The organism is Alteromonas sp. KUL17 (genome assembly GCF_006538305.1).
GTDB lineage: Bacteria > Pseudomonadota > Gammaproteobacteria > Enterobacterales > Alteromonadaceae > Alteromonas > Alteromonas macleodii.
The window spans coordinates 57672-115342 of record NZ_BJKJ01000006.1; the positions used below are offsets into that span (position 1 = coordinate 57672).

The 57671-nt window shown below is 45.9% G+C and carries 54 protein-coding genes (2 of these 54 cut by a window edge); 30 read left to right on the forward strand and 24 right to left on the reverse strand.

Features of this window, described 5'->3' with window-relative positions:
* Together KUL49_RS07450 and KUL49_RS07455 are read right to left on the reverse strand one after the other, a co-directional pair.
* Positions 1-391 carry the 5' portion of a YceI family protein gene (locus KUL49_RS07450; RefSeq protein WP_014951192.1) on the reverse strand. 176 nt of this gene lie to the left of the window's left edge, so only the first 391 of its 567 coding nucleotides appear in the window; the start codon lies at positions 389-391; its stop codon lies beyond the left edge, outside the window.
* A 22-nt stretch (positions 392-413) separates the two neighbouring features.
* On the reverse strand, positions 414-941 hold the full coding sequence (locus tag KUL49_RS07455; protein WP_131136903.1) for a cytochrome b: 528 nt from the start codon (positions 939-941) through the stop codon (positions 414-416).
* A 460-nt stretch (positions 942-1401) separates the two neighbouring features.
* On the opposite strand from KUL49_RS07455, the gene KUL49_RS07460 reads away from it, so the two are divergent.
* The 4 genes from KUL49_RS07460 to KUL49_RS07475 all read left to right on the forward strand — a co-directional run bounded on the left by KUL49_RS07460 (position 1402) and on the right by KUL49_RS07475 (position 3327).
* Positions 1402-1635 (forward strand): hypothetical protein, encoded by a 234-nt coding sequence (locus KUL49_RS07460; protein WP_014977718.1) that lies wholly within the window; start codon positions 1402-1404, stop codon positions 1633-1635.
* 43 nt (positions 1636-1678) lie between these two features.
* Positions 1679-2242: a CBS domain-containing protein gene (locus KUL49_RS07465; protein WP_014951189.1), complete on the forward strand. Its 564-nt coding sequence runs from the start codon at positions 1679-1681 to the stop codon at positions 2240-2242.
* A gap of 130 nt (positions 2243-2372) precedes the next feature.
* Positions 2373-2819: a hypothetical protein gene (locus KUL49_RS07470; RefSeq protein WP_131136904.1), complete on the forward strand. Its 447-nt coding sequence runs from the start codon at positions 2373-2375 to the stop codon at positions 2817-2819.
* A gap of 73 nt (positions 2820-2892) precedes the next feature.
* Positions 2893-3327 (forward strand): hypothetical protein, encoded by a 435-nt coding sequence (locus KUL49_RS07475; RefSeq protein ID WP_131136905.1) that lies wholly within the window; start codon positions 2893-2895, stop codon positions 3325-3327.
* Positions 3328-3336: 9 nt separating this feature from the next.
* On the opposite strand, the gene KUL49_RS07480 is transcribed toward KUL49_RS07475, so the two are convergent.
* On the reverse strand, positions 3337-4266 hold the full coding sequence (locus KUL49_RS07480) for an alpha/beta fold hydrolase (protein WP_131136906.1): 930 nt from the start codon (positions 4264-4266) through the stop codon (positions 3337-3339).
* A gap of 146 nt (positions 4267-4412) precedes the next feature.
* Here KUL49_RS07480 and arfB point away from each other — a divergent pair, with 146 nt between their 5' ends.
* From arfB to KUL49_RS07500, 4 genes are all read left to right on the forward strand, one after another.
* Positions 4413-4829 carry an alternative ribosome rescue aminoacyl-tRNA hydrolase ArfB gene (gene arfB / locus KUL49_RS07485; protein WP_014951185.1) on the forward strand — a complete coding sequence of 139 codons (417 nt, stop codon included), beginning with the start codon at positions 4413-4415 and terminating at the stop codon, positions 4827-4829.
* 126 nt (positions 4830-4955) lie between these two features.
* Positions 4956-5633, forward strand: coding sequence for a hypothetical protein (locus KUL49_RS07490; protein ID WP_039229119.1), 678 nt, complete (start codon positions 4956-4958; stop codon positions 5631-5633).
* Between the two features lie 123 nt (positions 5634-5756).
* Positions 5757-6680: a hypothetical protein gene (locus KUL49_RS07495; RefSeq protein WP_131136907.1), complete on the forward strand. Its 924-nt coding sequence runs from the start codon at positions 5757-5759 to the stop codon at positions 6678-6680.
* 250 nt (positions 6681-6930) lie between these two features.
* Positions 6931-7950 (forward strand): outer membrane beta-barrel protein, encoded by a 1020-nt coding sequence (locus tag KUL49_RS07500; protein ID WP_131136908.1) that lies wholly within the window; start codon positions 6931-6933, stop codon positions 7948-7950.
* Positions 7951-7991: 41 nt separating this feature from the next.
* Here KUL49_RS07500 and KUL49_RS07505 read toward each other — a convergent pair whose 3' ends face one another.
* Positions 7992-9368 carry a S8 family serine peptidase gene (locus KUL49_RS07505; protein WP_131136909.1) on the reverse strand — a complete coding sequence of 459 codons (1377 nt, stop codon included), beginning with the start codon at positions 9366-9368 and terminating at the stop codon, positions 7992-7994.
* Positions 9369-9719: 351 nt separating this feature from the next.
* On the opposite strand from KUL49_RS07505, the gene KUL49_RS07510 reads away from it, so the two are divergent.
* From KUL49_RS07510 to KUL49_RS07520, 3 genes are read left to right on the forward strand one after another with little or no spacing between them, the layout of a single operon-like run.
* Entirely contained in the window at positions 9720-10217 is a 498-nt protein-coding gene (locus tag KUL49_RS07510) for an RNA polymerase sigma factor (protein ID WP_131136910.1), read from the forward strand.
* On the forward strand, positions 10214-11068 hold the full coding sequence (locus KUL49_RS07515; protein WP_131136911.1) for a DVU3141 family protein: 855 nt from the start codon (positions 10214-10216) through the stop codon (positions 11066-11068). The genes KUL49_RS07510 and KUL49_RS07515 overlap by 4 nt, the downstream gene beginning before the upstream one ends.
* Entirely contained in the window at positions 11058-11579 is a 522-nt protein-coding gene (locus tag KUL49_RS07520; protein WP_014977712.1) for a hypothetical protein, read from the forward strand. Before KUL49_RS07515 ends, KUL49_RS07520 begins: the two co-directional genes overlap by 11 nt.
* 157 nt (positions 11580-11736) lie before the next feature.
* On the opposite strand, the gene KUL49_RS07525 is transcribed toward KUL49_RS07520, so the two are convergent.
* The 3 genes from KUL49_RS07525 to KUL49_RS07535 form a co-directional block, all read right to left on the reverse strand.
* Positions 11737-11928 (reverse strand): CsbD family protein, encoded by a 192-nt coding sequence (locus KUL49_RS07525; RefSeq protein ID WP_014951177.1) that lies wholly within the window; start codon positions 11926-11928, stop codon positions 11737-11739.
* Between the two features lie 201 nt (positions 11929-12129).
* The gene (locus KUL49_RS07530) at positions 12130-12903 is read right to left on the reverse strand and encodes a siderophore-interacting protein (RefSeq protein ID WP_131136912.1); all 774 of its coding nucleotides are present in this window, start codon (positions 12901-12903) and stop codon (positions 12130-12132) included.
* Between the two features lie 488 nt (positions 12904-13391).
* Positions 13392-14555 carry an MFS transporter gene (locus KUL49_RS07535; protein ID WP_373995655.1) on the reverse strand — a complete coding sequence of 388 codons (1164 nt, stop codon included), beginning with the start codon at positions 14553-14555 and terminating at the stop codon, positions 13392-13394.
* Positions 14556-15644: 1089 nt separating this feature from the next.
* On the opposite strand from KUL49_RS07535, the gene KUL49_RS07540 reads away from it, so the two are divergent.
* The 7 genes from KUL49_RS07540 to KUL49_RS07570 all read left to right on the forward strand — a co-directional run bounded on the left by KUL49_RS07540 (position 15645) and on the right by KUL49_RS07570 (position 22944).
* Positions 15645-18248 (forward strand): RND family transporter, encoded by a 2604-nt coding sequence (locus KUL49_RS07540; RefSeq protein ID WP_131136914.1) that lies wholly within the window; start codon positions 15645-15647, stop codon positions 18246-18248.
* 1 nt (position 18249) lies between these two features.
* The gene (locus KUL49_RS07545) at positions 18250-19140 is read left to right on the forward strand and encodes an outer membrane lipoprotein-sorting protein (protein ID WP_131136915.1); all 891 of its coding nucleotides are present in this window, start codon (positions 18250-18252) and stop codon (positions 19138-19140) included.
* 28 nt (positions 19141-19168) lie between these two features.
* Positions 19169-20782: a hypothetical protein gene (locus tag KUL49_RS07550; RefSeq protein ID WP_131136916.1), complete on the forward strand. Its 1614-nt coding sequence runs from the start codon at positions 19169-19171 to the stop codon at positions 20780-20782.
* 27 nt (positions 20783-20809) lie between these two features.
* Positions 20810-21016 carry a DUF2892 domain-containing protein gene (locus KUL49_RS07555; RefSeq protein ID WP_014977706.1) on the forward strand — a complete coding sequence of 69 codons (207 nt, stop codon included), beginning with the start codon at positions 20810-20812 and terminating at the stop codon, positions 21014-21016.
* Between the two features lie 150 nt (positions 21017-21166).
* Positions 21167-21748 (forward strand): DUF3299 domain-containing protein, encoded by a 582-nt coding sequence (locus KUL49_RS07560; protein ID WP_131136917.1) that lies wholly within the window; start codon positions 21167-21169, stop codon positions 21746-21748.
* 5 nt (positions 21749-21753) lie between these two features.
* The gene (locus KUL49_RS07565; RefSeq protein WP_131136918.1) at positions 21754-22200 is read left to right on the forward strand and encodes a hypothetical protein; all 447 of its coding nucleotides are present in this window, start codon (positions 21754-21756) and stop codon (positions 22198-22200) included.
* A gap of 15 nt (positions 22201-22215) precedes the next feature.
* Entirely contained in the window at positions 22216-22944 is a 729-nt protein-coding gene (locus tag KUL49_RS07570) for a DUF3299 domain-containing protein (RefSeq protein ID WP_131136919.1), read from the forward strand.
* A gap of 18 nt (positions 22945-22962) precedes the next feature.
* Here the strand turns inward: KUL49_RS07570 and KUL49_RS07575 are convergent, their stop codons facing one another.
* The 4 genes from KUL49_RS07575 to KUL49_RS07590 all read right to left on the reverse strand — a co-directional run bounded on the left by KUL49_RS07575 (position 22963) and on the right by KUL49_RS07590 (position 26073).
* A complete protein-coding gene (locus tag KUL49_RS07575; RefSeq protein ID WP_131136920.1) occupies positions 22963-23760 on the reverse strand; it encodes a 5'-nucleotidase, lipoprotein e(P4) family in 798 nt (265 codons plus the stop codon).
* A 62-nt stretch (positions 23761-23822) separates the two neighbouring features.
* Positions 23823-24749 (reverse strand): GTP cyclohydrolase FolE2, encoded by a 927-nt coding sequence (folE2, locus tag KUL49_RS07580; RefSeq protein ID WP_131136921.1) that lies wholly within the window; start codon positions 24747-24749, stop codon positions 23823-23825.
* Between the two features lie 95 nt (positions 24750-24844).
* On the reverse strand, positions 24845-25321 hold the full coding sequence (locus KUL49_RS07585) for a MerC domain-containing protein (protein ID WP_258312643.1): 477 nt from the start codon (positions 25319-25321) through the stop codon (positions 24845-24847).
* A 71-nt stretch (positions 25322-25392) separates the two neighbouring features.
* On the reverse strand, positions 25393-26073 hold the full coding sequence (locus KUL49_RS07590; protein WP_242633769.1) for a DUF2796 domain-containing protein: 681 nt from the start codon (positions 26071-26073) through the stop codon (positions 25393-25395).
* 90 nt (positions 26074-26163) lie between these two features.
* On the opposite strand from KUL49_RS07590, the gene KUL49_RS07595 reads away from it, so the two are divergent.
* Both KUL49_RS07595 and KUL49_RS07600 read left to right on the forward strand, forming a co-directional pair.
* On the forward strand, positions 26164-28566 hold the full coding sequence (locus tag KUL49_RS07595; protein ID WP_242633770.1) for a TonB-dependent receptor: 2403 nt from the start codon (positions 26164-26166) through the stop codon (positions 28564-28566).
* 40 nt (positions 28567-28606) lie between these two features.
* Entirely contained in the window at positions 28607-29986 is a 1380-nt protein-coding gene (locus tag KUL49_RS07600; RefSeq protein WP_131136923.1) for a 5-methyltetrahydrofolate--homocysteine methyltransferase, read from the forward strand.
* Between the two features lie 116 nt (positions 29987-30102).
* On the opposite strand, the gene KUL49_RS07605 is transcribed toward KUL49_RS07600, so the two are convergent.
* The 6 genes from KUL49_RS07605 to KUL49_RS20780 all read right to left on the reverse strand — a co-directional run bounded on the left by KUL49_RS07605 (position 30103) and on the right by KUL49_RS20780 (position 34955).
* Positions 30103-30957, reverse strand: coding sequence for a pirin family protein (locus tag KUL49_RS07605; RefSeq protein WP_131136924.1), 855 nt, complete (start codon positions 30955-30957; stop codon positions 30103-30105).
* A 12-nt stretch (positions 30958-30969) separates the two neighbouring features.
* A complete protein-coding gene (locus KUL49_RS07610; RefSeq protein ID WP_131136925.1) occupies positions 30970-32730 on the reverse strand; it encodes an amidohydrolase in 1761 nt (586 codons plus the stop codon).
* A 10-nt stretch (positions 32731-32740) separates the two neighbouring features.
* Positions 32741-33109 carry a c-type cytochrome gene (locus tag KUL49_RS07615; RefSeq protein ID WP_131136926.1) on the reverse strand — a complete coding sequence of 123 codons (369 nt, stop codon included), beginning with the start codon at positions 33107-33109 and terminating at the stop codon, positions 32741-32743.
* A gap of 64 nt (positions 33110-33173) precedes the next feature.
* Positions 33174-33884: a hydrolase gene (locus KUL49_RS07620; protein WP_131136927.1), complete on the reverse strand. Its 711-nt coding sequence runs from the start codon at positions 33882-33884 to the stop codon at positions 33174-33176.
* 144 nt (positions 33885-34028) lie between these two features.
* Complete coding sequence (locus tag KUL49_RS07625; RefSeq protein ID WP_014951158.1) at positions 34029-34451, reverse strand: nuclear transport factor 2 family protein; 423 nt, start codon at positions 34449-34451, stop codon at positions 34029-34031.
* 327 nt (positions 34452-34778) lie between these two features.
* Positions 34779-34955, reverse strand: a complete 177-nt coding sequence (locus KUL49_RS20780) for a hypothetical protein (protein ID WP_014977695.1) — start codon at positions 34953-34955, stop codon at positions 34779-34781.
* Positions 34956-35072: 117 nt separating this feature from the next.
* Between KUL49_RS20780 and KUL49_RS07630 the strand changes: the two genes are divergently transcribed.
* Positions 35073-35855, forward strand: a complete 783-nt coding sequence (locus tag KUL49_RS07630) for a sulfite exporter TauE/SafE family protein (RefSeq protein WP_101566267.1) — start codon at positions 35073-35075, stop codon at positions 35853-35855.
* 155 nt (positions 35856-36010) lie between these two features.
* Here KUL49_RS07630 and KUL49_RS07635 read toward each other — a convergent pair whose 3' ends face one another.
* The 3 genes from KUL49_RS07635 to KUL49_RS07645 all read right to left on the reverse strand — a co-directional run bounded on the left by KUL49_RS07635 (position 36011) and on the right by KUL49_RS07645 (position 39958).
* Positions 36011-38128 carry a TonB-dependent siderophore receptor gene (locus KUL49_RS07635; protein WP_131136928.1) on the reverse strand — a complete coding sequence of 706 codons (2118 nt, stop codon included), beginning with the start codon at positions 38126-38128 and terminating at the stop codon, positions 36011-36013.
* A 71-nt stretch (positions 38129-38199) separates the two neighbouring features.
* On the reverse strand, positions 38200-38568 hold the full coding sequence (locus tag KUL49_RS07640) for a hypothetical protein (RefSeq protein ID WP_242633771.1): 369 nt from the start codon (positions 38566-38568) through the stop codon (positions 38200-38202).
* A gap of 109 nt (positions 38569-38677) precedes the next feature.
* A complete protein-coding gene (locus tag KUL49_RS07645) occupies positions 38678-39958 on the reverse strand; it encodes a sigma-54-dependent Fis family transcriptional regulator (protein ID WP_131136968.1) in 1281 nt (426 codons plus the stop codon).
* Between the two features lie 155 nt (positions 39959-40113).
* Here KUL49_RS07645 and KUL49_RS07650 point away from each other — a divergent pair, with 155 nt between their 5' ends.
* The 6 genes from KUL49_RS07650 to KUL49_RS07675 all read left to right on the forward strand — a co-directional run bounded on the left by KUL49_RS07650 (position 40114) and on the right by KUL49_RS07675 (position 47578).
* Positions 40114-40719: a DUF3365 domain-containing protein gene (locus KUL49_RS07650; protein WP_131136930.1), complete on the forward strand. Its 606-nt coding sequence runs from the start codon at positions 40114-40116 to the stop codon at positions 40717-40719.
* A gap of 327 nt (positions 40720-41046) precedes the next feature.
* Complete coding sequence (locus KUL49_RS07655) at positions 41047-42627, forward strand: cytochrome ubiquinol oxidase subunit I (protein ID WP_039229177.1); 1581 nt, start codon at positions 41047-41049, stop codon at positions 42625-42627.
* Entirely contained in the window at positions 42624-43760 is a 1137-nt protein-coding gene (cydB, locus tag KUL49_RS07660; RefSeq protein WP_131136931.1) for a cytochrome d ubiquinol oxidase subunit II, read from the forward strand. Before KUL49_RS07655 ends, cydB begins: the two co-directional genes overlap by 4 nt.
* Before the next feature lie 10 nt (positions 43761-43770).
* Positions 43771-43878, forward strand: coding sequence for a cytochrome bd-I oxidase subunit CydX (gene cydX, locus KUL49_RS07665; RefSeq protein ID WP_061096111.1), 108 nt, complete (start codon positions 43771-43773; stop codon positions 43876-43878).
* A gap of 285 nt (positions 43879-44163) precedes the next feature.
* Positions 44164-45999, forward strand: coding sequence for an ATP-binding cassette domain-containing protein (locus KUL49_RS07670; protein ID WP_373995656.1), 1836 nt, complete (start codon positions 44164-44166; stop codon positions 45997-45999).
* A complete protein-coding gene (locus tag KUL49_RS07675; RefSeq protein WP_131136933.1) occupies positions 45989-47578 on the forward strand; it encodes an ATP-binding cassette domain-containing protein in 1590 nt (529 codons plus the stop codon). Before KUL49_RS07670 ends, KUL49_RS07675 begins: the two co-directional genes overlap by 11 nt.
* A gap of 19 nt (positions 47579-47597) precedes the next feature.
* Here the strand turns inward: KUL49_RS07675 and KUL49_RS07680 are convergent, their stop codons facing one another.
* The 3 genes from KUL49_RS07680 to KUL49_RS07690 are packed head-to-tail and all read right to left on the reverse strand — an operon-like array spanning position 47598 to position 51546.
* On the reverse strand, positions 47598-49166 hold the full coding sequence (locus tag KUL49_RS07680; protein WP_131136934.1) for a sugar porter family MFS transporter: 1569 nt from the start codon (positions 49164-49166) through the stop codon (positions 47598-47600).
* 1 nt (position 49167) lies between these two features.
* Positions 49168-50169, reverse strand: a complete 1002-nt coding sequence (locus tag KUL49_RS07685; protein WP_075177262.1) for a LacI family DNA-binding transcriptional regulator — start codon at positions 50167-50169, stop codon at positions 49168-49170.
* An 18-nt stretch (positions 50170-50187) separates the two neighbouring features.
* On the reverse strand, positions 50188-51546 hold the full coding sequence (locus KUL49_RS07690; RefSeq protein WP_131136935.1) for a GH1 family beta-glucosidase: 1359 nt from the start codon (positions 51544-51546) through the stop codon (positions 50188-50190).
* A gap of 205 nt (positions 51547-51751) precedes the next feature.
* Between KUL49_RS07690 and KUL49_RS07695 the strand changes: the two genes are divergently transcribed.
* The 3 genes from KUL49_RS07695 (at position 51752) to nhaC (ending at position 57299) form a co-directional block, all read left to right on the forward strand.
* Positions 51752-53014 carry a sugar MFS transporter gene (locus KUL49_RS07695; RefSeq protein ID WP_039221730.1) on the forward strand — a complete coding sequence of 421 codons (1263 nt, stop codon included), beginning with the start codon at positions 51752-51754 and terminating at the stop codon, positions 53012-53014.
* Between the two features lie 12 nt (positions 53015-53026).
* Positions 53027-55579, forward strand: a complete 2553-nt coding sequence (locus KUL49_RS07700; RefSeq protein ID WP_131136936.1) for an exo 1,3/1,4-beta-D-glucan glucohydrolase — start codon at positions 53027-53029, stop codon at positions 55577-55579.
* Between the two features lie 232 nt (positions 55580-55811).
* Positions 55812-57299 carry a Na+/H+ antiporter NhaC gene (gene nhaC / locus KUL49_RS07705; protein WP_014951141.1) on the forward strand — a complete coding sequence of 496 codons (1488 nt, stop codon included), beginning with the start codon at positions 55812-55814 and terminating at the stop codon, positions 57297-57299.
* 83 nt (positions 57300-57382) lie between these two features.
* Here the strand turns inward: nhaC and KUL49_RS07710 are convergent, their stop codons facing one another.
* Positions 57383-57671: the 3' end of a TonB-dependent receptor gene (locus KUL49_RS07710; protein WP_131136937.1), read on the reverse strand. 2657 nt of this gene lie beyond the right edge of the window; the window shows 289 of its 2946 coding nt (coding positions 2658-2946); its start codon lies off the right edge, out of view — the gene reads right to left on this strand; it ends in the stop codon at positions 57383-57385.

Consider the following 57671-nt stretch of genomic DNA (forward strand, 5'->3'; position numbering starts at 1 on the left):
GCTTTGTTACACCATGAAGCGTGAAGTCACCCATTACATCCATCATGCCATTGCCTTTATCGACAATTTTTGTGCTGACAAACTTCGCCTCTGGAAAGTCGTCAACGTTTAAGAAATCGTCGCTCTTAAGGTGCTTGTCACGCTCTGCGTGGTTTGAGTCGATACTGTCGGTATCGATAGTCACCATAATTTTTGCTGCACTAGGTGCTGCGTCGTCGTAACTAAAAGTGCCTTTAAAATCGTTGAAGCGACCAGTAAGCCACGAGTAGCCCAAGTGTTGAATTTTAAAGTTGATAGACGCGTGGGCGCCTTTGCTATCAATCACATAATCTGCGGCGTTAGCGGTGCTTAAAGACAGCGCAGCGGCCAAGGCAAGTGTTAACTTCTTCATCATTTCTCCTTTTTCCTCAATATCATCGAAGCCGTAACATCTGCTTCAGTGTGTCATCGTTACTAATAAAGTGGTGTTTCAGCGCAGCCAGCGCGTGAATGATCGCCAATACAATCACCGACCACGAAATATAAAAATGGGTCTCTCCTGCAATGTCTTCTTGATTTTCAAAGAACTCGCCCATTGCAGGTACAGAAAACCAATTAAATACGTCGATGCTTCTTCCATCGGCCGTTGAAATTAAATAGCCGCTCGCGAATAGCGTGATAATCAAGGTGTACAAAAGCCCATGACCTATGCGACTTAACCTTTTTTCTAACGGGGTGCCATGTGACGGCGGCCGTGAAGTAACAACGCGCGTGACTAAGCGAATAACAGTAATGGCAAGCAAAATTAATCCAACACTCTTGTGCCAATGCGGTGCCGTCTTATACCAGTCGCTGTAATATGTGAGGTCGACCATCCACAGCCCTGAAGCAAACATGCCGACAATGGCAATGGCAGATATCCAATGCAAAATAACTATAGGTCTGGACCATCTTGATTTCATATCACTTCCGTTATTACTTACTTGCAATCAGGTTGTTTAGACCTTCAGTTAATGCGTTATCTCAAACGCTAAATGACCGCTGAAAAAACACCTCATGCATCAGTTGAATCTAGTGTATTTCTAATTACGTTGGCTAAACATCACATTTAATGGGAGTGTTCGTTCTTGTTTTTAGAACGAATGTACAGCAAACAACCCACCAAACCTGAGTCGCGACACGGTTAGTTTTCGAAGACGCGTCGTTTAATGGTCGATAAAATGCGCTAAACACCTCTATTAAACGCGCTAAATACTCTTATAGTTTAAATAGGCAGTAACAAAAGTGACTGCTTTGCTTCAATGTTGTTTAGTTCAATAGAGGTTGTACGCTTTGCGCGTTTCGTACGTTTTGTTGGCCGTTATTCTGCCAGCGTTATTTTCATCACTAGTATCCGTCTCCGTATTGGGAGAGGGAAGAAGTGTGCAAAATATTGCGGGGCAGTCGAACAGTGCAAATACGCTCTCAACCCTCATTAGCGAATGGGAAAGCTCCGCTTTTGAAGTATCTGACGACGACATTGATGATGGCATTTCGTTTGTCGACATCACCAGCGGCTTGGAAAAATACCGGTTTTCGGCTGGTAAAACGATTGATGCAAAAGCCTTTACTAGGCAGCGCGATAACATCATTCGAGGGCCACCTTCTTTCACTTAATCACTAAAAAACTGAATTTTTTATTTTTGATTAGGAGAAAGGTATGCACGCCTTAAATCTATATAAAACCGAAGCTATCGATACATTGGCATGGCCGGTTGTTGAAAACACCATTACTGTAAAATCATCTGCTATGGCGGTCTTCACTGACTTTAAGCAGCACTTACCACACGTTATTGATGCTCGAACTCCAGCGACGAAAATAGAGTCGATTATGCGTCAGTCTCACGTTCGTATGATGCTGGTGGTAAACAGTGAGAACCGTTTCATTGGTATTGTGACCAGTCACGATGTCGGTGAACAGCAAATCATTCAGCGTGTGAGCGAGCTTAAGATTAAGCGAGAAGAGCTCACTGTTCATGATTTCATGCGTCCTAAAACCTCGCTCATGTCGTTCGATTTCAGTGAGCTAATACGTTCATCAGTGGGGGACGTGATAGAAACACTCAAAGACTACGGGCAGCACCATTGCCTTGTCATGGACAGAGACAGCCATGAAATTCGTGGCGTAATCAGCGTAAGTGATATTGCTAGAGAGCTGCGTTTGCCGCTTGATATACAGGGCCGCCCTACGTTTGCTGAGCTTATCAACATTCTTGCTGCTTAATTTTCAATTTTCCCAATACTGAACCATACTTTGACTATGCGTTGTTTCAAAACAACACGTAGTCAAAGGCATATATCGCCTTAACGGTATTTGCTAGCTTAATATTTTATCGAAGTAGTTAGGTGGTTATATGCAGTATGCTCATGGCGAATTTATTATTACACGCTGTGGTGATGCGATGCTAACGCAAGCTTATGGGCCGTGGAACAGAGAGTGTGTAAATAGCTTTGCCAGTGAGTATCGCACGCTTTCCGAGTGCTTACATGGGAAAGCTTGGTGCGATATTGTTAGTGTTGTTGGCGAATCACTACTCATTCCTGATGCTGAAGCGCTGCTTCACGAACGTGTGGCTTCGGTAAATCCCATAGGGCTCACTCATGTGGCATTAGTGATGGGAGAGTCAAGCGTTCGAGCAACCACGCAGGCGCAACTTAAACGCGTGTATCGCGATACCAATATTGATTATATTTTTATGGATTCCATAGAAGATGCTGTTGATTGGTTGTCTTCAAAAGGATTTTCCGTCGATAAAGATGGCATCGATTTGCATCGTGAGAAAGTAGCAATGAAGCTGTAGATAAAACTTGGTACGCATTTCGCAACGTTTCATAACATCTGTATAACATTGTTCGATGAAACGAGGCGATATTATGAATAGATCACTATTTCCTACCAGCGTTGTTACGAAAGCCTTCACTTGGGCATACCAGGAACTGGGTTTAAATATCAAGCAAGCTTCTGAAATATTGGGTATTTCTCCATCTTCTTTGGCGCAGACTACGTTACTTGGGTTTGAGAGTGGCACATCAGAGTACAGAAAGCAGCTCGCTTTTATTCGTATGTATCATTTACTCATTTCATTGTCAGATGGGGACAGTGAGCAAATGAAGGCGTGGTTTAGCAGTTACAATATAACGCTGGGCGCGACCCCTTTTGAAATGTGCAAAGCGTATGACGGCATTGAGAGCGTTGCCGATCAGCTTCGCAAACTGAAGCAGTCGACTTATGGTCGAGAGCGCACACTCGCCGTTGTTGAGTTTTCTCATAAGGAGCACGTTGAAAAGGCAGGTGCAAGGCTTCACTAAGCCACTTACTTAAGCGCTTTCGTCAATCGATTTTATAAAGTCTGCGCACGCTTGCACCTGAGTAACTGGGATCATGTGGCCAGCGCCAGAAATAATTTTGTGTACCGCACTTCCTATTGCCTTTGTTACCGCGGTGATGTGCTCATCGGGCCTCAAGATAGTATCTTTTTCACCATACAATACCCCAACAGGGCATTGAATCTCTTCATAACGAGTTTGCTGACGGTGCAGACTGCCCTGCGCAGATACTGTATCTCTGCTACCTTCATAAAAGCTTCGAGAGTGAAGCGCTAACAAACCACCGCCTTCAGTTGAAAAGGACGGGGGGACAGGTTCGGGGTGAAAAATTTGTGCGACTTGTTTTCTACCTAACTTTGCACGCAGTGGACTGGCAATGGTTTTTGCAACACTGCTGCGTACCCATTCATTGGGTATGTAAAGCACCGAAAGAGGCCCGGCACCACCTTTTAGTGGTGTAGTTAACGGGCATAGAAGCGAAACCGATTTTATTTTGTCAGGTGCATCGATTGCCATCCTCAGTGCAATTCCTCCTCCCATTGAATGCCCAGCGATGCTCGCACTACCTATTCCCTCTTTTTGCATCCACTCGAGTATCATTTTACTTTGCTGTTCGAAGCTGGCGGATGTGCTTTTGTAGCGGCTCGAAAATCCGCTGCCTGGACGATCAACGGTATATACCGTGTAGTGGGAAGCGAGGGTTTTTGCTAATTCGCTAAAATTGTTACTATTGCCAAGTAAACCATGAATCAGCACAAGCGCCGGACCGTTTCCTTGCTTTTGCCAGTGAATAATTCCACCATCAACAGGCGTAAGTTTTCCTGATGGTGTGAATGAAGCTTCGATATTGCTGTCCATTTTGGCGGTAAACCAAATAAGCGCTACAAAGATACAAATAATGATGAGCAATGCGATGATCATGTTTTATGTCCAAAATAAGGATAAAAAACAACCTATCGGTTAACGCAAAAATGGTCAAGTAAGCAGTAGTGATAGTGACCTATAGATGTAGGGCCGCTAGTGCTGCAACGTTAACGTGGTTACGCTATGACGTATTAGGATTTGAGATGGAATTAATAATAACCCCTTCTATCGCGATAGATGAAAGCGAAGCTGAATTGCAAGCTATTCGAGCACAAGGTAGCGGTGGGCAGAATGTGAATAAAGTAAGTAGCGCCATACATTTACGCTTCGACATAAATGGATCATCGCTGCCTGAAAAGCTGAAAGAAAAGCTACTTCAGCTTAAAGATAGTCGCGTTACCAACGACGGTGTTTTTGTGCTTAAAGCGCAAAATTATCGAACGCAAGAACAAAACAGAGAAGATGCGCTAGCGCGACTTGTTGCGTGGATAAAGGCTGCGACAATTGAACAAAAACCGCGCATAAAAACAAAGGTGAGCCGTGCGGCAAAAGCACGTCGTGTAGATGTAAAAAAACAACAAGGTGCTAAAAAATCTATGCGTAAGAAAGTGGAATTTTAAACAAAACTAATCTAAAGTATAAAGCCTTATAGATGTCATTTCGCAAGACAACGGAAAATTCTTACAATAATAAATGAATGTGTCTTGTGCTTATGCTAATTATTGGAACTTAGGGAAGCATACAAAGTGACGCGTTCGAACGTTATTCCTATGGTGCTATTTGCAGCCATAGTGGTTTCGCTTGGGATTAATACACCGCAAGCCGCAAACGAGATTATTGCTCGTTTGTTCAACAAATCTATTTCTAATACTGAACTACAGCCTTCACAGGCTGATGTTGACCGTTTTCAGTCTATTTTAACTGACAAGTCTGAGAAAGAAGTACGAGCTATTTTAGCTCAGCGTGCACTTGGTAATAAAATTACCGAGTCTGTTCTTTCAGATTTTGCCGATAAAAATGCGATAGAGCCAAATGAAAGCGAAATTCAATCTGCGTATTCTGTAATAAAATTATGGACCGTTGATTTGGACAGCGATGGCGCCTATCAAGATGAAGAGCTAGAGCGTTACCGTTTGGCAATGGCGGAAGGCATGGCAAAAAGCTGGAAAGTATCGAAAGCCCTTTACGAAGCGTACGGCGGAGATGTGGTTTTTCAACAGGATAACCCGTTAACACCAGTAGGAGCTTATCAAAAACTGTTTGAACAGTATCGCGAAAAGGGTGAGTTTGTTATTTACGACCCTGCTTTCAAAGCTGCGTTTTGGAGTTCAGTTAAAATGAAATATGCCAAAACTTACGACCCAGATAATATAGATTTTTCACTTCCCTGGTGGGAAAAGAGCATGACTGCTTCAGAAAAATAGTTCGAAAAGCCCTGTTTTTACAGGGCTTTTTTAATTCTTTTAAAAAAATCAAACTCAGTGCGGAATAAAAACTTTTCTTCAATCGTTATCTCAGTGTCCTTTATGAAAAACGGAGATAAACGGATGAAAAAGTTAAATACTGCAATTGCACTGGCTTTAGGTATCGCGTCAACGTCTGTGTTGGCTCAAGAAACCACGTTCTCTGCTAACACATCAGCTAATGCGTCGACTTCTGCATCGCTTTCACTAACAAGCGGTGCAACTACACAGTCTGCAAATCAGGTTAATACACAGACTTCTGCCGAGGGCGAAGCATCTACGCAGAGCCAAATGTCCACCGAGAGCTCAGCCGATACCGGTGAACAAATATCCGCAAACCAAACAAGCAACGATCTATCTGCCGATCAGGGAGTGAGTCAAGTTTCTGCAACATCAGATATGGCGAACTCGATAACTTCGCCAGTGGCAGGCGCACTGACAAGTAGTGTGTCTGGGTCATTATCTGTACTGTCATCAGCGTCTGGAAATGCACAACAAGTCGATGGAGCAGAAAGTGAAGCAGAAAGTACAGCGCAGACAGCGCCAAGCTTGGCATTGAACCAAATCGGTTCGCTAACAAACAATGGTGCGGAAGATACCGCAGGAGGTTCGCTAGCTGGAAGTGTAAGTGGTGCACTAAACAATACTGCAGAAACAGCAGCAGGTAGTACCTTATCGAACACGGCTGACAGCGCGGCTGCAGGCACCATCGAAAGTGCGGTAAACGGCGGCGTAGCCAATACAGCAGCCAGCACCGTAGCAAGCTCAGTGACCAGTTCTGTAACCGGAACGGTTGGCACCGCTGTCGAAGGAACAATTACTGACACGGTAGGAAATACGGTAGAAAGCACGGTAGAAGGCACGGTAGCAAGTACGGTGGATAGCTCTGTAGAAGGCACCGTAGCAAGCACGGTAAATAATACCGTGGCGAGTTCGGTTGAAAGCGCCGTAACAAGCACTGTAAACGACAACGTAGCTTCAAGTATTTCAGGTGCGCTTGGCCTTTAATATAAAGGCCTAAAACCACTAGGTGGGCGTAGAGCAACTTTGAGCTAGCACGTTAAATAGCCACCTTAAAGTCTGAGTGCGGCTTGTCTAAATAGAAAGGCAAGCCGCTATTTAAGGTCTAGGCTGCAGGTGCGAATACACTGCCTCGCTATCGTGCATTCCTTAAAGCGAGCACCTCAAGTCAAATCTCACGTCTCTCCTTAAAAACAGCGTTCGCTAAGTTTCACTTTCTCTGTGGTAGGTAACAACAATGAATACGCAAATACTTCAACACTCATCAACAACAAACAGCCTTATTCGTGGCGGCCGCAAATGCCTATCGCTGTCCGTGGCAGCTGTTTTACTCGGTAGTAGCGCTGCTTATGCGGGCTCTTACAGTCACTCGCACAATGATGAAGATGCGAATCATACAAACGCAAAACACCAAACGATTTCACTCTCAGGGTCTGGCTATTTAGGGTACCGCTCTGATAGCAATGTGAGCGTTAGCGAGCTCGATACGAATTCAGATGTGGCCGACGACGCGGTACAGTCAGAAGCTCAGATAAAGGTGCTGGTGAAGCCCACAGCGAAATGGGAAAATGTACTGTCGGTAAGTCAGGCGAATACCAACTATCAAACGCTAAGCGAGTTCGATCTTGGCCTTACCACACTGTCCGCTAGCACCAGCTATGCGTTTGACTTCGCCAAACTAGGAGCGCACTACTATCACGCTAGCGCTGAGCTAGACGGACGTGACTTCCTCACCTATCAACAATCTGGATTATCTGTCGGAAAATTGTTGGGGCAGCGCACTTACTTGCGTGTTAGTAGCGACCTTATCGATAAACAATTCGAGAACACGCCTGAAGGTGCGCCAATTCGAGATAGTGAAGCAGCTGCTGTGCGCAGTGACCTATTTTACTTCTTCGAAGGGGAAGACTTCTTCCAAATCGCACTTAAGTATCAAAATGAAGATGCCCAAAATAATGTGTTCGATTACACCGGTATTGGGATGGATCTAGCGTACACCTATCCTCTAGCGGTGTTTAGTAAACCCTTGAAGCTTACGGTTGCCTATCAATTAGATGTAAGAGATTACGCCTCAGAACAAGATGGAGGTATAGGCAGGGAAGACGACAGACACGTTGTTGAGATGAGTGCCGATTACGCCATTCACAACAATGTTGATATTAAACTGTCTACGCAATATGGAGACTTTGCTTCTAGTGTCGATGGCGCAAATTATCAAGAAACCATTGCTGAGTTAGGCATTAACGTTCATTTTTAGTGGGCGTTAATATAAATTCTATAATGAACAGCACGCTTAATTTAAGGCAGCACACCAAAACCGAATACGCTGTCTCGTCCGGGAGCCCCTGCATCTAAAGCTAGCTGCTGAAGTTTCAACAAGGCAGCGTTCCTTTCTTGTTTTTCGCGCAAAAAGCATGCATACAAAGCGGTGGCGCGCGGTGAAGCCATAGAGGTTCCCGTTTGCCTGATTGTTTTTCCATTAGGATGTGCGGCATCTACCGACACGCCAAACGCAGCAAAATCAACGTAATCCCCTTGGTTTGCCCACCGGTAAATTACATTAGATTTATCAACGGCGGTAATGCCTAATGTTTCTGTATAAGCCGCGGGGTACAAGGGTAAAGAGGCTGGTCCCTCGTTGCCCACCGCAGCAATGATTTGAATACCGCTCTTATCCAATTGATTTATGACCCGCGCTAAAATAGGGTTGTCGGGACCTGCAAGACTCATGTTTATGGCGTCTACCTGCTGTGATGCAAGATAGTTTAAACCTTCAATTAACGACATTAGCGTAGCGCCTTGGCTAACGCTATTACGCGAATAAAACACACTGGCGTTAAATACCTGGCTAGACTTAGGCAACGACGCCGCCAATAGGCTGGCTACTGCGGTACCGTGGTCTGACGAAAAGGCAACGTCAGTTTCGCTGCCAGCATTGCCATCTTGCTCCTGATTTCCATCTTGATTATGACCGACAATAAAAGACGCTTGCGTTAGATTAACGTGTGAGAGCAGTGGGTGATTGGACGCTACATGAGTATCAACCATTCCAATGCGCAGTGGGGTTGGACAGGTGTCCAGCTTTTCACTGCTTATCTCTTGAAAAGACCCGTTCGAAGTGGGCTTGGTCTGTGATAAATAAATATGATTTCGACCAATTTGAGACTGCAAATTATGGGGCAAACTGTTGCGAATAGACGACACATCATCCTCATCTCCTGTGACTTTAACTTTAAAAAGCCACTGAGAGAGCGCGGGCAAAAACTGAGCTTTTTGTATTTCAATATTGGCACCTTGAAAATGTACTTTGTCGGCTTCTTCCCCTAGGAATAGCCACTCCTTTTCGACAGCCAGAAAGCCATTTTCAACCGTTACTTCATTAACAACTACCTGGCCTGAAGTCGATAAAATAGTGGTTGCTGCAGGAGCGATAAATTGGGGGGCAGGAATGTCGCCTAGTACGCCCGACGCCACTGTTGATAAGTCTCTGGCGCCTTCGATAGATGATTGCGCTTTTCGTCTTGCTTCCTCGCGAATGGCGCTTAGGTCGGAGGAGGTTCGATCAATTATCGGACGCACAGGAGACACCACTTGATTCAATGTTCCTGCTAGTTGGGCTTGTGATGTTGGTGCCGCAATCAAACTCAAAATCGCCACAATGAGTGTGTACTTCATTTTACTACCTTTACGTTAACGTTGGGGCAGATCGGTGCCTAAAGAAGGAATGGCATAAATTGTGCCATAGCCTCTATTAGAAGCCTGTGGTCCATTGTGCACAAACGTTGTTCTAAATGTGCGTTAAAGGCGAACAGGCATTTACCACTACCTTACAGTGTAGTGACGATTAGACAGAAGAAAAATTCCAATGCGACCCTTTAGACTATTAAACATTCGCCTTGTCTAGATGGCTCACAGACCGCTGCAATACAGTGCAGTAAAAAAATAGGTCTTAGTACGTGGAATAAAAACAAAAGTGGCTCGTTAACAGACTAGAGATAACGGGAAACCTCACAAAGGTACATGAAAATGAAAGATGAGTTGACTGAACTCGTCCCGTCATTGCGAAAGTTTGCATATTCGTTGACGGGTAACATGCATGATGCTGATGATTTACTTCAGAACACGCTTGAACGGCTATTGAGTAAACCGCTTCCTGAGCAAGTTACATTAATGGCTTGGGCATTTAGAGTGTGCCGCAACTGTTGGATAGACGAATACAGAGCGAAGAAAGTTAGAACCAATGCGACTGATGCCCTTTACTATGAAGCGCAATCGGCGAATAGCTGCAATGACATAGATGACGCTATAACGCAGACAATTACGCTTAAACAAGTCTCAAGCGCTATGGATGAATTACCCTGTGAGCAAAGAGAAACCCTTTCTTTGGTTGCTGTACAAGGGATGAGTTACGCGGATGCTTCTGAAGTGTTGCAGGTACCGACGGGCACCATTATGAGCCGTCTTGCCAGAGCGAGAGCAAAAATATCAAACTTACTAAATGGTCAAAACGAGGTGCTATCGTGATCTTAACTGACGAAAAACTCTCAGCATTTTTAGATGGAGAGTTAGATACCGCTGAGATGGATCTGGTTCGTGAAGCGATAGCACACGATGTTACCGTCTCTGACCGACTCGCCGCACTTGCAGAAGTGGATAGAGTTGTGAAGGTGGCTGCTGAAAAAGCGACAGCAGTGGCGCTGCCCAAAGAAATCGTGGCACTTTTGAATGATGAAAAACCGTTAAGCCAGGCAAGCGACGTACAGGTATCCGATACAAGCTTAGCCAGCGTAAGCGCCGCAAATCAAAGCTCCGTAAATCAAAGCTCTGCGGAAAACGTTAAGCCGTTTCCAAAGAAAGCGAATTCAACTAATAGTGCGCCACATAAACAAGCGAAGTGGAAGGGGCCTTTTGCAATAGCTGCGAGTGTGGCGGTATTAGCGGGCTTAGTGTTCTTTAATCAACAGGGCGCTGAAACAACGCAGCCTTCTCATTGGGCGAGAGTATCATCGGTACTCGACAGTAACCTAACTGGCGAAGCAACAACTTTTGATTCGGGCGTGACGGTTACGCCGCAGTTGTCTTTCGTAAATACGGAGTTTAACTACTGTAGACAGGCTGAAGTCGCATCGAGAGATGAACTAAATGTAATGATTGCTTGTAAAGATAAGCAAGGTGCGTGGCAGCTTGCCGCTAGCAAATTGGACGAGCTAGGTGAGAATGCAGGTCAATATCAAACCGCCACTAGCGCTAAAGTAATGGAGGAAGAGTTAGACAAAATGATGGCGTCTGCGCCATTAAACCGAGAGCAAGAGAAAAACGCAATTGAAGCAACTTGGCTAGCTGACAAGGCCGAAGGAGTAAATGATGAAAACTAAAATTATGTTAGTACTTGCGGTATTAATTATGGCGGGCTGCGCCAGTCAACCCGATTATAGACAGGCCAAAAAAGGCGGCTTTGGCTACACGGAAAGTAAGTTGAGTGATACCCAATATCGCGTGCATTTCAAAGCGAAGGGATCTGATAAAGGCAAGGCGATGGATTACGCCATGCTCCGTGCTGCCGAGCTTACGTTATTAGAAGGTTACGACTGGTTTGTAGTGACTGACCGAGAGACCTTAGTAGATAAAGAGACCGTGCAAACCACACCTACCGCAGGCTTTAGCCAGCGATATGCACGGGTTACCGAGTGCGGTGTGCTCACTTGCAGAACGTCTTATCATCCTACTACCCAATTCGAAACGGGTGTGTTTGTAGGGGGCTCTCAGCAAAGTGAGATCGAAAGTATCTTGAGCATTGAGATAGGCAAAGGTACGCGTCCAACGTCGGCAACGAGCTTTGACGCAAGGGAAGTTCGCGATAACTTACAGCCTAAGACGGAAGAGTGATAAAAAATCAAAGGGCATAACCTCCCTTGACTACGACACAAATAAAAAGGGCCGCTGCATTATGCAGCGGCCCTTTTAGTAGCAGTAAAGATTAACAACATAGTGATACCAGATTGTTATACTGCCAGTGTCTTAATTCATATAATGAAGAAGGCGATTAATTAAAATAACCATCGACCTCTTTTTCAGCTTCGTCACGGCTTTTGCCATAAGCTTGTTGAATCTTACCTACTAGTTCTTCACGTCGACCGTCAATTACATCTAGGTCGTCATCGGTAAGTTTGCCCCACTTTTGCTGCACCTTACCTTTCATTTCTTTCCAATTACCTTCAATACGATCACTGTTCATAACTTGCTCTCCTTATCCAAACAATTGGTTGAAAAAACTGGCGGAATAATTGGCCAGTTATTTTCTTAGCAGCAAATGCTGTTCCATTGTGTAGGTGTATGAAAGTATTGAATTTGTTGTTTATGAAAATTCTGCCGTACTGTTGTTTCTTATGCAGAATTTACAAGTTCTTGCAAAGGCTACAGGAAGCATAGTCATCAACTAGGCCAAGGTTTTAGCATACGCTTCACTGTCCTGTCTTTTTTCTATTTTATGTTGATCTTCGCTGCGGCCTTTCTTCCAGTAGCTGCTAATGTAAATATTCTCGTGCGCCACGGATTTTTCGTCCTTGAGCCATGCCCGAATCGCCCGCATATCAGAAAATTCACACGCCACCCAAACTGTGGGGTTTCCGTCGAGCCAAGTTAACTGGTCAAGGCGGGAAGGTAAAGATTGCTCATGTTCCCATATCACCGTTACTCCTTCGGGCTTTTTAAGTGTAACCGCATCCTTCTCGTCTTCAATTTTAATCACGGCGTAGCCTTTGGTTTGCACAGGAAGCTCGGCGAGGTGATTTCTAATACTAGGAAGCGCTGTCATGTCGCCAGCCAACAGTATCCAATCATATTGCTCGCTGAGTCCCTTACTAGAACCGGGCCCTGCGAGCGTGATGATGTCGCCAGGCTTTGTACTTGTCGCCCATGCCGACGCAGGGCCAGTTTTACCACCATCGGCATGGATAACCATATCCAGAACCATTTCAGGCTTCTCTGCGTCAAAGTGCGCAACCGTATAGGTGCGCATTGCCACTTGGCTTGTGTCTGCGGGGCGTTTCAGCGGGTTTCCTTCTAGGTCGAACATAAGTTTAATGTACGCACCTGCAATAACCGAGGGAAAGGTAAGAAGGTCTTCCCCACTAAGGTGTACACGCTGCATATTTGGGGTAATTCGGACTGATTGGGTGACAATAGCTCTGCGAGGTTGCGGTTTAGACATTAGCTTACTCCTGTGATCTTGAGTAGCCATTCTATTTGGAAATAATTCTCATTTCCATTTATGAGGGTGAAATGATCAGGATTGTTTAGTTCTATTTTTTAGATTAATTGACCGGTCTTGAGAGAAACTAATACAAATAAAATAGATAGGTTTACGGCGGATTAGTACTATAACAATAAGCGAGGAATACGCACTGGAAAAGGGAAGATTGGAGCAAAAGAAAAGGGGCTAAAATGCCCCTTAAAAAACCACAACATAACTTGGAAAACACATTTACACACCACAAAGACGCACACTCAACGACTTCATGTATAAGTTAAGATAGCCTAATTATAAAAAGGTTCCGCTTTTTTAAAAATAAAAGGTAAAAAATAAATACCTTTGAAATAGGCGTATTCCTGTCACCTGTCAGGCTGGCATTAATTCGCTAAGGCCTGTTTAGCTTTGATGACGAATTGGGTCAAATGTATAGCAACGATTAACAGGCCCTAGCCAACGTGTCTTATTCTTCGCAATGTTATGTAGACGACGCACGTGGTTGCTGCGATGAGCGCTGACGCTATAGCGAACGGAAGCGCGATGTCCAGTTGGTACATGAAAGCTGCCAGTGGTGGACCTATTACGTAGCCCATGGCAGTAGTCGCTGTAATTAACCCAGTGATAGTGGCTTGTTGAGAGGGGGCGCAGTAGGTCGTTGCTGCAGCTGCCAAAGATGGGTAGGCCATTCCCATACCTAAACCCATTAATGTCATGGCCGCATAAAGCATAAATAACGAATGTTGAAGAAAGAGCAGCAAGTAGGCTAAGCCCAATAGCGGAAGCGCGATAGTGATCATCGCTTCTTTGCTTATGCGGCCTTTTTGTACCCACCCAAATTGGGCTGTGAGAGACGCGGCAGCACTGACCATCATCGCGAAACCCACTTGCCGAGCAGCGTCTACGGGTGAATAGTCGTAAAAATCGATAAAAAAGAAACCCAGTGATTGCTGCATCATCGCCATTGCGCAAAATACACAAATACATGCAGCGACGAATACATAAGGTACTTTGCTAGGCGCTTGGTCATTGTCGCTAGTCTGCTGAGCGTTTTTTTGCTGAGACAAAGGCGGCAGAACAGGTAGCTTAAAATATACCAATGTAAGCGCCAGTAAGGTTAGCAACACGATGCTGTACAACGGTGCCAATAAGCCAAAACCGACTAAAAGCCCAGCGTAGGCGGGCCCCACAATTTGCCCTACGTTGCTTGCAGAGGTGACTTTGCTGATTGCACTTACTCTACTTTGGGGCGTACTGATGGCGACGGCGTAACCTACCGCAGAAGGCGGAGTTGCAGACATAATGGTTGATTGCAGACTTCGGCTTATCAACAATGCCAAAAACAAATTGGTGCCGCTTATAATGCCAGAAAATCCTGCCATCCATGCACTAGCGAAGGCAAATGTGCCCAAGCTATAACCCGACAGACCAACCATTAAAATACGTTTAAAACCCGCACGCTTAGCGACCTTGCTCCACACATTCGTACCGAACGCAAAGATAAGTGCAGAGCTAGACATAATAGTGGCAATGTGGAATTCAGAAAGGTTCGCCTGTCGCCCCATAGAAGGGAGTGTGGTAAGCATTACGCTTTGGCCAACAGACGTAGCGAGCAACGCACAAAAAAGAACTCTAAAAACGATAGTAGATGCAGACGGCGAAAGCACGCAGGTAGCCCTTTTGGTAGGCGATAAAGAAACAACGCAATTTTATCACAAATGAAGATAAAAAAATGCCCGCCAAAGGCGGGCCAAAATCAGAGGTATGTAAAGGCCGGGATGGGCCTTTGAGGGGAGAGGGTAGTCGTCGGATGACAACTCACTAATAACATCGACGACATTACCAGTGTCCTCACTATGGTCTCGCTGAAGCAACACACACGTACATTCAACGAATCCAAATTGGGTCAACAATCCCTTGCTGCACGAGACATCACTGTCGGTGCTTGCGATGTAGGTACTCAGAGCTTGTTTGCAATCCTTATGAAACAAGTACCTTGCATCCTGCGAGTTTAATTAGGTTGTCTTTTACCTAACCTCATCATCGACCAGCAATTTAACGAATCTTCTACAGGCATCCATTAGCTACAATACTGACACATCCGTTTTTCCTTGGTGACACACTCCATGCACTTCCCATGTCGTCACCTTCAGTATTTGTCATCTACGCAATTTGGCCTCTCCGTCGCTAAAGCTGTCCTAGCTACAAACTGCGTTCTGTATTTATCCGTTAGTCTAATGTATGCGTGATCTGTGCCAAACCTTAAATTCAATTTTGAATAATTTTAAATTACTGATTTTTAGTGGTTATTTTTATTTTTGGACAGCGGGTAGCTCGTATTTGAAAAACTAAGGTTGAGTAGGTATGTAGTTTTTTCTCGGTGGTGTGTAGCGTTTTACAAACACTTTTCTTTTCTCTGTGTTACTCGTCGCATTGCTCTTGATCTTTTCTAAAAATACATTAGATTATTTATATATAAGAAATATCTAATTTAATACTGTGTCCCATAAACGCTGTGGCCCATAAATGTACCCATTGTTTTTGCTAACGCAGGTAGGCGTTGTGAAATGTTCTGCAGATCAAAGGTCATGGTTTGTGAAAGTGAAGCGCCACTCAACACGCCAAGGAAACACAGTGGATGGAGTTAACCCAGTCGTATCACGATTAGAGGGAATCAATGTATTTCCTAGTAGGAGTTCATAGCTATGTTCACGGCAGTTATTGAAAAATTACTGTTCCTCTCTACCCAGAAAGGTAAGTGGGTTTATGCCGCTTTACTGTTGGCTGTTGTCTTTTGCGCTTATCAAATGCGGCTAATTACGATAGACACCGACCCAGAGAATATGCTTGAAGCCAATCATCCTGCCCGCGTCTTTCATAACGATGTGAAGCATACTTTTGCTATGCACGACGCGATAGTGGTGGGGGTTATAGCATTACCGGCCAATGACACAGCCACTCATAATGCTGCTTTAAGTACCAATAAAGGCATCTACACACCAAACAACCTGCAAGCAATAGACGGTGTTACCCAGCAAATATTAAACACTGAGGGGGTTATTGCTAGAGATGTCATGTCGTTCTCAACAGTGGACAATATTACTCAAGGTGACGACGGTGAGCTCAAGTTCTCTTGGATGATGTCACAAGCCCCATCATCGCAAGAGGAAGCAGATTACATTGCCAATGCTATTGCACGCCTTCCAATGTTACAGGGGAGCCTGGCTTCTTCATCACACAATGCTGCGGCTATCTATGTGCCCATTAAAGATAAAAATGAGAGCTTTCGTATTGCGGAAGACATTCGTGCCTATATTGGCGCGAATACAATAAACGAAACATTGCAGTGGCACATAACAGGACTCCCTGTTGCTGAAGATCAGTTCGGCGTTGAAATGTTTATTCAAATGGCAATTTCAGCGCCAGCTGCGGGACTAATGATTTTTATCCTCCTCTTTGTCTTTTTCCGCAATTTTACGCTGATTACCGCCCCGATGGTGGTGGCAATGGCAACAGTAATTATCACAATGGGGGCGCTAATCGGCTTAGGTTTCACTGTGCACATCATGTCATCGATGATTGCCATATTTTTGATGCCTATCGCTGTTGTTGACTCGGTGCATATATTGTCTGAGTTTTCAGACCGCTATAAACCAGGTCAAAAGGCCGATGAAGTGATTACCACAGTGGTTGAACACCTATTTCAGCCGATGCTGTTTACGTCGCTGACCTCTGCGGCAGGGTTCTATTCACTTATGCTAACTCCCATTCCACCCGTACAGATTTTCGGTGCTTTCATTGGCTCAGGTATTCTGTTGGCTTTCGCTATTACGCTTACCTTTATACCTGCTTATATATCAAGAATGTCGCCAGAGGCGCTCGCAAAATTACAGTCTGCACTGCACGCCGATGCCAATACCTCATCAATGAAAACAACATACTTACAGCGATTTGTGTACGGTATTCGCACCCTGGCGCTAAATTATAAAGGGGCATTACTCGTTGCGTTTATGGTGATTTCAGCGGTATCAGTGTGGGGTATTTTCCAAATACAAATTAACGATAATCCTGTGCGCTGGTTTAAAGAAAATCATGAAATTCGCGTAGCCGATAAGGCGCTTAATAAGGAGTTTGCGGGTACGTATAACGCGTACATTGTTATTGAAGATACCCGCAAGCTGAAAAGTGCAGGTGAAGTACTGCAAAGTGCAGTGTTGCCCCCTTCATTAGATGAATGGCGTGAAACAACCCTCGATACACTAAACAATGAAAATGCCGGCAATAATTTTGAGACTCTCGCATTTGCCGTCGATGATGCATTATTCGGTGATCTTGATAGCGACGAATATGACGCTTTAAATCGATTGCTTTCAAGCATTGATGAAATTAAAGGCACAAGCAAAACGTTTCAACAGCCCGATAATGTAGCGCTGCTTTCAGACCTGCAAAATTACCTAAGCACTCAAACGCTGGTGGGTAAAACTCAGTCCCTCAGTGATGTGATTAAAGTGGTTAACCGAGAGCTGCATTCGGGCAATGACAGCGACTACGAGTTACCTAATACTCAGCCGGCGATAGCTCAGACGCTCTTGCAATATCAGTCCTCTCATAGGCCTCAAGACTTGTGGCATTTCGTGACACCAGACTATCGGAAAACCTTGGTGTGGCTACAACTATCCAGTGGTGACAACCAAGATATGACAAAGGTAATTGAGTTAGTCGAATACTACTTCGCTCAACACACACTGCCTGATGGCCTGACATATCAATGGGCAGGTAAGGCATACCTAAATGTGGTGTGGCAGGACAACATGGTTGCAGGCATGTTAGACAGCTTACTTAGCGCCTTCATTATTGTTTTTGTGATGATGGTATTGCTGCTGCGCTCACTGATACTCGGTGTATTAGCCATGCTGCCCCTTACTATAACTATCACCTTTATTTACGGTGCTATTGGCATTGTAGGTAAAGATTACGATATGCCTATTGCCGTGCTTTCAGCCCTGACATTGGGTTTGTCGGTAGACTTTGCCATTCACTTTCTGGCTAGAGCCAAAGAGATTTACAAGCAAACGGATAACGTGAGTAAAACGTTTGATGCCATGTTTGAAGAGCCTGCTAGCGCTATTACTCGTAATGCGCTGGTCATCGCGCTTGGCTTTACGCCGCTGCTTTTAGCACCACTTGTGCCTTACATCACCGTGGGCATTTTTCTGGCAAGTATCATGTTTATTTCAGCACTCGTTACGCTGCTAGTGTTGCCAGCTGCTATGACGTTGCTTAAACGTTGGGTTTTCAAGGAGGCCTAAAATGCGTATTTCCATATTATCAGTGTTCATTTGGCATCGACCAAAAATACGAAACCTTCAAAGCATGTTCAGGGGCCTTGTTGCGCTATTACTTATATCGGGTAATGGATTCGCTCAAGCCTTGGCAACCCAAAGCGACGAAAGCAGCAGTAGTATCGATGTTGCTGAAATCGTTAATAAGGCTGAGCAGGCGGCGTACTACGCGGGCAATGACGGACGTTCAATGGCGAGAATGCTCATTGTAGATGAGCAAGGTCGAAAGCAAATGCGTCAGTTTACTATTCTGCGCAAAGATGTGCCGAATGAGGCAGGTGCCGACACCGGCGATCAACGTATGCTGGTTTTCTTTAGCCGTCCTACTGAGGTTGAAGGCACGGTATTTCGCGTTGAGAAGCATGCGGCGCTTAATTCTGATGACGACCGTTGGTTATATTTACCGGCTTTAGACTTAGTAAAGCGAATCGCCGCAGGCGATAAACGTACATCGTTTGTTGGTTCTCATTTCTTCTATGAAGATGTTTCCGGCCGCGCAACAGCGCAGGACAGTTTTGAGCTGCTTGAACAAACCCAAACTCATTATCGCTTAAAAGCGACGCCTAAGGACACAGCGCTCGTAGAGTTCAGCCACTATGTAGTAGAGATAGACAAAGACACTTATTTGCCCACCTTAATTAACTTTTATAAGGGTGACAATAACTACCGCCGCGTTGAAGCTTTAACTATTGAGACTATACAGGGCAATCCTACTGTGGTGAGAAGTAAAGTGACGGACCTTGTATCAGGTGGCTATACCCTTATGGAATTCAGAGGGATTGAATACGACATAGGTCTTCCAGATAGCATATTTAGTGAGCGTAGCCTACGTGTGCCACCGCAACGCTATATTAAATAACACAAACTTGAAAAAGGAATTTAGCACGGTGCGCTTGCCTAAATTACTAGCTCCATCCATATGGATAATGCTGCCTAGCCAAGCCTATGGTCTTTCTGAGTGGGTTAAAAAGCAATGGAGGGCGCACGCTTTACTCGCACCGATTATTCTCACTTTCGCATTTACGGCTGTAGTAGGTCTTCCATTAAACGCCCAGACAATGGGTGTTGAGACCCAGAATCAGAAAGACCCGTTGAAAAGCGGAGTAAAAGAGCGGAAAGCTAACGTAAACGACGAGTGGGACAGCGTGTGGCCTGAGGAGGATAATGTCGAATCAGGTGACGATTGGAGCGATGAGTGGGATGACGAATGGGGCACTGACAGCAAAAGTAAGCTTCGTATTTCTGGTTTCGCCGAGCTCGCCGTAGGAAACCGTTTTTCCCGTGACATGGCTACCGCGTTTGGAAGTCAGAATTCACAAATGAACGAGAGTTTTCAAGCTGCTAACGCGCCATCTGTGTTAAATAACAGCACATTGCGCGACGCCAGAGTTCAACTTCGCGCAGACTATGCATTAGACAGTTCCTCCATTTCCAGTAAAGCCGACGTTTGGTATGACGGCGTTACATCGTCGTGGGAATCACAACTTCGCGAACTGGCATGGCAAGGTAGCTTAAGCAGTATTCTACCCAGCGCTTTAGTCGGCACGGGGGACTGGGCAAATGCATTTGACATCAAAGTCGGTAAGCAAGTGCTGACTTGGGGGACAGGGGATTACTTGTTCTTAAATGATCTCTTCCCTAAAGATTATCAGTCGTTCTTTGCAGGAAGAGAAGACGAATACCTTAAAGCGCCGAGTAATGCATTAAAGGTGTCGGGCTACACGGATTTTGCCAATGTAGATTTAGTCGTCACTCCTGAATTTGAGCCTGATATTGGTATTACAGGCGAAGTATTTTCTTTTTACAGCCCGCAATTGGATGAAAACATTGCCTCTTCGTTTTCTGTTGAACGTGATAATCGCCCACGAGGAAGTGAGCTTGCCTTAAGGGTGTATAAATCTGTTAAGGGGGTAGAGATCGCAGGCTATGGTTACACTGGTTATACAAGGCAGCCCACCGCGACAGATTCTCTTGGAAGACCGCGCTACAGTAAAATGAATGCCTATGGCGCAAGTGTTGTCACGCCTCTGGGGCGGGGGATAGCAAATGCGGAATACGTTTTCTACAACAGCCTTGAAGACATGGATGGAACTGACGGGCAAATAGCGAATGATCAAAGTCGTTTCTTACTAGGCTATAGCCAAGAAATTGCCGCAAATCTTACCGGTGGTTTCCAGTGGTACACCGAGTACTTACACGATGCGGATGGCCTAAATAGAACAGTCTCGTCTTCTGAGCGAGTTCAAGAAAAATACCGCCATTGGGTGACGACCCGTTTAACGTGGTTAGCACTTCGTCAAACACTGACGTTAAATACTTTTCTGTTTTATTCACCCAGCGATAGCGACGGATACCTAAAGACTACAGTGGCTTATTCGCCCACCGACAAGTGGCAAGTGAGAGCGGGGGTGAATGTCTTTTCAGGTAAGGATAACTATACGTTTTTGGGGCAGTTTGAAGACGCAAGTAATGCGTTTATTGCCTATCGATTTTATTTTTAATCTCTTCCAATATTTAAGGATTACGTTATGTCTCAGGAAAAAGCATTAACCGCCTTCGCAGGGCTCATGGTGTTGTTGTCTGTATTACTAACCCAGTTTGTTCATGCAAACTTTATGTGGTTTACCGTGTTTATTGGCGCAAACTTGTTCCAACAGAGCTTCACTGGCTTTTGCCCAGCAACGCTATTTTTTAAACACGTGCTTGGGCTTAAAAGTGAACGGGAGCTAGCGTAATTAACTGATGCTCCACAAATGCGCTAGCAAAGCATTTTCTATTGAGTAATTGGCGCTAAGTAACATTTTGCAAAGATAAACGCTTATCGCAATTTACTACGTTGTGATATGTTATAACGTGATTGTTAAATAGTATGTTAGGTCATCTTTGTGAAATTTTCTGTCACGCTTTCTAGCGTTAAATTCGGTTTAATTGCGGCACTATTGGTTTTATTTAGCACGTTAAACCCAACCCAAGCCGCCAATTACGAGGAAATTGACTGGGTAGCTCTTATGCCCGAGGACGATTTGAGCGCGCTTTTAAATAGGCCTGAGTTTTTAAACGATATTGCCGATGGCTCTGCCGCCGACTCTGTCGATGACTTTGCTTCAAAGCAGCTAGAAGATGAACAAGCACAGCGATACCAACAAGCGTTAGTGTCGACGCGAGTGATAGAGGCGTTTGACGGGAAGGCTATCCGCATCCCTGGATTTATAGTGCCTTTAGAGCAAAACGATGAGCAAAAAGCGACGGCTTTTTTCGTCGTTCCTTATTTTGGGGCTTGCTTACACATGCCACCACCGCCGCCAAATCAAATTTTGTATGTTGAATACAAAGAAGGCATTGCAGTTGAGAACTTGTACGACCCTTATTGGTTTGAAGGCACGGTAAAAATAGACAACCACGAAAGCGCACTAGGTACATCTGCTTATTCGTTAGTGCTAGACAGCTTCGTGCTTTACGAGGAGTAACTGATATGAAAAAAACAGTCGTTGCAGCTACCGTTTTATCAAGTCTTATAGCATTTCATAGTACTGCGTGTGAACTACACGCAGGTATGGGAAACATGCAGTTTGGCTTTCAGCACCCCATGATGCAACAGCACTTAGCGGCAGCTAAGGAGCCGCTCATTTCGCTCAATATCGACAGAAAGCGAGAAGTGGCTAAGCTTGAGGCGTCAACCGTTCCGCTGCGATTTACCATTCCTTCGAACTATAAAGAAGTTAGCGTAGATGTGATGGCAAGTGATGGCGTAACGCTACTGTCGCCGCAGCGCTTTTCTCTGCCGTCTACAAAGGGCGAACAAGCCATTAGCTTTCAGGCACAAGAAGAAGGCACGCACGAACTTGTTCTAAAAGTCTATGCGCTTAAAAAGAATGTGCCGGTAACTTACACCCGCAAAGTCAAAATTTTAGCAAGTTAAAAGCTCGGATAATGTATGAAGCGCGCCACGTACGTTTTACTGGCTTCTCTTATTGCTTTGATTGCATTGGGCGCGCTGGTGGGGCTCGGCCTGAGGGGTAAGCTTGATAGCGTAATTGAGCGCTTTTTCGAGAATAACACGGCGATTTATCAAGACAGCCACAGGTTAACTACCGTTCAACAGTTCCAACCCTTATCGTGGGACGCGCTGTTACCTGACGCCGAAAAGGCGCTGTTGGGCAAGACCCGATCGACTCAAAATCCTCAGCAGAATTTACCCCTTCATGAACAGGTATTTCAGTCTATTCAACGCACGTTTGACGATGAATACCAGCAAGCGCTAATCTCAGTAAATACGGTTGATACATTTAACGGCAAGTACGTCGAGCTCAGCGGGTTTATTGTGCCTGTAGAAGCCAATGCACAGCGAGAAATAACGGCGTTTTTCATTGTGCCTTATTTCGGCGCGTGCATTCATTACCCACCCCCGCCACCGAATCAAATTGTGTTTGTTTCGTTGAATAATACCCACGAGCAAGGCGGCATAAGAGGAATAGACATCCAGCAGGCGTATACGTTCTCGGGTGAGTTTTCTACCGGGTTGTATGAAGACCCTCAGGGCACATCCGCTTACTTACTGGATGTGGTAGAAATAAAGCCCTATTCAGGGCTGGGAAATGGCATTAACGATAACAACGCTAATTTAACGAACGGCGCTTTCCATATAGAAAGCGACATTCGTTGATTTTACTTTATCAATGGTCTACCAAGAACCGTACATGGGGTTTGGCAGAATAAAAATCTCTGTGCCCACTCGTGGCATGAGCAACTCAACGTTGGCAGATTCTTGGGTTACGCCGCCCACATCTTCAATGTTGTCGCCAATTTGCATGATAATAGTGTGAGGCACAGCCCACGTAGACGTCGCGTCTTTAGACGTATTCGAACACGCGACCTTGCCCTGGGTAAGCTGCATTCTGCGCAAGTCTTTGTCATTAACCATACCTTCTTGGCCTACCGCTTCTTTGTCTTCAGCCGTGCGGCCAACAACACAGGTATTACTCGTGGTAAGCGGCAAACCTTGCGCCAAAAGGTTATTCCAGGTGTGACTATCAAGCGCCTTATTGCGATTCGTAATAAGCGCCACCTTGCCATTTCGTGCAACTACTTCATCGATGAAAGCGGCTACACCAGGCACCAGTGTGGCTTCTTCACGTTTTACCCATTCGGCCCAGCTTTGTGAAGAATATCCCAAGCCAGCACTTTCCCGTTCTTTTTGATAGGTGCTATTGTCTAGCACGGTTTCATCAACATCCATCACCACAACATCGCCATTAGCAAAACGCGTAGGTAGCGCTGAAATAGCTTGGCCATACACAAAACTTGAAAGAACAGGGTACTCTTTGCTGCTGGTTTGGTATATCACAGCATTTGACAGAGTGTGTGATTTTACACCAGCAAGGGGGGTTGAGGGCGCAGACGAGCACGCCGCAATAGCTGATACTGCAGCGCCTATGCACGCTGCTTTGCTGATGTAAGAGAGCTTGTTAAGAGATAACAATGTTATTTTCCTTTTATTGTTTCTTCTGCCTACCGGTTTCAACACCCAAATTATGTCTGAATTTATCGATGAACAGGGCCTGATAATTCAGCAATGGCGTCGTGTGCATGCAGACTTTCTTGATGTTCTACTTTTACACGAAAATAGGTAGCTTGGTAATACGTACTTAACGCTTCATGCAGTCGCCTTACCGAATCTTCTACAAACATTAGGTTTTCAGCATTACGCTTGGCAAACGCCTGTTCATCTTCACGCTTAACTGCGGTTTGAAGCGGTGTGCCTAACGCGTTTTCTATCAGGTCAATAATACCAATAAAATCGGGGATCTCGTTGTCGCTTAAATCTAGGGTTATATCGGCAAAGGATCGCTGTGCATGCGCCGTGGCGATGCTGGCTTGTTTAGAAGCGAGCCAAGCGCCCATTTCTTCTACGGATAAACCTTTTCCTTCGAATTCCTGCACAAACACTTCTGATAACGCCTTGCGAGAGAGGGAGGCCGAGCAAGGACAAGTACTAGAGTACGGTACTCTTAACTTAAGCTGTGCCTCATAACGTTCAGGTGAACGCCTTACGCAAAGTGAAGCAGGGTACGATTGATATCCTGACATCCTACTTATGAGCGCCGGACGCGACACGGTGAGGTCAAAGTGTAAATTAAGCTGGGCGCTGTTGCTCAGCCCATCTTGAGACTCGATAAGCGCGTTCATCAACGACACAAGTGCCGACTTATGTAAGTCTTGGTTGCTCAAATATCGCTGCAGCAAGCTGTACAATCGAGACATGTGAATGCCTTTAGCATTGGGGTGATCTAAACTCACTGTTACATCGACTTTTGCTTGGCTGGCTAATCGCTCACCGCGCTTACCTAGCACGTGCAGAGGGATAGCGATGCCCTGCATGCCTACACTATCAATAACAGGAAGTTGCGCAGTGGAATGCTCTGTAGTGACATCGGGAAGTACCGTGTCGGAATGATTAAAACTAGACAAAATAACCTCTGAATGAGACCTCAAAAACGACTTACACCACTAATATTGCGAGCGTCGCTCGATAAGAATTACCCGCTTTTGAGATTATGATGAAACTAATAGGGTTGTGATTGGGTGGTCTCGCGCTCTTCGCAAATAGGCTCCTGCACGGTCGACCTAAGCCGATAGTTAATCAGGTGCGCACCAACGATAATAAACGACGCGATTACTGTGATTATCACTTCACCATATTCACCAAGCACTTCGTGTCCTAAGCCTATCCACTCAACGAGCAGTGGACTACTTAAAAGTGTTAGGCCAAAAACGCCAGCAAATACTACCCACTTATTTTTGTGATGTAGGTAGCCTAGTGAGAGCGCAAAAACACCGATGGGCAACACAAAGAACAGCAATATTTGATGGAAGGTTTCATCATTGAGAATTGACACACCTGCCAATGCAGGTATGGAAATTAATAAAATAGGCGTTAATAAACAATGTATTACGCAAATGGATGAAAGGAGCATAGCGAGCTTGTCTGAAATAAACTGCACTTTTGGCATTGCGCTGCTTCCTTGATATATCGAATTCATAGTATGTCCGAAAATTGCTATGGCGCACGCACAATGAGTGAAGCTTGCGCCTGAGAGAATAAAAAATCTAACTAGCTGCTTATCAGTAAGGTTGGCTGACTTGGCGTTATCTCTAGTGCGCCTTGTCCTTTGTTGGTTACCCAAATTGCATTAACGTGCTGCAGGCTTGGCCAATGGGGAAACCCTGTCATCTCAATACGCTTTACGGGGCCTTGGCAACTAAGCAAATATGCGACACGAAAATCAGAGTGCGTGTTGCGATGGGCATGGTCTTCGTGTTCACTTTCATGCTCGTCATGCTCGTCATGCTCGTCATGCTCGTCATGCTCGTCATGCTCGTCATGCTCGTCATGCTCGTCATGCTCGTCATGCTCGTCATGCTCGTTAGCTACCTCCCATGGGCTTTCAAGTGTGGTATCGAGTAATTCACACGTATTGCTCAGGGTAAAAATATCGTCAAAGCGCTGAAAAACCTTTTGCGTTTCTTTATAACGTTTTTTCTCGCTAGCCCTGGATGGCGCGTATTCAAACCCCAGGACATCAGCAGCAGGCAGCTGCAGCACAAACTGCCACTCACTTCCCGCTTGTAGGATTTGTAGTTTGCCTTCGCCGTGAGTATGAGGCGCAGCATGAACAGCGTTGATACCCATCCCAGCCAAGTTTAGTCCGACAAAAGTACCTACCTTAAGAAAAGTTGAAGAGGCGCGTAGCGCTTTTTGTGAATTCTTCCACGTAATAGAAATGGTTTTCATTTTTACCTCTTGCGTAAACGTTACAATATAACATACCATAAAAATAGATATGATACATTATCACATTACACAAATTCAGAGGTTAGAATAATGAAACTGTCTCGATTGGCGTTAGGCTTATCGCTTTCAGCGCCTGCGTTGCTATTAGCATCTCCGTCAGCGCTGGCACAAACACTTTCTGGCACGGTAACTAATGCAGCCGGAAAGCCGCTCGCCAATGCCACTGTTGAAATTGAGGCGCTAAAGCGCGTTACCAGCACTAACGAGCTGGGCGAGTTTACTTTCTCTAACGTAAAGGAAGGCGACTATACGCTTCACATATTCGCCTCTGGTTTCGCTCACTTACATGAGCATACGCAAGTTCAATCTGACAACGCAGAAGGCGCTAACTTTGTCTTGGCGCGCAGTGCTATCGAAGTGATTGACGTGCACGCCACGCCTATGCATTTATCGGTGATGGAATCGGCCACACCAGTGAGCGTGTTATCTGGCGAAACCTTACGTCGGCAACAAGCGGCCACGCTGGGCGATACGCTAGAAAAATTACCCGGCGTGCAGTCTAACTTCCATGGCAATGTTGCGAGTACGCCAATTATTCGTGGCCTTAGCGGACCACGGGTACTGATTACTCAAAATGGCTTGGATGTGAGCGACGTTTCCCGTGTTGGCCCCGACCACGCAGTAGCAAGTGAAGCCTCAACCGCTAAACAAATTGAAGTGCTGCGTGGGCCAGCAACCCTGTTCTTCGGAAGCGGTGCGATAGGCGGTGTGGTGAACGTAGTTGACCAACGTGTGCCCACGTCCACTGAAACGCGCGGTGAATTTGTATTAGAAACGCAAACCGTTAACGACCAGAAACTTGGAACGTTTAACGTGACTACTGGGGTGGACAGCATAGCCTTTTACGCTGACGGTTTTTATCGCGATTCAAATGATTATGAAACACCTGTTGCCCCTAACATTGATGACCCAGATGGCGCCCATGTGGTTGAAAACAGTAACGAAGAATCGAATGGGTTTACGTTAGGGACCAGCTATTTATTCGACCAAGGCTATGTTGGCGTAGCGGTAGAGCGATTTGAGCGAGAGTATGGCGTGCCTGGGCACAGCCATGGCGGAGATACTTCGGTATTCGCTGATCTTGAGCAAACTAAGTATCAGCTTTTAGGTGAGTACAACTTTACCAATGACTTTTTGCAAAGTGTTCACTTTAGAGCGGGCTATACCGATTATGAACATGCTGAAGTTGAGGGCGGTTTAGTAGGTACCACTTTTAGTAATGAAACCGAAGAACTTCGCGTAGAGTTATTGCATAAACCCATGGCTGGCTGGCGCGGTGGTATCAGCCTTCATTACAAAGGGAGCGATGTATTTGCTCAAGGCGAAGAAGCCTTTACACCGCCTTCAGAAATGGAGATGTTTGCTGTAGCACTCATGGAAGAGCGTCACTTTGGTGATTTTCTGGTTCAATTAGGGGCGCGAGCGGAAAGCGTAACATTAGACGCATCAAGTGTGCTGTTGCCTGAGCTTGACGCTCACGAGCACGACGATGAACATGATCATGATGAGCATGCTCACGACGAACATGAACATGAAGGCAGCGAGTTCGTACGACAGTTCGCGGTAGCTCAAGAGTTTACACCTATATCGCTATCAGCGGGTGTAGTTTATACCATTAATGAAAGCTATAACGTGGGCGTTTCACTTTCCCGTTCAGAGCGCGCCCCTTCTGCCTCTGAGCTTCTTTCTTTTGGCCCGCATATTGGCACCCGTACCTATGAAATTGGCGCCCTGTTTGATTTGTCAGAGGAATGCGAGTTTGTGCTTTCTCAAACGGCAATCGATCTTGAGACAGCAAATAACATCGACCTAACGTTCAGAAAAACACAGGGTGACGTTGGCTTTGTATTTAATGCTTTTTATAACCAAGTAGATAACTACTACTTCCAAGAAGAAACCGGCTTATTCGCTGAAAGTGGCCATGACCATGATCATGGCGAAGAAGGGCACGGTGAAGAAGGGCATGATGAACACAGCGATGAATTACCTGTTTACCTGTTTGATTCAGCTGACGCCGTTCTTCATGGTTTTGAGTTACAAGTTGCCTGGCAAACCACTGACAACCTAAAACTCGATTTCTTCGCCGACTACGTTAAAGCCCGCCTTAAAGATGGTGGTGCACTGCCTCGCACTTCGCCCATGCGAGTGGGCTCACACGTTGCCTACACGTTAGATAACATTCGCGCAGATTTAGACATCACATATTTTGCAAAACAAGACGATATCTCGACGTTCGAGACTGAAACGGACGGCTACACCCTTGTTGATGCTTCAATCACGTACGACATTCCTTTGGGAGATATTGATTTATCGGTTTACCTGAGCGGTGAAAACCTAACCGACGAAGAAGCGCGCGTTCACACTTCATTTTTGAAAGATATTGCACCACGTCCGGGTAGAAACTTTGCTTTCGGCGTACGCGGTTACTTCTAAGATCAGCTTATAAAAAAGAATTATTGATAGGGATACACACATGAAAAATAGACTAGTACTAAGCGCCATAGCCAGCGCACTTTTGCTCGCAGGCTGTGGTGATGCAGAAACCAATATTGTAGAGCTGGATCCTATTGAGGTGCCAGAGGATGATCACGACCACGACGATCACGACTCAGATTATGAAATTGAAAGTGAAGGCAGATTGGTTGTTGCCGATGCTGCATCAAATACGCTCACTGTCTTTGATCTAGATGATAATTCAGTACTTGATACGTTTTCTGCAACCTTTGATGGAAGCAGTGTAAGCGCCTCCGCAGACTATCGCTTTGCAGTCATCAACAGCCGAGCAAACGGACTAACTGAGTTTCTTGACGGTGGATTATGGCGAGAAGATCACGTAGAGCATCTGCACGACTATGAAGAAGCCCCAAGTCTGTCTGGTTTCACCCTTGAAGGTAGTCAACCGACTCACGTAGTAACACACGACGGTCAGCTTGCTGTGTTTTACGACGGAAATGCCGATACCAGCATGCCGGCAGCGGTAAAAGTGGTAACTGACACCCAAATTGCCAGTGAAATTACCGAAGTTCCTACTTTGGAGTTTACCGTAAACATGCACGGTGTCGCCGAACCTCGAGGTGACATGCTGATTAGTACCGTACGTCGTGACGATGCAGAGTCTCGTTCTGCTAACCCAATCTTGCCAGACAGCGTTGCGGTATATCACTGGCATGATGGCGAGTACGAAGAAGAGCAACGCTTTGATGGCGAGTGTGCTGATTTACATGGCGCCGCTCAAAACGAAATCGCTGTGGCATTTGGCTGTAGCGACGGCGTATTAATTCTCAACGAAGATGACGAGGTATTTACCAGCGCGTTTATTGACAACATTGATGGGCTTGGCGATTTGCGCATTGGCACAATGTATGGACATGAACACGCAGAAGCGTTCATTGGTATTGCTTCACAGCACGGCGGTGGCAGCGCCATCTTGGCCAATGTGTCGCCTGTAACTAGCACAATGAGCGTGATTGACTGGCAGCCAGAGACTGACGCTCATGCAGTGTCATACGGCTTCTCAATGGGCGGTGAATTCTTTGTTATTTTAGATGACAAAGGTTTTGTAACACTGCTAGAAGCGCATGAAGAAGACGGTGACACGCACTGGGAATTTGCGCACAAAATTGATGTGGCCAGTGCCAGCGCCGCAAACCTAGCAGAAGGTCAGTCATTTAGCATGGCGGCATCGCAACACGAAGAAGCCTTGTTTGTTGTTGACCCTGTTGCGCAAGCTATCCTTGCTGTTGATTTGGAAACCGAGACCACGGAAACCTTGCTTGAACTGGATTTTGAGCCTGCAGGTGCAGTTTGGCTAGGTATTGCAGAAGAACATGAGCACGACGATCACGACCATTAATACGTAGTGGTATTACGCTAATGAAAGAGCAGGCTATAAGCCTGCTCTTTTCGGTTTTAATGTATTTTGTGCTTAAAGCCATTAGTTTGTTGCTAGAGCTGCTTACAACAATAGCTTTATTTAGGCAGCGGAATAAACTCGCGGTCATCGCCCGGAATAGTTGGGAATAACCCGTTTGCCCAACGAGCCTCAGCGTCTTCTATTTTCTCTTGAGAGTACGCCAAAAAGTTCCAACGTAAAATGGGTTGTTTCTCCATTTTCTTTCCACCTAAAAGGAAGTAGCGACTATTCTCCATGGTTTCAATTTCACTTTCATCGTCCAATAGCACAAATTCGCCTGCGCTGAATACTGCATCGCCTAGTTTTACTTTTCCGGAAATAACGTAACAGGCCGTTTGAGAATTGCCACATGGACGCTCAATAACCGCTCCTGCTTCTGTTATCACATCTAAATAAAACATGGGTGAGTACGTCTTAACCGGTGACGTATAGCCGTACGCTTCCCCTGCAATTAGTCGCATCAGTACTTTTTCACGATGTATATAAGGCAGTTTAGCTTTGTTAACGTGTATAAAGCTGGGCTCCATATCTGCCTTTTCTTCGGGTAATGCAACCCAGCACTGTAGTCCGTTTAGCACATGGTCACTGCCTCGGGTTTCAATGGTCTCTCTCTCAGAGTGAACAATGCCTTTACCCGCTGTCATCCAGTTTACGTCGCCAGGCTGTATTTCCTGAATAGTGCCTAAGCTATCCCTATGCAGCATACTACCTTCCATTAAATAGCTAATGGTGGCCAGTCCTATATGCGGGTGGGGCCTAACGTTAATGCCGCTGCCTGCTGGGAAATGTGCAGGTCCCATATGGTCAACAAAAACAAATGGGCCAATGCTCCTTGCGTCAACGTGGGGAATAATGCGACTTACTGAGAAGCCACCTAAATCTTTTTTGTGAGATGAAATTCGTTTTGCCATGGTCTTTCTCAATTAACGTTGTTGGGAGAAGTTAACCGGTGACCACGCGGGCTCGGCTGTTTCTATTGGTGTTGCGAGTTCTGGGTACTGCTGTCTATCGGCAAAAACGACGTTGCCGTCTACGACAGTTAACTGTGCTTGTGTGTTTAGCAATGCCTTTTCACTTACTGTTAAGATATCCTGGTTAAGAATAGCAAAGTCAGCGTAAAAGCCAGGTCGTAATCTACCCTTAACCTTTTCTTCTCCAGATAGTGCAGCGCTGCCTTGCGTAAATAGCTTAAGGGCTGTCAGTCTGTCTACATGTTCTGTACCTAAATCAAAACCACCCACGGTTTTTCCGCTCACTGCCCAGTAATAGGTTGCCCATGGATTAAAACTTGAAACGCGGGTACCGTCTGTGCCTAAGCCCACTGTGATACCAGCACTAAGCATTTGCTTTATAGGGGGCGTGCGCTTGGCTTGCTCGGCGCCATATCGCTCAACGAAATCCTCACCAGCAAAGGCCATACGACCTTGTACCGCAATCGAGCCACCCAATGCTGCAATGCGCGCTAGGTTTTCGTCAGACACCGTCTCGGCGTGGTCAATAATCCAGCGCACGCTATCAACGGGCTGTGTTGAGTGAATATGTTCAAGTACGTTTAAAATACGTGTTATAGATTGGTCATAAGTGGCATGGAGCCTAAACGGCCACTGCTGCAATAGATGAAGCCTAATCACTTCTTCCAGCGCATCTTCGGCTTCGCCTGGAAGTTCAGGGCGTGGCGCACGAAAGTTTTCATAGTCTGACGCTTTATAAGTGAGTAGCTCGCCACCGCCTTCAATTACATAGCCATTGTCTAAATGTATATGATGATTTTGATTTGCTTCATACTTGCTCATCCACGTTGCAAAACTCACCATTTCTTTATTGGGAACTTGCGGAAACAAGTAATTGGAAACCCGTATCGGTAACTCACCGAGCTTGGCAAGGGTTTCACTGGCTGTATAGTCTTCAGGAAAGGTATGGCCACCGCCGCCTGCGTCTACTACACTGGTTACGCCTAGGCTAAGTAGTTTGCGATAAAACTGTCGACTGGAATTTAACTGTTCATTTGCGCTTAGTTGAGGCAGCGCGGCAATGGTCTTATATAAAATCATTGGGTTGGGTTGAGCGAGCAAAACACCTGTGGGGTTGCCGTTAGCATCTCGCTCTATCACGCTTCCCTTTAGTGCTTGGGTGTCTTTGTCTATTCCCAGTGCTTCAAGGCCTTTTTTATTGAGCACACCACCTGAGTAAAGATGAAGCACAAATACCGGTGTGTTTGGCGCGATGTCGGTAAGCTCTTGTGGTGTAGGTAAGCGCTTCTCTTCAAATTGATAAGGGCTGAAACCTCCAATGACTCTTACCCATTGCCCCTTGGGCGTGCGTTTGGCTTGTGCTTCTAGCATGGCTAAGCCTTCTTTCAAGCTTGTAATACCTTCCCAGCGAGTTTCTAAATTATAAAAACGTCCTCCACGCGTTACGTGCATATGCGAGTCATTAATACCTGGAATGAGCCGCTGTCCTTTTGCATCGATTACTTGAGTGGCACTATCTGCGTCTGCTAGCAGCTGTTGGGCATCTTGCGAAAAGGCGCTAAATTTACCGTTTTCTACGCTAAGAGCCGTATAGGTTTGGCCGCTCGAATTTGTGATTTTTGCATTTACAACGACCAGATCTGGGGCAGCCATTGCCTGGCTAGCGCCAAACAATAGAGCAACAATCGAAAAACGTGACAATAATAAATTCATGGGATAGCTCCTAGTTATTGCTGCTTTGGCTAGTGGTTTGTTTACCTGACTGGGCTGCAAAATAAGTGGCTAGGGCGTCAATATCGTCATCGCTAAGCCCTGATGCATTGGGGCGCATGATGCTGGCCATTCCGCCTTTCCTGATGCCGTCGCGATAAGCTTTAAGTGCATAAACTAGGTACGGTTTGTTCTGACCTGCCAAATTAGGGTTACTTTCAATGTTGGCAATGCCTGTTTCACCGTGACACCCCATACAGTATTGTGAAAGTGTTTGGCTTTTTTCGTATTGCGCGCTATCGGTATTAGCGCTAACGCTGAAAGAAAGTGTTGCGATATAAAGCGCAGTCAATAGTGCTACAAGTGGTTGCAAAGCTCTCATGTTAAACTCCTCGTGCAGTAACGATACAAGTGCGACAGGTCACGGTGACCTGTCGCATTGAAGGCTACTGGCCTTCTTTGGCGTTAAACATTTCGGTTGCGTAAATAAGGCCTAAACCGTATCCCCCAGCATGTTCTTTTGCGATGTTTGTCACGTCCACATAGCTTTCAGTGCGAGCCCAATCACGTTGAAGTTCTAGAAGGTACTGCAACCAAGTAATGGGTTGAGCACCTGCCTGAATCATACGCTGAACCGCCATGTCGTGAGCTTCTTTAGATACACCGCCAGACGCATCGGTTACAAAATACACGTCATAGCCTTCTTCAATGGCAGACAGCACTGGCCCTACACCGCAAACTTCTGTCCAAAGCGCTGCAATAACAATTTTTTTCTTTTTAAATTTCTTAACCTTGTCGGTGACTCGCTTATCTTCCCAGGTGTTCATCGTTGTGCGGTCAATAGGTGTTTGGTCGGGGAATACTGCTTTTAATTCCGGGAAAAGCGGGCCGCTGAATGACTTTTCAGCTACGGTTGTCAGAATGGTGGGTACATTAAATGCCTTTGCAGATTTTGCTAGACCTGTAACGTTGTTGCGCACATCTTCGATTGAATGTGAGCGTGTTGCAAACGCCATTTGAGGCTGGTGGTCGATAAGAATGACCGTGTGGTTGTCGGGTGTCAGAAGGCTCTTGGCTGGCTCTCCCGCTTGCACAGAAGGAACAAGAAAGGTTAAGCCAGTAACAAGTGCTGCCATTGATTTTTTAATATTGAACATTGTGATTTCCTCTTGGATTAAGTTTGTTGTGAGTACTTCGTAAACCTCGAGATAAATCTTATGTTCGTTTTTGTTAATTTAAAATGCGTAAAAATTCATCAATTTATTCTAATTTTTAGAATTAAATGCCTAGATTTGAGAGAATCACGCAAAATCTAACAAATCAGTACCGAAGAAGTTATCGATGACACAGCGCCATTCACCACTTGCATCCCTTTGCAGAACGTAAACGGCGCGCTTACCCTCGCAGGGTAGGGCGTTGGGTGTTGCTTTAGGAACAAGGTAAAGCTTAGCGACGACTAGCGCTACGTCACCGGCTTGTATAACCCGTTCATCTCCGGTTGTAACAAAATGATCGGGCATGAATTTCTTTTGAAATTTAAGCAGGGCATCAACGCAGTCTCGCTGCGTGGCATGTTCTTCAGCGGCTTGGTTTTGCGTTGAGCTGGACATAGGGGTCGCGACCACTGTTGCATCGCTAGCATAACATTGGGATAAGGCGTCTTGATCGCCGCGGTTTACTGCGTCATGCAACTGTTGTAACACGTGAGATATTGGATTGTTCATGGCTGTCGTTCCGTTATTTTTACCGCAAGACGAGCCAATAAAAAACCCGCCTTTGCGGCGGGTTTAGTGAATTCTATTTACGCACTAGCTAACCCGCCCATTCCTTAGAATAGCGAGAATAATAATCAGCGCAGACGCTGAGTAAGCAGTATGTGTATTCGTGTTTTTAGGCATAGTATTTAAAAACAGTGCGCTGCTAGTGAGTATTTAATGACCCGAGTATCCTGTGCACAATGAAGAAAGTCAATGGGTTTTTAGGTATAGAAATTAGACCCATGCGAGTGGGTGGGCAAGCGGTAAGTGTAAGATGTAAGGTCTCACGCTACCCTAGGCTTCAAATATGGTAATGCGAATAATCGTGCCCTGCTTTAAACAATCATAAATATCTTTATCAGTGAACCCGCTATTGCGGAGAAGTTGCCTGGCAACTAGCTTAGCGCCTTTTGTACACTGCTTGTCACGTATTATTCGAAGTGCTTTGTTTAAATAACTAATAGAAGGCATGATAAATAACCTTACGCGCTAGGCGTGAGTTTTGTATGATATTTAAACGATATGTTTTGGTGTAATGATCATTCAAACCATACAAACTGTGTTACGAATTAAGGTGGAATTTGACCCTTGGAGTTACTTTATAGCTGGTTAACGGCCAATGATGCGATGTCGATGTCATCATCAGTAGTACTTGTTGTTACCTCCTTCTTTACGTCGATGATGACAGCAACGCTGGGTATTGGTGGCGGGGTCTTATTACTGGCAGTAATGGCCGGTACTATGCCAGTCAGTGCGCTGATCCCGGTTCACGGTTTAGTACAGCTTGGTTCAAATGGTAACCGTGCACTGATGACGGCAAGGCATATCGACTGGAATATGCTGAAGTATTTTTCTTTAGGAGCAATCGTTGGCGCTTTTTTGGCCTCGTTTGTTGTGGTTCAGCTGCCGTTGGTTATTATTCAATTTGCGGTTGCCGCATTTATTTTATTTCTGGTGTGGGGGAGTAAACCCAAAGCACAAGAAATGAACCCCGCGGGTAGAACATTGGCCGGAGTGGTAACCACGCTGGTTTCAATGTTTGTAGGTGCCACAGGGCCTCTGGTGGCAGCATTTGTACACCGAAATAATTACAGCAAAATGCAGATTACCGGCACGTTTGCCAGCTGTATGACACTGCAACACGGCCTTAAAGCGTTTGTTTTTACCTTTGTAGGGTTTTCTTTTGCCCAGTGGGCCGGGCTAATCATTATTATGATTGCCAGTGGTGCGCTCGGCACATTCATCGGCTTGAAAGTATTAAAGCGTGTCCCCGCTGAAAAATTTATGCTGGCGTTCAAGATAGTGGTGACACTGTTGGCCCTGCGGCTCTTGTGGCAGGCATTCTCAACCTTATTTCCCGCTGTAATCTGACACAGTTCTTTACCTTCAAAATACTTACGTTAGTGCGCAAGTTTTCATTTCTAGCGTTTAAAACGGCATGTGTATCAGACATTACGAGTAGATAAACCAGCGAAGGAGAATCACTGGTTTATCTTTATGCCTTTTGGAGTTTGAGTTTTAAACGGTTAGAACCTGTAGCTCAGCGATAAATGCCACTCTCGCCCCGCAGCGGGTACTCGCTCACCTACTGCAACATCAGTATTCATCACACGGTTAATTCCTGCTGTGTGTGGGGCGTAGTGTTTATCAAACAGGTTATGAACGGTTGCCGTTACCTGAAGGTTTGACTGTGCATTATCTATAAGGGTGAAAAGCCCCGTAATATGCACCAATCCATATCCAGCGGTAGTGTTTTCACTTTGTAGCGCTGAAACGTGGTTTTGTGCTCCTGCCAATTCTGACGTTAATTGGAGTGCCATTGGCGTATCAAGCAGCTGTGTGTCCCACTGAATGGTGGTGATCAGCTGTTCGGGGGCAATACGAAACAACGCATCGTCGATATCGTCGCGATTACCGTGCTGAACACTTGCTACTGCGTTAAGCCTTACGTTATCAAACACGTTACCCGAAACAGTCAGATCTGCCCCTTTGATTACGGCGTCCGTATTAGTCCACTGAAATGGTGTTGTGCCTGCCATCATGGTAGAGACCATATTGGCAGCCATATTCGTGCTGGGAGAACCAGTAATATAGTCTTCAATATCTTGATAAAAGAGACGAGGAGAAACTGACCAGCTTTTGAAACGGTAATCAATACCCACATCTATCTGGCGTGCAGTTTCGTTGTCTAGAGCCAAGTTACCAATGTAGTTAAATCCGTCTGCCATTCCCCCAGAAATACCAAGAGGTAGCCACGTATAGCGCTCGAAGTAAGTAGGGGCACGGTTTTTCTGCGATACCCCAAGGACAACATCGACATTGTCGCTGGCGTGATATCGCGTGCTAGCGGCAATATCTAACATGTTATAGCTCTTACTGCGTTCTGCCGCGTTGAAATCATCAACGAGTGAAGCAATGGCTGGGTTCATCATAACCATATTAGAACCGGCTAGCCCGGCATCCATGTCAACACGTGTATATCGGGTACCAATTGTTGTTGAAAAAGATGCTTTATCTCGCTGCCATTCTGCGTATACGCTGGCTGTGTCTTTTTCTACGTTGGTAAAGTTATCAACGAAGAACATGCCGTTATTAGGGTTGGTGATGGTCGAGTTATTCCTGCTGTGGTGCAGATAGGCACCCAGTTTGAGGTCACCTTCATAAAATGGCATTACATAGGTGGCATCCAAGCCTTGAGCAATAGCATCAGCGTTATTCTCTCTCGCCATATCGGCAGACATCACCATGCGCTGTGAGAAGTTGTCCATGGCATGTTGGTTGCTGTTGCCAAACCAGCTTAACGTGAAGAACTCCCTATCATTTGCGTTATAGCGATAGCCCAGTCGATACCAAGCGGCATCAATAAAACCAATGTCCATGGCTAAAGCAGGCGTGCCGCTTTCGTTAGTATTAAGTTGCTGATAACTCACATCGACTTGGTGATTGCCCCACTCGACGCCCGCCCTAAACTTACCGCCATTTCTTTGGTAATGGCTGTTTGGTATAACGCTGTTATCTCCCGACTCTTGTTCGTCGCGCTGCTGATGAGTGAAGGCGCCGCTAACAAAAGCCTGCTCACTCTTATAAAACAGATTGCCTTGGTATTGCTGACCGCTCCCCGGAGATATTGCGCTGGCACTTACGCTACCGCTAAAGCCTGTATTCAAGTCAAAAAGTGCTGAGGCATCAGAGTGAATGCGAAGCTTTCCGCCTAGCGTCTGCACACCTGCACTTACTGGCACAATCCCCCGGTAAAGGGTGGCGGTCAGTCCTGGCTCTGGCAGCACATGAGAAAGGGGCGAGTCCATGGCGTTTGGTCCTGCTCCAGCGATATCAACGCCATCAATGCTTACGCCAACTCGGTCACCGTAAAGTCCTCTATACTGAATAAGTCCGGTGACTGGGCCGTTTCGAGATATCGACACGCCAGGTAATGTGGCAAGCTGATCGCCAAAGTCAGCGTCAATATTGCTGGCAGCACTAACAGACTCTTGCTCGATATTTTGCGTGCTAAGGGAAAGCGGTGTGCCAATAACGGTGACCACTTCTGTCGAAGTGTTATCGGCCAAGTCGATGGTGTTTGCGTAAATGTGTACGGGCGCGCACGCAGTGAATACGGCAAGCGCAATGATAGATTGCTTCATAACAATTCCATTTTAAAAAACGAGTGTTGTGCATGGTGAAAGCATGCATGTTCAGTGTGTTTTGGAGGTTGTTATGCGTATGGTGGGGCACGACTTAGCGGCGCCGCGTAAGCAAAATCTGTAAAGGGCTTAGCCGCTAAACGCGCGACTAGAGCGCGATAGCGAACTAGTGATATCAAAGGTAATGTGGCAAGTAGTGGCTCGTCAACCTGAGGTAAGTCGGCTAACGTGCCATTGGTACAGTCAACGTGCTCGGCGGGTGCTTTGAGCAGTTCGGGGCTAACAAAAACGAACTCACCTTCAAACTCAGTGGCGCTAATTGAAATGTAGCGCATGGTCTTGCCAGTACAAATAAGTTCAATATCTTCACCTACAAACGCACGTGCTTGCTGCATAGTATGGGCAGCAAGGCCAAGTGCTAATGCATTCTGCAAAAGCATACAAAGGCAAAGTGTTAGTGTAAGTAGGCGTCTTAAAGTCATTTTTCTTTATCTGGTTAGCGCCTTTTTATCATAGCCTGCGTTTTGGTAATTTTTCTACCTATTATTTTTACGTATCTCCAACCCCCGCTTTTTTCAGCTTTCTGTAAAGTGTACGGGTACTCACTCCCAGCGCTTGTGCAAGTTGCTGGGTATCGCCTTCAAAAGACGTGTGAACCTGACGTAAGTATTGGCGTTCCAATTCGTCTAAGGTCACAACGTTACTGTGAGATGAAGAGGCATCATTGATAGCATCAGAGCTTATGTTATCGAGCTCGGGTAAGTCTGTATCGTAAATAACGGTTTCATCAGCCAGTAAAATAGCTTGGTCTACAATGTTTTTGAGTTCGCGAATATTGCCTGGGAACGGGTAGTTGGTTAGTTTTTCTAGCGCGTTTTTATGAAACCGTTTTTTCTCTTTAGACATTGCCAAAAAATGCGCGGCTATCAGTGCTATATCTGATTTTCTTTGTCTTAAAGAAGGGAGGTTGATAGGAAAACCGGCAATGCGGTAGTAGAGGTCTTGTCTGAATTCGCCCGTTTCCACCATGTGCTTTAGATTTTTGTGTGATGCACACACTAAACGAAAATCAGCCTTTTTAGACACTGTGCTTCCTACAGGTCGATAAGTTCGAGACTCGAACAGCCGCAGAAGCTTTACTTGTGTGGAAAGTGGGATATCGCCGACTTCATCAAAAAACAATGTGCCGCCTTCCGCTGCTTCTACGAGCCCTTTCTTATTTGTGGTTGCGCCTGTAAATGCCCCTTTTTCATAACCGAATAGTTCGCTTTCAAGCAGCGTGTCAGACATGCCGGTACACTCGATGACAACAAATGGTTTGCCAGCACGGTGACTACTCGAGTGAAGTGCTTGGGACACCAGCTCTTTACCCGTGCCGGTTTCGCCAAACAGTAGTACTGAAATATCTGAGTTAGCGGCGCGATTTATTTTGTTTAGCATTGCTTTAAATGCCTCTGATTCGCCGACCATCTTTCCTGCTGAAGGTCGGTTTGAGGCAAACGAAAGCTTATCAAGCATTTCCAAGAAACCTAATAATTCTCCGCTACCGTCGAAGATCGGGCGCATGAGGATGTCGCAGTAGCTTTGACCCTCACTGGTGGTATGAACGTGTACTACGCTAGCCGCTCGTCCTGTGGCTTTACTCTCTTGCATTGGGCAGTGCTCGCCGCACTTATCGCAAGGTTTGCTGTTGCGGTGAGAGACTTGATAGCAGGTACTAAAGCCAAGCTTTATATCCACAGGGTAGGTATCTCTGTAGGGCTGGTTGACAGCTTCAATAACGTAGCTTGGGTTAATGAAGATTGCGGGTTTATCTATCGCATCTATCATCGCTTGTACTATGGATATATTCATGGGTGGCTGAATATTAGTTTGTTCTAATTTAATTTTGGCAATTTATCATATTGGCATAGAGCTTGTTCACTGTTTGAGACAAACGACAATACTTCGGTAGCAACTCATTCAGTTCCAAAGAGAGTTTTATAATGAAAAATAGCGTAATGCTGGTGGCGATAAGCATATTGGCAAGTAGTGCTCATTCATTGGCAGATACAGTGACTGCCAATGAGAAAAAAAGTGAAAACAGTGTACAGGAAAAAGTCAAAGAAGCGCGATTACACGCAAAAGCACTGGGAGGCGCGCTAAAGTCACGACTACAGCAAGCAATTCAATCCGGAGGGCTAGAGGCTGGCGTTAACGAATGCCAGATTGCAGCGGCTCCTATTGCTCTGGCGCTTAGTCAAAACGGGTGGGAGGTTGGGCGTACCGCGCTGAAAGTAAGGAACCCAAACAATGCGGCAGATCAATGGGAGCGTGAGCAGTTAGCGTGGTTTTCACAATTACTGACCAAAGCTAAGCAAGACAATTTGGCCCCTAAAAGACCTATTGAAACTTATCAATACGATAGCGAAAGCGGTGAGTTTAGGTACATGATGGCGATTGAACAAGGTCAGGTGTGCATGGCATGCCACGGAGCCAATGTGGCACCTTCAGTAAAACAATCCATTCTAAAGCACTATCCCAATGATCAAGCTACAGGGTTTGAATTGGGTGATTTACGGGGTGCATTCACAATCACATATACCCCTTAACTTTTCCTTATACTCCACTTTTTGACATTCGGCTAAGCAGCCTTTTTCTTGTGCCATATTTGTCACCTAAATGACAAATATGGCGAACGCATCGCCATCAATTGTTGCGTTGGATCAATAAGCCACACGCTCGGTCGTGGAATAATTTATCTGCACAGTACGAAAATACCGCCGTTTATCGGTAATTGCGCTTAAGCAGCCAAATTACTGATGTATGGCATAAACCGTGCTCTTGCCATGCGGCATATTCACGTGTTCATCACTGAATTTTAAACCACTTTTCTGTTAAGCGTTTAACGCGCACACGAAATACAAGGGAGATAACCCATGAGCGATACGTTAATAGAACTATCGCGGTGGCAATTTGCATTAACTGCAATGTTCCACTTTATATTTGTACCCTTAACTTTGGGGCTTAGCTTCTTACTTGCCATTATGGAATCGGTATACGTAATGACGGGTAAAGAAATTTATAAGCAGATGACCCAATTCTGGGGAAAGCTGTTTGGAATTAACTTTGCCATTGGTGTAGCCACAGGCTTAACCATGGAATTCCAGTTCGGAATGAATTGGTCTTACTATTCTCACTATGTAGGCGATATCTTCGGTGCGCCACTTGCCATCGAAGGCCTAATGGCCTTTTTCCTAGAGTCTACCTTCGTGGGGTTGTTCTTCTTTGGCTGGGACAAAATGTCAAAGGTGAAGCATCTGATGGCGACTTGGCTGGTGGCCATTGGTTCAAACTTCTCTGCACTGTGGATCTTGATTGCTAACGGCTGGATGCAATACCCGGTAGGCGCTGAATTTAATTTTGAAGCCATGCGTATGGAAATGACCAGCTTTGCTGAGGTTATTTTTAACCCCGTAGCACAGGTTAAATTTGTTCACACTGTATCAGCAGGTTACGTGACCGGCGCAATGTTTGTGTTGGCAATTTCAAGTTACTACCTGCTTAATCATAAGCATATCGCCTTTGCGCGCCGTTCGTTCGCCATAGCTGCTAGCTTCGGCCTAGCCTCAACGCTTTCTGTGATCGTGCTAGGTGATGAAAGTGGTTATGAGCTTGGTGATGTACAAAAAGTGAAGCTGGCAGCAGTTGAAGCTGAGTACGAAACCCATCCTGCACCTGCGCCGTTTACTGTGTTTGGTATTCCAAACGACGAAAAGCAGGAAACCGAGTACGCCCTTCAAATTCCTTGGGCAATGGGCATTATTGCTACCCGTTCGTTAACCGAAGAAGTAAAAGGTATTAAGGATCTTAAAGAAGAGAATCGCGAGCGTATTCTAAGCGGAATTAAAGCCTATGAAGTGCTTGATGATGTAAGAAACGGCACCGCGACAGCTGAGCAACGTACTGCCTTCGACCAAAATAAAGACAGTTTGGGCTACGCTATGTTGCTAGAGCCTTTCACTGAGAACGTTTCAAATCCTTCTGATGCCGCGCTTCAACAGGCAGTAGATTACAGCATTCCGCCGGTTGCCCCATTGTTTTGGAGTTTCCGCCTTATGGTTGTGGCTGGCTTTATTATGCTTGCGCTATTTGTGTGCGCCTTTTACTACAGTACTAAACACAAGATTACTAAGCCACGTTGGCTATTAAAAAGCGCGCTCTACGGTTTGCCGCTTCCTTGGATTGCCTGTGAGGCTGGCTGGTTTGTCGCTGAATATGGCCGCCAACCATGGTCAATTGCAGAGGTGCTTCCGGTGCATACGTCGGTATCTAATCTCGCCGTAAGCGACGTGGTAATAACCCTTGTAGCCTACAGTGCTTTCTACACCGGCATGTTCATTATTGGTTTTTACCTAATGAAGAAGTTTGCCAAGAAAGGGCCAGTTCCACCTGAAGATAAGCAGCCTGACACTGAATTTGATCTTATTGACCTTGATGAGCAAGGAGCAAAAGCATGATTGATTATGAACTACTGAGAGTCATTTGGTGGTGCTTGGTTGGCGTTCTGCTAATTGGCTTCGCGGTTACTGATGGCTTCGATTTGGGCGTTGGAGCACTGCTCACGCTTATTGGTAAAAATGACAAAGAGCGCCGCGTAATGATAAATACAGTAGGGCCGCACTGGGATGGCAACCAAGTTTGGTTTATCACCGCAGGTGGCGCTATTTTCGCCGCGTGGCCGATGATTTACGCCACTGCGTTTTCTGGGTTTTACCTCGCGCTGGCCCTTACCTTAATTGCCCTTTGGATGCGCCCGATAGGCTTTGATTACCGCAGTAAATTACCTAACCCACAGTGGCGTAAAGCGTGGGATTGGGCGTTATTTGCTGGCGGTATTATCCCAGCCCTTATCTTTGGTGTGGCGTTTGGTAACCTGCTGTTGGGCGTACCGTTTGAAATGGACAGCACGCTTAAATCAACTTACACAGGCTCGTTCTTTGGCCTTTTAACACCGTTTGCGCTGGTGGCAGGGCTGCTATCTGTGGCTATGTTGCTGAATCACGGTGCAACCTGGCTACAAATGAAAACCGATGGCTTTATTGAAGTTCGCGCACGTGCAGTATCGGTTGTGTTAAGCCTGGCTGGTGTCACGCTATTTGTACTTGCAGGTCTTTGGGTAGCATTTGGATTAGATGGCTTCGTGATTACGTCGGCAGTCGATACCATTGCTACGTCAAATCTACTTAAGAAAGAGGTTGCCATTGAAGCTGGGGCTTGGATGAGCAACTACAGCAAATACCCCTTTATGATTGCAGCACCTGTGCTGGGCATTATTGCGGGTTTGGCCTGTGCGCTTTTCTCTAAGAAGGGTAATGCAGGTATGGCGTTTGTATCGAGTGCGCTATTTATAGCAGGCGTTATCTTAACGGCTGGCTTTTCTATGTTCCCATTCTTAATGCCAAGCATCACCATGCCAGAAGCGAGCTTAACCGTATGGGACGCTACGTCTAGCCATATGACGCTAAACGTAATGTTTATCGTTGCCTGTATCTTTGTGCCTATTGTACTTAGCTACACGGCCTATAGCTTTTACGTAATGCGCGGACGCATTAAAAACGAAGACCTCGACAAGTCTCACACCATTTATTAAGGAGAACGCTATGTGGTATTTCGCTTGGATTTTAGGAGTTTTGCTGGCGTGCTCTTTTGGCATTATCAACGCCATGTGGTTGGAGTCGACGGAAAATATGGATAGACCCGAAGACTAGGTGTTTTAAATAGCGCGGAGTTCATCCGTTTTCAAACACGCCGTAAACCCATCCATGGGGGCTCTTCAGCAGCGTCCCTGCTGCTGAAGGTTTGAAAACGGATGAACACCGCGCTATCAGTTTAATTGGCAGGTTCTTGCAGCCAGCCCACCACCACTTGGAAAAGAATGAAAAAGAAATGCGAGATTTGCTCTCGTTACTAAGTAACGAAAAAGAAGAGTCAAAACCACAGTGATCAAAGAAAAAGTTCCCAACCGGCAAACGCTTAATGCGTGGTGCAATAAGATGGATAAGGCGCAGTCGCTTGGCTTGCGCACTTCGCTTATGGCGCAAGTAGTGGTTAAGTGTTTGTCGCTTTTTTCTTTGATTATTGGGTTCTATTATTTTTCACATATTGCTCATGACTGGGTAGTAAACCAGACTCCTGCAACAGCGAGTGATGTCACAGGACTTGCCGTTTCTCTGGGAATGAGTTGGCTGCTTCAAGGCGCATTCAATGCTTTATCTAGTAGTGCAAAAATGCAGGTATTAAATAAGCTAGAACAGCGCTTGCAGCAGGTTTTCATCGAGCGTCAATATGCGCTTATTCGCCAGCACTCGGTTTACTATTGGCAAACGGTGTGGCTGCAGCACTTACAGGCTTTTGCTGACTGGGCACTTGAATATCGAGTGCAGCAAATGATTGCAGTTGTTGTCCCCTTGTTTGCTTTAGCCGTTATCTTTTATGTGAACCCCGTTATAGGGATTGGCCTATTACTAACATTGCCGGTAGTGCCGCTTTTTATGATCATTGTGGGCAAGGGAGCCGCAGCCCTACATCGAAAGCACTTTATCGCCCTTGAACGTTTGGGAAGTTTATTTACTGATAGGTTAGCCGCGCTGCCGATGCTGGCAAATTATCAGGCGCATCAAAAACAAACAGCCCTGCTTAAAGATGCCAGTGAAAATTTGAATGCGCGTACTATGAAAGTAGTGAGCGTAGCGTTTTTGTCCAACAGCGTGCTCGACTTCTTCGCAACACTCGCGGTTGCACTTACGGCAGTATTTATTGGTTTTTCACTGTTAGGTGAATTGAGTATTGGGCCGGAGATAGCGCTCCAGCAGGGCTTATGGATATTGCTGACTGTGCCATTGTTACTCAGTGAAATGAAAAAGTTGGGGCAGGTATACCATCAGAAGGCGCAAGCAGAAGCCGCCAAAGCTGAACTCGCGCCGTTATTCTCGTGCTTCACGCAAAATCTTGATGGTAGTGCAGTGAATCCGGTCAACGCTGACACAACCCACCATTATTCATCAGAACACGAGGTATTGCTTGCGGCTAAAAACCTTAAGGTTTTTGACATAAACGCCGGGCAAACTCACTCGCAAAGCTCTCACGCTACAACGGATGTGGATGAGCCGTCTGTGCTTTTGCACGCTGAATCTCTAGAAGTATCAAAGGGCGATATAATACTCATTAGCGGGCGCTCTGGTTCAGGTAAAACACTATTATTAGAAGCCTTAGGCGGTCAAAGACCTAGCACACATACATTCAGTGAACCGGTAATTTGGATTACCCAGCATCCCGTGATCACGCAAGGTACCGTGCGTGAAAATTTGTGCTTAAACGACAGCTTTACAGACGACGCGCTTACGAAAGCACTAGAAGCAGTAGAACTTGACGCGTGGCTGTCGTTATTGCCTTTGGGGCTTGATACGGTAATGACGGATTATCCGCTACTTTCAGGTGGAGAAGCGCAACGGCTGTCGTTAGCGAGAGCGCTGTTGCGCAAAGACAATATATGGTTACTAGACGAGCCTACAGCCCATTTGCCAGATTCCCAGCATGCAAGATTGGCACAGTTAATTGAACGTTTGGGTAGAGACAAAACGCTGATTTGGGCTTCTCACAAAGCACTCCCTGCAAACTGGTTTAACCGCTTTTGGACGGTATCGCGAAGTACGAATGAACAAGACGTTATTTCCAACTCAAACTTCAACTCAATGTCAAAATCAGAGGCAGGGCTTAAAAGCAAAATAGGCGCAGTACAAGACGGGCACCTACAAGGCTGTAGCAGCGTGACGGAAACGAGCTTTAAGATGAATGCCAATCAAAAGGAACGTAGCCTTGATGAAAAGTAAACCGGCTTATCTCACGCTGCTGCTTGCTCTTTTACACGGTGTGGCAGGAATAACCATTCTTGTTATTTCTTCGTGGTTTATTGCTATCAGCGCTATTGCACCAATAGGTTTTAATTACGTTATTCCCGCGGTGGTTATTCGCGCGCTAGCACTACTTCGCATTGCTTCGGGATATGCCAGTATGTGGGTGGGTCATAACGATTTGCTTACCCGTATCGCAGAGGGTCGCTTGCTTGTATTCAGTCAACTTAAAAACAGTAAAATTACCGACAAAGCATTCACAACAGAAGCATTAGCCCAGCATACCGAAACGCTTGCCAGTCGGTGGATTGCTTGGATAGCTCCGCTTTCTAACATCACATTTATATTCACTAACCTTTGCGTTGCTGCGGTATGGTTTGACCTTCCCGGCACCTCGTTTTTACTTACACTTTTTGTTATTTGGCTCTTCATCGTTGTGCTGCAAGGCTTTAGTGGTTTAAACGTTGCGAAAAAAGCGACAAAGGAAAATAAAGTGTTTCGCCAAGAGTCAGCCGACTTTCTTAACTGCAGCGCTATATGGCACTTAAATAAAGCAATGAACCACATGCCAAAGGAAGAGGGGAGGCATGTGATCAATAGTGTGCCGAGTGCTGACAGGGTGTGGCGACAACAAACTACGCAGAAAGACAAAGCGCAACGCGCGAGCTGGTGGTTTCAAGGCGCGGCATTTTTCGCGGTAGTGTTAGTTATGTCGGGCGCAGTAAGTCCAATATCTGACTTTTCGTATATGCCTATTGCTATTGTTGTGCCCATGATATTGATGGCTGCGCCTGATTGGGCTGGTGCAGCTTTTCACAGCATTACCAAGTTTGCACAGCACAAACAAAGCGCGAAAGCCCTTAAGAAGCTCAAAACCTCACCCATTAAAGTACTTGAACGCACCGAACTGCACCATTCACTTACGTTATCTGATTATACTGCCAAAAATAGACGCTTACCTTTGGTCAATGCTACATTCCCAGCCACTGGCATCGTATGTATATCCGGGCCGTCAGGCTGTGGTAAGTCATCTTTGCTTCAGTCAATTGCGGGGGTAGTGCCTTCTACTGGACTTAAAGAAGTGGATGGCATGCGTATAGCCGATGGCTTAATTAAAAACTGGCGCTATGTGGAACAAGAGCCAATAGTGCTTTCTGGCAGTGTCTCTTCAAATTTAGACCCTGCCGGAATGGGTATTCCCCTTGATGACATGACTAACCTGTTAGCTCAATTAGGGCTAGAGGCACTGTTGCCGTTGTCTATGTGGGTTGGCAAGGCGGGTAGGACGCTCTCTGGGGGAGAGCGTAAGCGACTAGCCTTAGCGCGCGCTATTTTATCTCACGCAAAAGTGTTGCTTGTTGATGAACCCTTCGAGGGCTTGGATGTGACTACTCAGCATAAAGTGTGTGAGGTATTAAATCGCTACGCTGCCAACCATCTCATCCTAGTTGCTTCTCACGTTACGCCAAGCGCGTTAAATGTATCATCAACACTACTATTAGAAGAGGCGAGAATGGATAACCTTTGTGCAGGTCAGCATGCTATCAGGTTGCCTTAATATACAGGATTGACCTCAGCTAAGCGGATCGCTCAAATTCTTCCGTGATTTCTTCCAACGTTCTTCCTTTTGTTTCTGGGAAGAACTTAGCAACTAATATCAGGCTGACTAAGGCAAACACGCCGTAAATTGCAAACGTGGCCGCGGCTCCCAAGTTGGCCAACTCCCAAGGGAAAACAACTTGAACTAGAAAACTGGTGAGTGAATTCACCATGCCCACTAATGAAATAGCCAAAGCGCGGGTTTGATTCGGAAAAATTTCAGCAAGCATTGCCCACATCACTGGGCCAAGAGACATCGCGAACGAAGCAACAAACGCAATAATGCCAAACAACACTAAAGGTGCATTCATATTAATACTGCTAGTTAGCAATGGTTGCTGATACGCATCGTATTCGTCGCTGGTAAGTGTGGTCTTTAGCGTGCGCTTAAACTCAACGTCTGAATAGTAAATATCGTTGGTTAGTGGAGTTAGCTTTATTGCCACACTCGGCGCATCTTGCTGTATTTCGTTTATGGCCGTTTGCTGTACTTGATATGTCGCCTGTTTAAAGCCATAGGTACAAATAGACATGCTGATCACTACGCCAGTTAAGCCAATCAGCAGCAGCGGTTTTCTTCCCCATTTATCAATAGTTAGCATAGCAACCACGGTAAATGCTACGTTAACCAAGCCAATCCATACAGCCTGCATAAATGCCGCATTGGTACCTACACCGCTTTGTTCAAAAATCGTGGGCGCGTAAAAAAAGATAACGTTAATGCCGGTAACTTGCTGAGCAATGGCAATAATAATGCCCACCATTAACGGAAATCGCATGGCCTTCGCCTTTAGAAAGCCTAGGCGTTCACGAAAAGGCCACGACTTTTCTTTAAGTGAAGACGCTATATCTTCAACAAGAGCGCTGGCTTGGGCTTTGTCGAATAAGCGGTTTATAACCTGTTCGGCTTCCTCGTGTTGGCCTTTGAGTACCAGCCACCTGGGGCTACGCGGAATAGTAAACAGTAAACCAAACCATAGTGCTGCGGGGATAACCTCCAAGCCCAGCATGTAGCGCCACAAATGCGTATCTATACTCCATTCAGTAACCCAACCTGCACCGCTATTGCTGAGCTGCAACAGGTAATAGTTGGTGAAATAGGATAGGGCGAAGCCAAATACAATGTTTAGCTGGTTCACCGACACCATTTTGCCTCGGTTTTCTGGGGCGCTTATTTCCGAAATATACAGCGGGGCAATGATCAGCGAACAAAACGCAATGCCGCCAATAAAGCGAGAAAGCACTAATAGTTCGAAATTAGGGGCTAGGGCTGAGCCGACAGAAGAAAGCAGGTAAAGGAAAGCGACAAGAATGAGTGCTTTGCGCCTGCCAATAGCGTCGCTAACGCCGCCGGCAAATAGCATGGCTATTAGCGCGCCTAGTGTCGGTGAGCTTACGACGAAGCCTTGCTGCCAATCGCTTAGGTTAAATTCGGCATCGATAAAGCCATTGGCTCCTGCTATTACACTGGCATCGAAGCCAAAAATAAACCCTCCAAGAGAGACAATGAGTGTGTAATACAGCGACGGAGACAGGGCTTTATTCATTTTATAATTTGCCTAATGTGTCCCTATTTACTACTTCGGGTTCAAATAAGTGCTCAATAGGAATAGGGCTTTTTATGTCATAAACATGTTGTAGCACCCAATAAGCAGCCATTTCTCCCATAGCGTGAATAGGGTTATTAATGGTAGTGAGTTTTGGATAAAGGTAGCGCGAAAACAGTACGTTATCGAAGCCAATGATAGAAAGCTGTGACGGTATATCAAATCCCGCTTCTCTTGCGGCGGTCATTGCACCAGAGGCCATTTCGTCGTTCGCGCATACCAATGCGGTAAAGTCAGAGAATGTTCTCTGAAGATGCTGCATGCCTTCTTGGCCTGATGACTCGTGGAAGTCACCTTCAAAGACACTGTTTTCACTAAAGGTAACCCCTGCTTCTTGAAGGGCTCTTTTGTGACCTGCCAGACGATCGCTCGCATCCTTTTTAAATAGCGGGCCGCTAATGTACGCAATCTTTTTGTGGCCTGCATCAATAGCAGCTTTCGTTGCCATGTAACCGCCTCTTTCGTTGTCCACAACAAAGCAGTTCTCGTCGAGAGCGTCCACTTTTCGGTTTATCACAACAACGGGGATCTTACTGTCTACTAGTGTTTTTAAGTAGTCATCGGAGACGGCTTCAGCGTGAAGAATCAAGGCATCGCAACGGCGGCTTTTTAAAAACTCAATAGCTTCGTGCTCGCGCTTTTCATCCACATGACCGGCGGTAATAATAACGTGCTTACCATTTTGTTTTAGCACATGTTCTACCGTACTCATCAGGTCGCCAAAGTATGAGCCGTGTAGTTCAGATACGAGCAAACCGACGCTGTTAGTGCGGTTTGACGCAAGAGATTGAGCGATGGCATTGGGTTGATATCCCAACGATGCCATAGCATCCTCTACTTTTTTGCGGGTGCGCTCGCTTACCTTCGCGTTGCCATTCATAACGCGAGAAACGGTAGCTAACGAAACACCTGCGGCCTCTGATACTTGGTAAATTGTTGCCATACGGTTTGGTACTTGTCCTTATTTGATACCGCTAATGTACCCATTTATCCGGCTCTTAACCAGTTTTGAATAAGCCAAAGCGCTTTGTTTTGGCGTACGTTTTTGGGTTTCGTAGTCGACATAAACTATGCCGAAACGCTTTGAATAGCCCAGCGCCCACTCAAAGTTGTCCATTAGGCTCCATGCAAAATATCCGCGTATGTCTACGCCTTTTTCTATTGCTTCATTTACCGCATTTAAATGGGTGTGGAAGTAGGCGGTACGCCCATTGTCCAACACTTCCCCATCTATGAGCTCATCATCCATTGCTGCTCCGTTTTCAGTGATATAGATAGGCGGTAAGTCGTAGCGTTGGTGCAAATCAACAAGCAGCTCGGTAAAGGCATCAGGAGTGATTTCCCAGCCCATTGCGGTTAATTCGGTTGTGGCTGGAGGCACAATTTCAAACCAACCATTGCCATCACTTTGATACACAGTGCGGGTGTAATAATTAATGCCTAAGTAATCGATTGGTTGGCAAATAATAGCCATATCACCTTCCGCAATGTCTGGCTTAACGTCGGGAGCGAGCTTATCGATAATGTCTGGATATTTGCCTTCAATAATAGGTTTTAAATACCATTGGTTTTGGTAATCATCGGCGAGTTTGGCGGCGTGTATGTCTTCCGGTGAATCACTTTTTGTATGGCAATTGCTAAAGTTAAGTACGATACCGTTTTGGCTTTTTGGGCAAACTCGGTTAAGCACCTTCAACGCTAAACCGTGAGCAAGCAATAAGTGATGCGCTGCCTTTCGGCCATTTGCCATGCCTGTCTTTCCAGGTGCATGAATGCCTGCCTCATAACCCAAATAGGCTGAACAAAATGGCTCATTTAATGTCGCGTAAGAGTGGACTTTTTCGCCCAACGCGTTTGCTACGGCTTCAGCATATTTTTCGAATTCATAGGCTGTGTTGCGATTAAGCCAGCCACCGTTGTCTTCAAGGTGTTGCGGTAAATCCCAGTGATAAAGCGTAACGAACACTTTCATGCCGCGCTTGATAACTTCATTGACTAAGTTTACGTAAAAGCGCATGCCCACTTCGTTTACGCTACCGTCCTGTTTCATCACTCGCGGCCACGAGATAGACAGTCTATAAGCATCAACACCAAGAGAATCAATTAGCTCTACATCTTGTTTCCACAAATCTATGTGGTTACAGGCAATGTCACCGTTAGTGGCATCAGTAATGGCATTTTTCTTTTCGCAGAACGTGTCCCAAATACAATCTAATCTTCCTTTTCTGTCTCCCTCTATTTGGAAACTTGATGTAGCCACACCAAACAAAAAGTCTTTCGACAACATCATTGAATTGGATGGAAGGTTAATTTCTTGCATCGTGGGTATGTCCTGACTATAACAATTTTTTCATATTAACCCTGCACTAGACAGGGCAAATAACATCATATTTACATTGAATTCGATTACGCTTCGTGTAATTATCTCTCCAATGTAAGCGCTTACAAAATTATTTAAAGTTAGATGTAAGCGCTTTCAAATGTAAATTTATCATTAAATAGAAAAATAGCAACAGAGGTTATTCGTGGACACACCAGTGCAGCCTAATATTTCAAGCGCTCAAGAGGCAGAGGCAAACGGTGGATACCGTTTTGCGCTTATCTCACTCACCACGCTGTTCTTCATGTGGGGTTTTATTACCTGTTTGAATGACATCCTTATTCCTTACTTAAAAGGTGCATTCAACCTTAGCTTCACACAAGCAATGCTGATTCAGTTTTGCTTTTTTAGTGCCTATTTCATTGTGTCACTGCCTGCAGGCATGGTGGTGTCGCGCATTGGTTACCAGAAAGGTATTGTACTTGGGCTCGCTATAGCCTGCGTGGGGTGCTTGCTGTTCTTCCCCGCTGCATCAAGTCAAATATACGGTATTTTTCTGTTAGCTCTTTTTGTATTAGCGTCTGGTATAACCGTACTTCAGGTGTCTGCCAACCCTTATGTAACGGCACTCGGCGACCCTAAAACTGCCTCGTCACGACTCACCATGACCCAAGCATTTAACGCTTTTGGCACAACCGTGGCTCCCTTCTTCGGTTCTTATCTTATATATGGCGCTACAGGAGAGCACGGAGGCGGTACGCCAAGTGCATCAGACGTGCAAGTGCCTTACTTAATTCTTGCAGCGTCATTGCTCCTTCTGGCCCTTATTTTCATGTATTTAAAGCTGCCGAAGTTAAATCACACCAGCGCAAGCACTGGAGTGTTTAAAGGAGGTGCATGGCATCACAAGCACCTTGTTTTAGGCGCTGTCGGCATTTTTATGTATGTCGGTGCGGAAGTGGCTATTGGTAGCATGCTAGTGAATTATCTAGCGAGTCCGGCGGTTGGCGGATTAAGTGAGGCAGGGGCGGCCAAGCTACTTGCTTACTACTGGGGAGGCGCGATGGTAGGGCGCTTTATCGGTGCTGTGGTCATGCAAAAAATCTCGGGTGGCTACGTGCTGGCGTTTAATGCTTGTATGGCTATTGCGCTTATTTTGCTATCACTTTCAAGCACAGGAGACATAGCGCTATGGAGCATTTTGGGAGTAGGTTTGTTTAACTCAATCATGTTCCCTACCATTTTTAGCCTTGCCCTTCACCAGCTAGGGAAAGACACCCCACAAGGTTCAGGCATTCTTTGTTTAGCCATAGTTGGCGGTGCCATTATTCCATTGCTTCAAGGTATGCTTGCAGACACCGTCGGCGTTACGCTGTCATTTTTACTACCCGCTTCTTGCTACCTTTACATTGCCTACTATGGCCTTGTAGGAAGTCGCGTATCTCACATTAATACCACTGAAAAGTAACGAGGATAAATAATGCGAAAAAGTATAATCGCGAAAGTTGTTACCGGTGCATTGGTTGGCGTTTTAGTTAGTGCATGTTCAGCTGAAAAAAATACGTCTTCAGTCGATAACGTTGAGCCACAGCCAAACAAAGCGGGCGAGGTATGGCCTAAACTAGATATTGAAGTTAAAACAAACGCTACTGTCGAAACTAAGGTAGATGAAATTCTGTCTACCATGACTATCGAGCAAAAAGTTGCGCAGATGATCCAGCCTGAAATTCGCAATATCACGGTAGAAGATATGCGCAAATATGGATTTGGTTCTTATCTCAACGGCGGTGGTGCATTCCCTAATAACGACAAGCACGCCACACCAGAAGACTGGGTAGCACTTGCAGAAAAGCTTTATCAGGCTTCCATTGATGACAGTTTGGACGGCTCGACAATTCCTACAATGTGGGGGACAGACGCTGTTCACGGTCATAACAATGTTATAGGCGCAACCTTGTTTCCTCACAACATTGGATTAGGCGCTGCAAATAACCCTGAACTGGTAGAGAAGATTGCGCACATTACAGCTAAAGAGGTCATGGCGACAGGTATCGATTGGGTATTTGCGCCTACCGTTGCTGTGGTACGCGACGATCGCTGGGGAAGAACCTACGAGAGCTATTCTGAAGACCCAGCCATTGTTAGAGAGTATGCCGCTTCAGTGGTTAAAGGTCTTCAAGGCGCGGCTGACAAAGACTTCTTAAGCGACCAGCGTGTAATTAGTACGGTAAAGCACTTTGTAGGTGACGGCGGTACGGTTGGCGGTGATGACCAAGGTGACAATGTTGCCAGCGAACAAGAGTTATTTGATATTCACGCCCAAGGCTATGTGGGCGGATTAACGGCGGGCGCGCAGTCTGTTATGGCGTCGTTCAATAGCTGGAATGGCGAGAAGCTTCACGGTCATAAATACTTGCTAACTGACGTACTTAAAGAGCAAATGGGCTTTGACGGGTTTGTAGTCGGTGATTGGAACGGTCATGGGCAAGTTAAAGGTTGCAACAACGAAGATTGTGCGCAGGCCATCAATTCAGGCTTAGATATCTTTATGGTGCCCAATGATTGGAAGGTGCTGTATGACAACACTCTTGCTCAAGTAAACGACGGCACCATTCCTATGTCGCGTATTGACGATGCGGTACGCCGAATTCTTCGAGTGAAAGTACGCGCTGGGCTTTTCGAAAAGCCAAGCCCGGCAAACCGCCCGTTATCTGGTGACCGTTCGCTTATTGGTAAGGCAGAGCATAGAGAAGTGGCGGCGCAAGCGGTGCGCGAGTCTCTGGTACTGCTGAAAAATAAAAATAAAACCCTCCCGATTTCTGCAAGCAAACGCATATTGGTAGCGGGCGATGGTGCGGATAACATCGGCAAGCAATCAGGTGGTTGGAGTATTACGTGGCAAGGCACAAATAATACCAACGATGACTTCCCTGGCGGCAGCTCTATTTATGACGGCATTAAAGCGCATGTAGACAATGCTGGTGGTAACGTACAGCTATCGGTTGACGGTAGCTTTGAAACTAAACCTGATGTCGCCATAGTGGTGTTCGGTGAAGAGCCTTATGCCGAGGGTCATGGCGATAGAGAAACCTTAATTTATCAACACGGTAGCAAGACGGATCTAGCGTTGCTCGAAAACTTGAAATCTCAGGGAATTCCCGTGGTGTCGGTGTTTATCAGCGGCCGTCCGATGTGGGTTAACGCAGAGCTAAATGCATCTGATGCATTTGTTGCAGCTTGGCTTCCTGGCTCTGAAGGTGCAGCGGTGGCAGACGTTTTGTTTGGTGAGCAGGACTTTAAAGGCAAGTTGTCTTTCTCGTGGCCGTCAGAGCCTCAGCAGATCGTTAACAAGGGCGATGAAAGCTATGAACCTTTGCTCCCTTATGGCTTCGGCTTAACGTACAGCGATGACAACGTTCTAAGCGATACGCTAAATACTGAAATTAGAGTCAGTACTGACAGCAACAAGCCGATGGAAATTCTAAAGGGCTCGGTTGAGGCACCTTGGGTATTATGGCTTTACTCTGGTGATGATTCTCTGGCAGTGAACGCTAGCACGCATACTGTTGGAGCAATTACTTATCGTACGGTTGATAAGGAAGTGCAGGAAGATGCGCGTAAAATCACTTTCGATGGCACTGAGTTCGCCGCTATGCGTTTTGCAAGCAAGAGCTTCTTCCGTGAAGATTTAAGTGCGCAATTACTTACGCATGGTGCCCTAAGCTTTAACGTTAGTCGTCACTCAGATATAAATGCACCTGTAACGGTAGGCATGAACTGTGAAGGCGAGGGAGACGCAGCGGGCAGCTGTTCAACTCAAATTGATATTAGTGAGCAGCTAAAGGCAATGCCAGCTGACACATGGACAAACATAAGTATTGACCTACAGTGCTTTGTTAATGAAGGTATCGATTTTACCGGCCTTGTTGTGCCGTTTGAGCTGGGAAGTTCAGGGAAGGCTAGCTTGAGTGTGGCAGATATTCAGTTTACCCCTGAGGCTGACAAATCGGCGAGTATAAGTTGCCAAAACTAAACAGTAAGTAGCTCTCAACGCTACTAGAAAAAACAACGCCGCCAACCTCAAAAACTGGCGGCTTTTTTTTGTTTGCACCGACCTTGAGCCTTCCGTTTATCGATCTATTATGCAGTTCATCCCGTAGCCAACCTGTAATATAAACAACAATCGTTGGTGAGATGAAAGTAGATAAGACGTGTTTCCGTCCTGCATTCATTCTTGTCATTCGGGAAAATTACAGGGTAGTAAAATGACAGATGAACAGCGTGCAACACCAAGTCTCTTACTTGCGTTAACACCTGTTGTATTGACGCTTTTAATCCTCGGCACCCAGATATTTTACTTCGGCGTGTTTGAGCCTCATATACCGCTTGCCATTGGCATAGCATTAACAAGTTTTGTTGGTACTTATCTTGGTCTAACGTGGGAAGAAGTGCGGGCAGGAATCTTTAAAGTTATCCATGTTGCGTTGCCGTCGGTAAGTGTACTTATTGTTGTAGGGATGATCATAGGTATTTGGATAGCCAGCGGTACGGTACCCACCATTATTTACTACGGGTTAAAGACCCTGTCTCCCCAAATTTTTCTGGCCGCGGGTATGGTTATCTGTGCAGTCGTTTCAGTTTCTTTAGGCACAAGTTGGGGCAGCGTAGGCACCGTTGGTTTAGCATTAATGGGTATCGGTGAAGGATTCGATATCCCCATGTACTGGACGGCGGGAGCAGTAGTTTCAGGCGCCTTTTTCGGAGACAAGGTATCGCCGCTGTCGGATACCACAAACCTTGCTCCAGCGGTTACCGGTACCGACGTGTTTTCACATATCAAGAATATGATGGCAACGACAATCCCTGCCATGGTGCTCGCATTTCTGATTTACCTTGGCGTCGGCTTCTTCGTTATCGATGCTCAGAGCGTCTCATTTGCAAAAATTGCAGGTATCACCAGTGCATTAGAAGATAACTTCACCGTTACGGGGTGGGCGTTATTGCCAGCGCTTGTTGTTATGGGGTTGGCCTTAAAGAAAATTCCACCCCTTCCTGCGTTATTTGCAGGAGCGGTTGTGGGAGGAGCTTTCGCCATGTTTATGCAAGGGCAGAGTTTGCAAGCCGTTTTCGATTATGCAAATAACGGATATGCCATCCAAACGAATATTGTTGAAATAGATAGTTTGCTTAATCGCGGCGGCGTTCAGTCAATGATGTGGACTATTTCATTGGTATTGATTGCGCTTGGTTTCGGTGGAGCGTTAGAAACGACAGGCTGCCTAAGAAGCATTATCAATGCAATAAAGAGCAAAGCGAAAACCTTTGCTGGTACACAGATAGCAGCGGTTGGTACGGCGTTTTCTACTAATCTGGTGGCTGGCGACCCGTACTTGTCGGTAGCCTTGCCGGGAAGAATGTATTCACCCGTTTATAGAGGCATGGGTTATTCCACGCTTAACCTGTCCCGTGGCATTGAAGAAGGGGGCACGTTAATGTCTCCGCTCATCCCTTGGAATGCCGGTGGTGCGTTTGTGATATCTGCTCTTGGCCTGGGTATTTCTGGCGCAAACTTAGAAAACCTGCTGTACATCCCTCTTGCCTTTGCTTGTTGGACGGCGCCCCTAATAGGGATATTTTACGCCTATGTCGGTTGGTTCTCACCCAAAGCCACTAAAGCTGAAAAAGAAGAATGGGAGTCTTCTGGCGCCGAAATAGCGAAATTTAATAAGGACGGAACGCCCGTTACCGAGTAACACCGTTTAACCAAGGGCAAGCCGGACGAGTTGGCAAACAAAAAAGGGCCTGAAAAGGCCCTTTGTGTCATCACTTAATTAGCTTAGAAAGTATATCTCGCACCTAGCGTGTAGCGAGGTCCGTATTGACGAGCAAACAAGAACTGCTCTTCGAAGCGGCCGTAACCACGCTCAGTTTCATCGTTAATGTTCACGCCTTCTAAGAATACGGTTAGATGCTCGTTAACGTCATAGTTGATGCTGGCATCAATTTGACCGAAGGTGTCGAACTGAGTCGCTGGGTTGTCTGCTGAGCCTTGCGCTTGACCAATACCCACAAGATAGTCTGAACGCCATGCGTACGTTACTTTTACCGATAAGCCTTCTTTTTCG

Excerpts from the sequence above, each read along its gene's own strand:
- KUL49_RS07455 (WP_131136903.1), bottom strand. The coding sequence starts at position 941 with ATGAAATCAAGATGGTCCAGACCTATAGTTATTTTGCATTGGATATCT.
- KUL49_RS07465 (WP_014951189.1), top strand. The coding sequence starts at position 1,679 with ATGCACGCCTTAAATCTATATAAAACCGAAGCTATCGATACATTGGCA.
- KUL49_RS07470 (WP_131136904.1), top strand. The coding sequence starts at position 2,373 with ATGCAGTATGCTCATGGCGAATTTATTATTACACGCTGTGGTGATGCG.
- KUL49_RS07475 (WP_131136905.1), top strand. The coding sequence starts at position 2,893 with ATGAATAGATCACTATTTCCTACCAGCGTTGTTACGAAAGCCTTCACT.
- KUL49_RS07480 (WP_131136906.1), bottom strand. The coding sequence starts at position 4,266 with ATGATCATCGCATTGCTCATCATTATTTGTATCTTTGTAGCGCTTATT.
- arfB (WP_014951185.1), top strand. The coding sequence starts at position 4,413 with ATGGAATTAATAATAACCCCTTCTATCGCGATAGATGAAAGCGAAGCT.
- KUL49_RS07495 (WP_131136907.1), top strand. The coding sequence starts at position 5,757 with ATGAAAAAGTTAAATACTGCAATTGCACTGGCTTTAGGTATCGCGTCA.
- KUL49_RS07500 (WP_131136908.1), top strand. The coding sequence starts at position 6,931 with ATGAATACGCAAATACTTCAACACTCATCAACAACAAACAGCCTTATT.
- KUL49_RS07505 (WP_131136909.1), bottom strand. The coding sequence starts at position 9,368 with ATGAAGTACACACTCATTGTGGCGATTTTGAGTTTGATTGCGGCACCA.
- KUL49_RS07510 (WP_131136910.1), top strand. The coding sequence starts at position 9,720 with ATGAAAGATGAGTTGACTGAACTCGTCCCGTCATTGCGAAAGTTTGCA.
- KUL49_RS07520 (WP_014977712.1), top strand. The coding sequence starts at position 11,058 with ATGAAAACTAAAATTATGTTAGTACTTGCGGTATTAATTATGGCGGGC.
- KUL49_RS07525 (WP_014951177.1), bottom strand. The coding sequence starts at position 11,928 with ATGAACAGTGATCGTATTGAAGGTAATTGGAAAGAAATGAAAGGTAAG.
- KUL49_RS07530 (WP_131136912.1), bottom strand. The coding sequence starts at position 12,903 with ATGTCTAAACCGCAACCTCGCAGAGCTATTGTCACCCAATCAGTCCGA.
- KUL49_RS07540 (WP_131136914.1), top strand. The coding sequence starts at position 15,645 with ATGTTCACGGCAGTTATTGAAAAATTACTGTTCCTCTCTACCCAGAAA.
- KUL49_RS07545 (WP_131136915.1), top strand. The coding sequence starts at position 18,250 with ATGCGTATTTCCATATTATCAGTGTTCATTTGGCATCGACCAAAAATA.
- KUL49_RS07555 (WP_014977706.1), top strand. The coding sequence starts at position 20,810 with ATGTCTCAGGAAAAAGCATTAACCGCCTTCGCAGGGCTCATGGTGTTG.
- KUL49_RS07565 (WP_131136918.1), top strand. The coding sequence starts at position 21,754 with ATGAAAAAAACAGTCGTTGCAGCTACCGTTTTATCAAGTCTTATAGCA.
- KUL49_RS07570 (WP_131136919.1), top strand. The coding sequence starts at position 22,216 with ATGAAGCGCGCCACGTACGTTTTACTGGCTTCTCTTATTGCTTTGATT.
- KUL49_RS07585 (WP_258312643.1), bottom strand. The coding sequence starts at position 25,321 with ATGAATTCGATATATCAAGGAAGCAGCGCAATGCCAAAAGTGCAGTTT.
- KUL49_RS07590 (WP_242633769.1), bottom strand. The coding sequence starts at position 26,073 with ATGAAAACCATTTCTATTACGTGGAAGAATTCACAAAAAGCGCTACGC.
- KUL49_RS07595 (WP_242633770.1), top strand. The coding sequence starts at position 26,164 with ATGAAACTGTCTCGATTGGCGTTAGGCTTATCGCTTTCAGCGCCTGCG.
- KUL49_RS07600 (WP_131136923.1), top strand. The coding sequence starts at position 28,607 with ATGAAAAATAGACTAGTACTAAGCGCCATAGCCAGCGCACTTTTGCTC.
- KUL49_RS07605 (WP_131136924.1), bottom strand. The coding sequence starts at position 30,957 with ATGGCAAAACGAATTTCATCTCACAAAAAAGATTTAGGTGGCTTCTCA.
- KUL49_RS07610 (WP_131136925.1), bottom strand. The coding sequence starts at position 32,730 with ATGAATTTATTATTGTCACGTTTTTCGATTGTTGCTCTATTGTTTGGC.
- KUL49_RS07615 (WP_131136926.1), bottom strand. The coding sequence starts at position 33,109 with ATGAGAGCTTTGCAACCACTTGTAGCACTATTGACTGCGCTTTATATC.
- KUL49_RS07620 (WP_131136927.1), bottom strand. The coding sequence starts at position 33,884 with ATGTTCAATATTAAAAAATCAATGGCAGCACTTGTTACTGGCTTAACC.
- KUL49_RS07625 (WP_014951158.1), bottom strand. The coding sequence starts at position 34,451 with ATGAACAATCCAATATCTCACGTGTTACAACAGTTGCATGACGCAGTA.
- KUL49_RS20780 (WP_014977695.1), bottom strand. The coding sequence starts at position 34,955 with ATGCCTTCTATTAGTTATTTAAACAAAGCACTTCGAATAATACGTGAC.
- KUL49_RS07635 (WP_131136928.1), bottom strand. The coding sequence starts at position 38,128 with ATGAAGCAATCTATCATTGCGCTTGCCGTATTCACTGCGTGCGCGCCC.
- KUL49_RS07640 (WP_242633771.1), bottom strand. The coding sequence starts at position 38,568 with ATGCTTTTGCAGAATGCATTAGCACTTGGCCTTGCTGCCCATACTATG.
- KUL49_RS07645 (WP_131136968.1), bottom strand. The coding sequence starts at position 39,958 with ATGATAGATGCGATAGATAAACCCGCAATCTTCATTAACCCAAGCTAC.
- KUL49_RS07650 (WP_131136930.1), top strand. The coding sequence starts at position 40,114 with ATGAAAAATAGCGTAATGCTGGTGGCGATAAGCATATTGGCAAGTAGT.
- KUL49_RS07655 (WP_039229177.1), top strand. The coding sequence starts at position 41,047 with ATGAGCGATACGTTAATAGAACTATCGCGGTGGCAATTTGCATTAACT.
- cydB (WP_131136931.1), top strand. The coding sequence starts at position 42,624 with ATGATTGATTATGAACTACTGAGAGTCATTTGGTGGTGCTTGGTTGGC.
- cydX (WP_061096111.1), top strand. The coding sequence starts at position 43,771 with ATGTGGTATTTCGCTTGGATTTTAGGAGTTTTGCTGGCGTGCTCTTTT.
- KUL49_RS07670 (WP_373995656.1), top strand. The coding sequence starts at position 44,164 with ATGGATAAGGCGCAGTCGCTTGGCTTGCGCACTTCGCTTATGGCGCAA.
- KUL49_RS07675 (WP_131136933.1), top strand. The coding sequence starts at position 45,989 with ATGAAAAGTAAACCGGCTTATCTCACGCTGCTGCTTGCTCTTTTACAC.
- KUL49_RS07680 (WP_131136934.1), bottom strand. The coding sequence starts at position 49,166 with ATGAATAAAGCCCTGTCTCCGTCGCTGTATTACACACTCATTGTCTCT.
- KUL49_RS07685 (WP_075177262.1), bottom strand. The coding sequence starts at position 50,169 with ATGGCAACAATTTACCAAGTATCAGAGGCCGCAGGTGTTTCGTTAGCT.
- KUL49_RS07690 (WP_131136935.1), bottom strand. The coding sequence starts at position 51,546 with ATGCAAGAAATTAACCTTCCATCCAATTCAATGATGTTGTCGAAAGAC.
- KUL49_RS07700 (WP_131136936.1), top strand. The coding sequence starts at position 53,027 with ATGCGAAAAAGTATAATCGCGAAAGTTGTTACCGGTGCATTGGTTGGC.
- nhaC (WP_014951141.1), top strand. The coding sequence starts at position 55,812 with ATGACAGATGAACAGCGTGCAACACCAAGTCTCTTACTTGCGTTAACA.